Origin of the sequence: Myceligenerans crystallogenes, from assembly GCF_039529775.1 — a bacterium.
Taxonomy (GTDB): Bacteria; Actinomycetota; Actinomycetes; order Actinomycetales; family Cellulomonadaceae; genus Myceligenerans; species Myceligenerans crystallogenes.
In genome coordinates, this window is the sequence record NZ_BAAANL010000002.1 from 252440 (window position 1) to 308672 (window position 56233).

51 protein-coding genes and 1 pseudogene (2 of these 52 cut by a window edge) are annotated in these 56233 nt (G+C 73.4%); 13 read left to right on the forward strand and 39 right to left on the reverse strand.

What is annotated here, in order from left to right:
- Positions 1-844, reverse strand: the 5' portion of a protein-coding gene (locus ABD208_RS05875; RefSeq protein WP_344100502.1) for an MBL fold metallo-hydrolase. Its footprint begins 137 nt before the window's first position; only the first 844 of its 981 coding nucleotides appear in the window; its start codon is at positions 842-844; the stop codon falls past the left edge of the window.
- A gap of 283 nt (positions 845-1127) precedes the next feature.
- Between ABD208_RS05875 and ABD208_RS05880 the strand changes: the two genes are divergently transcribed.
- Complete coding sequence (locus ABD208_RS05880) at positions 1128-2162, forward strand: DNA-binding protein (RefSeq protein ID WP_344100504.1); 1035 nt, start codon at positions 1128-1130, stop codon at positions 2160-2162.
- Between the two features lie 22 nt (positions 2163-2184).
- On the opposite strand, the gene ABD208_RS05885 is transcribed toward ABD208_RS05880, so the two are convergent.
- The 3 genes from ABD208_RS05885 to ABD208_RS05895 form a co-directional block, all read right to left on the reverse strand.
- Complete coding sequence (locus ABD208_RS05885) at positions 2185-2739, reverse strand: hypothetical protein (RefSeq protein WP_344100506.1); 555 nt, start codon at positions 2737-2739, stop codon at positions 2185-2187.
- A gap of 173 nt (positions 2740-2912) precedes the next feature.
- Entirely contained in the window at positions 2913-3593 is a 681-nt protein-coding gene (locus ABD208_RS05890; protein ID WP_344100508.1) for an FMN reductase, read from the reverse strand.
- A complete protein-coding gene (locus ABD208_RS05895; protein ID WP_344100510.1) occupies positions 3590-4753 on the reverse strand; it encodes an LLM class flavin-dependent oxidoreductase in 1164 nt (387 codons plus the stop codon). The genes ABD208_RS05890 and ABD208_RS05895 overlap by 4 nt, the downstream gene beginning before the upstream one ends.
- 324 nt (positions 4754-5077) lie before the next feature.
- Here ABD208_RS05895 and ABD208_RS05900 point away from each other — a divergent pair, with 324 nt between their 5' ends.
- Entirely contained in the window at positions 5078-5422 is a 345-nt protein-coding gene (locus ABD208_RS05900; protein WP_344100512.1) for an RNA polymerase-binding protein RbpA, read from the forward strand.
- A 117-nt stretch (positions 5423-5539) separates the two neighbouring features.
- On the opposite strand, the gene lnt is transcribed toward ABD208_RS05900, so the two are convergent.
- The 9 genes from lnt to ABD208_RS05945 form a co-directional block, all read right to left on the reverse strand.
- Positions 5540-7210 (reverse strand): apolipoprotein N-acyltransferase, encoded by a 1671-nt coding sequence (lnt, locus tag ABD208_RS05905; protein ID WP_344100515.1) that lies wholly within the window; start codon positions 7208-7210, stop codon positions 5540-5542.
- A gap of 30 nt (positions 7211-7240) precedes the next feature.
- A complete protein-coding gene (locus ABD208_RS05910; RefSeq protein ID WP_344100517.1) occupies positions 7241-8917 on the reverse strand; it encodes an amidohydrolase in 1677 nt (558 codons plus the stop codon).
- A gap of 28 nt (positions 8918-8945) precedes the next feature.
- On the reverse strand, positions 8946-11843 hold the full coding sequence (locus ABD208_RS05915; RefSeq protein WP_344100519.1) for a DEAD/DEAH box helicase: 2898 nt from the start codon (positions 11841-11843) through the stop codon (positions 8946-8948).
- A gap of 59 nt (positions 11844-11902) precedes the next feature.
- On the reverse strand, positions 11903-12673 hold the full coding sequence (gene tatC, locus ABD208_RS05920; RefSeq protein WP_344100521.1) for a twin-arginine translocase subunit TatC: 771 nt from the start codon (positions 12671-12673) through the stop codon (positions 11903-11905).
- Between the two features lie 3 nt (positions 12674-12676).
- Entirely contained in the window at positions 12677-12958 is a 282-nt protein-coding gene (gene tatA, locus ABD208_RS05925) for a Sec-independent protein translocase subunit TatA (RefSeq protein ID WP_344100523.1), read from the reverse strand.
- Positions 12959-13030: 72 nt separating this feature from the next.
- The gene (locus tag ABD208_RS05930) at positions 13031-13429 is read right to left on the reverse strand and encodes a hypothetical protein (RefSeq protein WP_344100526.1); all 399 of its coding nucleotides are present in this window, start codon (positions 13427-13429) and stop codon (positions 13031-13033) included.
- Between the two features lie 17 nt (positions 13430-13446).
- On the reverse strand, positions 13447-14382 hold the full coding sequence (locus tag ABD208_RS05935; RefSeq protein ID WP_344100528.1) for a DUF4349 domain-containing protein: 936 nt from the start codon (positions 14380-14382) through the stop codon (positions 13447-13449).
- Between the two features lie 82 nt (positions 14383-14464).
- A complete protein-coding gene (locus ABD208_RS05940; protein ID WP_344100530.1) occupies positions 14465-15460 on the reverse strand; it encodes a helix-turn-helix transcriptional regulator in 996 nt (331 codons plus the stop codon).
- A complete protein-coding gene (locus ABD208_RS05945; protein ID WP_344100532.1) occupies positions 15453-16499 on the reverse strand; it encodes a helix-turn-helix transcriptional regulator in 1047 nt (348 codons plus the stop codon). Before ABD208_RS05945 ends, ABD208_RS05940 begins: the two co-directional genes overlap by 8 nt.
- Before the next feature lie 108 nt (positions 16500-16607).
- Here ABD208_RS05945 and ABD208_RS05950 point away from each other — a divergent pair, with 108 nt between their 5' ends.
- Positions 16608-17849: a DUF3866 family protein gene (locus ABD208_RS05950; protein WP_344100534.1), complete on the forward strand. Its 1242-nt coding sequence runs from the start codon at positions 16608-16610 to the stop codon at positions 17847-17849.
- 79 nt (positions 17850-17928) lie between these two features.
- Here the strand turns inward: ABD208_RS05950 and thpD are convergent, their stop codons facing one another.
- The 17 genes from thpD to ABD208_RS06035 form a co-directional block, all read right to left on the reverse strand.
- Complete coding sequence (thpD, locus tag ABD208_RS05955) at positions 17929-18840, reverse strand: ectoine hydroxylase (RefSeq protein ID WP_344100536.1); 912 nt, start codon at positions 18838-18840, stop codon at positions 17929-17931.
- Complete coding sequence (locus ABD208_RS05960) at positions 18837-19238, reverse strand: ectoine synthase (RefSeq protein ID WP_344100538.1); 402 nt, start codon at positions 19236-19238, stop codon at positions 18837-18839. The genes thpD and ABD208_RS05960 overlap by 4 nt, the downstream gene beginning before the upstream one ends.
- Positions 19235-20491, reverse strand: coding sequence for a diaminobutyrate--2-oxoglutarate transaminase (ectB, locus tag ABD208_RS05965; RefSeq protein WP_344100540.1), 1257 nt, complete (start codon positions 20489-20491; stop codon positions 19235-19237). The genes ABD208_RS05960 and ectB (ABD208_RS05965) overlap by 4 nt, the downstream gene beginning before the upstream one ends.
- 93 nt (positions 20492-20584) lie before the next feature.
- On the reverse strand, positions 20585-21094 hold the full coding sequence (gene ectA / locus ABD208_RS05970) for a diaminobutyrate acetyltransferase (RefSeq protein WP_344101209.1): 510 nt from the start codon (positions 21092-21094) through the stop codon (positions 20585-20587).
- A 180-nt stretch (positions 21095-21274) separates the two neighbouring features.
- Positions 21275-22543 carry a diaminobutyrate--2-oxoglutarate transaminase gene (gene ectB, locus ABD208_RS05975; RefSeq protein ID WP_344100542.1) on the reverse strand — a complete coding sequence of 423 codons (1269 nt, stop codon included), beginning with the start codon at positions 22541-22543 and terminating at the stop codon, positions 21275-21277.
- Positions 22544-22591: 48 nt separating this feature from the next.
- On the reverse strand, positions 22592-23170 hold the full coding sequence (cysE, locus tag ABD208_RS05980) for a serine O-acetyltransferase (protein ID WP_344100545.1): 579 nt from the start codon (positions 23168-23170) through the stop codon (positions 22592-22594).
- Complete coding sequence (locus ABD208_RS05985; protein WP_344100547.1) at positions 23167-23640, reverse strand: GNAT family N-acetyltransferase; 474 nt, start codon at positions 23638-23640, stop codon at positions 23167-23169. The genes cysE and ABD208_RS05985 overlap by 4 nt, the downstream gene beginning before the upstream one ends.
- Entirely contained in the window at positions 23637-24524 is an 888-nt protein-coding gene (locus ABD208_RS05990; RefSeq protein ID WP_344100549.1) for a hypothetical protein, read from the reverse strand. The genes ABD208_RS05985 and ABD208_RS05990 overlap by 4 nt, the downstream gene beginning before the upstream one ends.
- Before the next feature lie 9 nt (positions 24525-24533).
- Positions 24534-26111 carry a class I tRNA ligase family protein gene (locus ABD208_RS05995; protein ID WP_344100551.1) on the reverse strand — a complete coding sequence of 526 codons (1578 nt, stop codon included), beginning with the start codon at positions 26109-26111 and terminating at the stop codon, positions 24534-24536.
- 14 nt (positions 26112-26125) lie between these two features.
- The gene (locus ABD208_RS06000) at positions 26126-27292 is read right to left on the reverse strand and encodes an NAD(P)/FAD-dependent oxidoreductase (RefSeq protein ID WP_344100553.1); all 1167 of its coding nucleotides are present in this window, start codon (positions 27290-27292) and stop codon (positions 26126-26128) included.
- Positions 27282-27641, reverse strand: a complete 360-nt coding sequence (locus ABD208_RS06005) for a cupin domain-containing protein (RefSeq protein ID WP_344100555.1) — start codon at positions 27639-27641, stop codon at positions 27282-27284. The genes ABD208_RS06000 and ABD208_RS06005 overlap by 11 nt, the downstream gene beginning before the upstream one ends.
- Positions 27642-27676: 35 nt before the next feature.
- Positions 27677-28987: a SidA/IucD/PvdA family monooxygenase gene (locus ABD208_RS06010; RefSeq protein ID WP_344100556.1), complete on the reverse strand. Its 1311-nt coding sequence runs from the start codon at positions 28985-28987 to the stop codon at positions 27677-27679.
- Entirely contained in the window at positions 28977-30305 is a 1329-nt protein-coding gene (locus ABD208_RS06015; protein WP_344100557.1) for a SidA/IucD/PvdA family monooxygenase, read from the reverse strand. Before ABD208_RS06015 ends, ABD208_RS06010 begins: the two co-directional genes overlap by 11 nt.
- Positions 30302-31591 carry an ATP-grasp domain-containing protein gene (locus tag ABD208_RS06020; RefSeq protein ID WP_344100559.1) on the reverse strand — a complete coding sequence of 430 codons (1290 nt, stop codon included), beginning with the start codon at positions 31589-31591 and terminating at the stop codon, positions 30302-30304. Before ABD208_RS06020 ends, ABD208_RS06015 begins: the two co-directional genes overlap by 4 nt.
- Positions 31588-34314, reverse strand: a complete 2727-nt coding sequence (locus ABD208_RS06025; protein WP_344100561.1) for an ABC transporter substrate-binding protein — start codon at positions 34312-34314, stop codon at positions 31588-31590. The genes ABD208_RS06020 and ABD208_RS06025 overlap by 4 nt, the downstream gene beginning before the upstream one ends.
- A complete protein-coding gene (locus ABD208_RS06030) occupies positions 34311-35573 on the reverse strand; it encodes an MDR family MFS transporter (protein WP_344100563.1) in 1263 nt (420 codons plus the stop codon). Before ABD208_RS06030 ends, ABD208_RS06025 begins: the two co-directional genes overlap by 4 nt.
- Positions 35557-36132, reverse strand: coding sequence for a DinB family protein (locus ABD208_RS06035; protein ID WP_344100566.1), 576 nt, complete (start codon positions 36130-36132; stop codon positions 35557-35559). The genes ABD208_RS06030 and ABD208_RS06035 overlap by 17 nt, the downstream gene beginning before the upstream one ends.
- Positions 36133-36635: 503 nt before the next feature.
- Here ABD208_RS06035 and ABD208_RS06040 point away from each other — a divergent pair.
- On the forward strand, positions 36636-37025 hold the full coding sequence (locus tag ABD208_RS06040) for a nuclear transport factor 2 family protein (protein WP_344100568.1): 390 nt from the start codon (positions 36636-36638) through the stop codon (positions 37023-37025).
- Positions 37026-37053: 28 nt separating this feature from the next.
- Here ABD208_RS06040 and ABD208_RS06045 read toward each other — a convergent pair whose 3' ends face one another.
- Positions 37054-37500: a rhodanese-like domain-containing protein gene (locus tag ABD208_RS06045; RefSeq protein ID WP_344100570.1), complete on the reverse strand. Its 447-nt coding sequence runs from the start codon at positions 37498-37500 to the stop codon at positions 37054-37056.
- A 71-nt stretch (positions 37501-37571) separates the two neighbouring features.
- Here ABD208_RS06045 and ABD208_RS06050 point away from each other — a divergent pair, with 71 nt between their 5' ends.
- Complete coding sequence (locus ABD208_RS06050; protein ID WP_344100572.1) at positions 37572-38603, forward strand: helix-turn-helix domain-containing protein; 1032 nt, start codon at positions 37572-37574, stop codon at positions 38601-38603.
- On the forward strand, positions 38600-39247 hold the full coding sequence (locus ABD208_RS06055; protein ID WP_344100574.1) for a GNAT family N-acetyltransferase: 648 nt from the start codon (positions 38600-38602) through the stop codon (positions 39245-39247). The genes ABD208_RS06050 and ABD208_RS06055 overlap by 4 nt, the downstream gene beginning before the upstream one ends.
- A gap of 14 nt (positions 39248-39261) precedes the next feature.
- On the opposite strand, the gene ABD208_RS06060 is transcribed toward ABD208_RS06055, so the two are convergent.
- Positions 39262-39894, reverse strand: coding sequence for a tyrosine-type recombinase/integrase (locus ABD208_RS06060; RefSeq protein WP_344100576.1), 633 nt, complete (start codon positions 39892-39894; stop codon positions 39262-39264).
- Positions 39895-39965: 71 nt separating this feature from the next.
- Here ABD208_RS06060 and ABD208_RS06065 point away from each other — a divergent pair, with 71 nt between their 5' ends.
- The gene (locus ABD208_RS06065) at positions 39966-40619 is read left to right on the forward strand and encodes an IMPACT family protein (protein WP_344100578.1); all 654 of its coding nucleotides are present in this window, start codon (positions 39966-39968) and stop codon (positions 40617-40619) included.
- A gap of 173 nt (positions 40620-40792) precedes the next feature.
- Complete coding sequence (locus tag ABD208_RS06070; RefSeq protein WP_344100580.1) at positions 40793-41905, forward strand: trypsin-like serine peptidase; 1113 nt, start codon at positions 40793-40795, stop codon at positions 41903-41905.
- 117 nt (positions 41906-42022) lie between these two features.
- On the opposite strand, the gene ABD208_RS06075 is transcribed toward ABD208_RS06070, so the two are convergent.
- From ABD208_RS06075 to ABD208_RS06085, 3 genes are read right to left on the reverse strand one after another with little or no spacing between them, the layout of a single operon-like run.
- Positions 42023-43477, reverse strand: a complete 1455-nt coding sequence (locus ABD208_RS06075) for a UTP--glucose-1-phosphate uridylyltransferase (RefSeq protein ID WP_344100582.1) — start codon at positions 43475-43477, stop codon at positions 42023-42025.
- Positions 43478-43520: 43 nt separating this feature from the next.
- Entirely contained in the window at positions 43521-44144 is a 624-nt protein-coding gene (locus tag ABD208_RS06080) for an L-threonylcarbamoyladenylate synthase (RefSeq protein ID WP_344100584.1), read from the reverse strand.
- Between the two features lie 31 nt (positions 44145-44175).
- On the reverse strand, positions 44176-45186 hold the full coding sequence (locus ABD208_RS06085; RefSeq protein WP_344100586.1) for a threonine ammonia-lyase: 1011 nt from the start codon (positions 45184-45186) through the stop codon (positions 44176-44178).
- 96 nt (positions 45187-45282) lie between these two features.
- On the opposite strand from ABD208_RS06085, the gene ABD208_RS06090 reads away from it, so the two are divergent.
- Both ABD208_RS06090 and ABD208_RS06095 read left to right on the forward strand, forming a co-directional pair.
- On the forward strand, positions 45283-46236 hold the full coding sequence (locus ABD208_RS06090) for a LysR family transcriptional regulator (RefSeq protein ID WP_344100588.1): 954 nt from the start codon (positions 45283-45285) through the stop codon (positions 46234-46236).
- Between the two features lie 84 nt (positions 46237-46320).
- A complete protein-coding gene (locus ABD208_RS06095) occupies positions 46321-47187 on the forward strand; it encodes a T6SS immunity protein Tdi1 domain-containing protein (protein WP_344100589.1) in 867 nt (288 codons plus the stop codon).
- Positions 47188-47241: 54 nt separating this feature from the next.
- On the opposite strand, the gene ABD208_RS06100 is transcribed toward ABD208_RS06095, so the two are convergent.
- From ABD208_RS06100 to ABD208_RS06110, 3 genes are all read right to left on the reverse strand, one after another.
- On the reverse strand, positions 47242-49122 hold the full coding sequence (locus ABD208_RS06100; RefSeq protein ID WP_344100591.1) for an ABC transporter ATP-binding protein: 1881 nt from the start codon (positions 49120-49122) through the stop codon (positions 47242-47244).
- Entirely contained in the window at positions 49119-50999 is a 1881-nt protein-coding gene (locus tag ABD208_RS06105; protein ID WP_344100593.1) for an ABC transporter ATP-binding protein, read from the reverse strand. The genes ABD208_RS06100 and ABD208_RS06105 overlap by 4 nt, the downstream gene beginning before the upstream one ends.
- Positions 51000-51168: 169 nt before the next feature.
- The gene (locus ABD208_RS06110; RefSeq protein WP_344100595.1) at positions 51169-52152 is read right to left on the reverse strand and encodes an aldo/keto reductase; all 984 of its coding nucleotides are present in this window, start codon (positions 52150-52152) and stop codon (positions 51169-51171) included.
- A 52-nt stretch (positions 52153-52204) separates the two neighbouring features.
- Here ABD208_RS06110 and ABD208_RS06115 point away from each other — a divergent pair, with 52 nt between their 5' ends.
- Both ABD208_RS06115 and ABD208_RS06120 read left to right on the forward strand, forming a co-directional pair.
- Entirely contained in the window at positions 52205-52585 is a 381-nt protein-coding gene (locus tag ABD208_RS06115) for a MerR family transcriptional regulator (protein ID WP_344100597.1), read from the forward strand.
- A gap of 210 nt (positions 52586-52795) precedes the next feature.
- Positions 52796-54103: pseudogene (locus ABD208_RS06120) on the forward strand (DUF222 domain-containing protein); the annotation flags it as partial.
- A 585-nt stretch (positions 54104-54688) separates the two neighbouring features.
- On the opposite strand, the gene ABD208_RS06125 reads toward ABD208_RS06120, so the two are convergent.
- Entirely contained in the window at positions 54689-55621 is a 933-nt protein-coding gene (locus tag ABD208_RS06125; protein ID WP_344100599.1) for an alcohol dehydrogenase catalytic domain-containing protein, read from the reverse strand.
- A 332-nt stretch (positions 55622-55953) separates the two neighbouring features.
- Here ABD208_RS06125 and ABD208_RS06130 point away from each other — a divergent pair, with 332 nt between their 5' ends.
- Positions 55954-56233, forward strand: partial view of a winged helix-turn-helix transcriptional regulator gene (locus ABD208_RS06130; RefSeq protein ID WP_344100601.1) — the beginning only. 374 nt of this gene lie beyond the right edge of the window; only the first 280 of its 654 coding nucleotides appear in the window; the start codon lies at positions 55954-55956; its stop codon lies beyond the right edge, outside the window.

A 56233-nucleotide genomic window follows, 5' to 3' on the forward strand; every position in this document is an offset into this window, starting at 1 on the left:
GCCGCACCCCGCACTCCGCCGCCACCCGCGCCGCCTGCAACGCCGTCAGATGCCCGTGCGCCGCCGCGAGACCCGCATCTCGGTCCAGGTACGTCGACTCGATGACCAGCAGATCCACGCCATCGGCCAGCTCCCCCACCGCGTCACACCTCCGCGTGTCCATCACGAACGCGAACGACTGCCCTCGCTGCGGCACGGTCACCTCCTCGAGCCGCACCACCGAACCGTCCGCCCGCGTCAGCGACCCCGCCGCCCGCAGCCGCCCCACCTCAGGCCCGGCCACCCCCGCCCGAGCCAGCAGCCCCGGATCGAACCGCACCCCGTCCGGCTCGTCCAGCCGGTACCCGAACGCCTCGACCGTATGGTCGAGCCGCCGAGCCGTCAGCACGATGCCCGACGACACGATGCCCGACGCCGCCGCACCCGCCACCCCGGACCCCGCGTCCACCCGCGGCACCACACCGTCCTCCGCCAGCGGCTGCAGCACGAGGCGCTCGCGATGATGGAACACCGTGGCGTCGCACAGGTTCCGCACCCACTGCTCCCCCGACGCCGGGAAGGACACGGGCACGCTGCGCGCCGCACGCCCGGCGGGCGTATCAAGACTGATCCGCTGCACGACGCCGGCCAGCCCGAGACTGTGGTCCCCGTGCAGGTGCGTAAGCGCGATCCGCGTGATGTCCGACGCCGCCACGCCGGCATGGATCATCTGCCGCTGGGTCCCGTCGCCGGGGTCGAAGAGGATCGCCTCGCTGTCCCAGTACAGGAGGTACCCGTTGTGGTTCCGGGTCCTGGTGGGCACCTGGCTCGAGGTCCCGAGAACAACCAGCTCACGCCTTGACACGGCGCCATCCTCGCATCCGCCGCTCACGCGGGGCAGCCTGATTTCCTGGCTCACCATGTGCTCGATGCGGCGCTAGTTGCACTCCGCTTCCCGCAGCAATCCCTGAAATTCCAGGGCTCATCACATGAGCAACACCCGCTCTACGAAAGCGGGTGTCAGTCTTGTGGGCCTAGTAGTAGTGGTAGTATTTCACTACTCCTGCTACTCCGGCAGGATCATCACGACCACGAGCCGGGAAGATTCGCTCGGCGCTTCTCCCGGACGCATCACGAGAGGAACCCCCGTGCGCGACAAGGAACGCGTCACCGAAGCCATCGAGGCGCTCGTCGCCGAGGGGATCTCCCCCACGGTCACCTCGGTGCGCGAACGCGCCGGCTGCTCGAACGCCAACGCGACGCGTTACCTGCGTGAATGGCGCGAGGAGCAGGCCGCCCGCCAGGCCGGGGAAGCCGACGCGGACACCCCGCCCGAGCCCGTGACCCGGATCGCCCGGCGCGGCATGACGGTGATCTGGACCGAGGCCCTGCGCGTCGCCGGGGAACGCCACGAGGCCGAGCTCGGCCGGGCCCGCGACGAGGTCGCCCGCACCGCCGGCGAGGCCGACGAGCTGGCCCGCACCCTCGACGCCCTGTCGGCCGACCTCACCGCGGCCCGCGCGGAACAGGACGCTCTCCGCCGGCAGGCCGCGGAACTGCAGGAGGCACTGGCCGCGGCCGAGCGGGACCGCACCGCGGCCCAGGCCGACCGGGCCCGCGCGGACGGCGAGATCGCCGCGGCCCGCCGCGCGGCCGAGGAGCTGCGCGACGAGCTCGCCCGGTCGCGGACGGCCGCGTCCGCCGTCGAACAGGCACGGCGCGACGCGGAACGGGCGCGCGCGACCGCGGACCGGGACCGTGCGGCGGCCACGGCCGCCCACCAGCAGGCCGAGGCCACCGTCCAGGCCCTCCGGGAAGCCCTCGCCCAGGCGCGCGACGACGTCCGTGACGCCCGCGCCGAGACCACCGAGGCGCGCAAGGACGCCCGCGCCACCCGCGAGGAACTCGCCTCAGCGCGCGACCAGGCGCGCCAGGAGCTCGCGGAAGCCCGCGAGCAGGCGCCCCAGGTCGCCGCCGCGGCCCGGGCCGGGACCGCCGCCGAGCGCGAGGCGCGCACCGCGGCGGAGGCCGCCCGGACCGTCGCCGAAAGCGAGCTCGCCGCCCAGGCCGCCGTCGTCGCCCGCCTGGAGGGCGAGCTCGCCGCCCTGCGGCCGGCTCTCCGGGCGCTCACCCCCGCGACGCCGGCCCCCGAGCCGGGCCCCGCGCCTCATCCGGGCGCGTGACGTCCCGGCGCGTGACAGGGGATCAGCCCTCCCCGCTGCCCAGCTCCCCGGCGTGCTCCCGCACCTTGACCACGAGTTCTTCCATGGTGGTCGAGTGCGGGATCCGCTCGTCGACGACGCCGTCGGTCACGTGCAGCTCGGCCGCCGACCCGGACTCGTTCCACCACACGCCCGGCCCGACGACGTCGTACGTGCTGTCCCCGGTGCGGGCCAGGACCAGCACGTAGGTGCGCCCGGCCTGCAGGATCTCGGGCAGGCCCGCGGCGGGCGGCTGGGCGGCGGTGCCGATCTGGCTGACCAGGATGTTGCCCGATTCGGCGGTACCGAGGATCGTCTCCTTGACGCTGACCGGGGTGCGGGTCCAGGGGATCGTGTCGACCACGGTCTCCTCGGTCGCGGGGTCGGGGACGGCGCGGACGACGAGGTCGGCGTCGGCGATCATCTCCTGCAGGGTCGCGTAGGACTTGGGTGACGGGGTGCTGCCGGCGTTCGCGGTACTGGTGCAGGCTGCCAGAGCCGCGGCCAGGGCGGCAACGGCAAGCAGCGCGACGGGTCGCCGTCGACGTGTGGTGCGCATGCTGTTGTTCCGTTTCTCTGGGTCACTTCCGCAGGATTCCGGGGGGCGGAAGTACCGTGAACCGTGCTCCGTGGTAGCGCATCCACGCAAGCGCGGGGGCGGGTGAAATTACCCTGGGAACACCAAATCACCCTGCGCGCTCGTCCACGTTCAGGGTGATTTAGCAGGTCTTTTCAGGACTGTTCGCCCAGCAGGTCGAGGAAGTCCGGCGTCGCGCCGAACGGGTCGGCCGGGCCGGTGTGCCGGCGGGCGGCGACCCGGGCGGCCAGCTCCCGCCCGGCCCGGTCGATCCGCCCGGGCAGCGAGCCGGCGTCCCGCCCGGCGGCGCTCCCGTCGTCCGGTCCGGCGCCGCCGCGCGCCCAGTCGTCGGTGGCGGCGAAGACGGCGGTGGGAACGACGTCGGCGCGCAGGTACGTGAACAGCGGCCGCATCGAGTAGTCGAGCGCGAGGGAGTGCCGCGGCGTGCCGCCGGTCGCGCCGAGCAGCACCGGCATCCCGGTCAGGGCGTCCTTGTCGAGCACGTCGAGGAACGACTTGAACAGCCCCGAGTACGTCGTGGTGAACAGCGGGCTGACGGCGATGATCCCGTCGGCCCGGGTGAGCCGCCCGATCGCGCGTTCCAGCTCGCCGGTCGCGAAACCGGTGAGCATGGCGTCCATGATCGCGTGCGCGTGCTCGCGCAGCTCGATCACGTCGATGATCACGCCGTCCGGCTCACCCGGCGGCCCGTCCGGCCGCCCGCCGCGTTCCAGCTCCCGGGCGGTGGCCGCGGCGAGCCGGTCGGCCAGCAGGCGGGTCGACGAGGGCCGGCTGAGCCCGGCCGAGACGACGGCGAGGGTGCGGGGGGTGGTCATCGTACGGTCACCTCGTCCTCCTGTGCTGCTTCCGCCTGCGCCGTCTCCTCCCGCGAGGCGTCGCGCGCCGCGTCCGCGGCGGCGGCGCGTGCGAGCGCGACCCGCTCGGCGTGGGTGGGCGGGTTCTCGGGCACGTCCGCGGGCCGCCGGGCGGCGGCGATCCTGCGCAGTTCGGGCACGATCTCGCCGGCGAGGAGGTCGATCTGCTCGAGCACCGTCTTCAGGGGCAGCCCGGCGTGGTCGGTGAGGAACAGCTGCCGCTGGTAGTAGCCGACGTCGTCGATGAAGGCGCCGTACCGGTCGATGACCTCCTGCGGGGAGCCGACGGTCAGCGGCGTGTCCCGCGTGAAGTCCTCCATCGACGGGCCGTGCCCGTACACGGGCGCGACGTCGAAGTAGGGGCGGAACTCGCGCCGGGCGTCCTGGGCGTTCTTCCGGACGAACACCTGACCGCCGAGGCCCACGATCGCCTGGTCGGCCCTGCCGTGCCCGTGGTGCTCGTACCGCTGCCGGTAGAAGCGGACCATCTGCCGGGTGTGGCTCATGGGCCAGAAGATGTTGTTGTGCAGGAACCCGTCGCCGTAGTAGGCGGCCTGCTCGGCGATCTCCGGGGAGCGGATGGAGCCGTGCCACACGAACGGCGGCACGCCGTCCAGGGGGCGGGGCGTGGAGGTGAAGCCCTGCAGCGGGGTGCGGAACTTGCCCTCCCAGTCCACGACGTCCTCGGTCCACAGGCGCCGCACGAGCGCGTAGTTCTCGATCGCCAGCGGGATGCCCTGGCGGATGTCCTGCCCGAACCACGGGTACACGGGGCCCGTGTTGCCGCGCCCCAGCATGAGGTCCATGCGGCCGTCCGAGACGACCTGGAGCATCGCGTACTCCTCGGCGATGCGGACCGGGTCGTTCGTGGTGATCAGGGTGGTGGCGGTGGACAGGGTGATGTTCCGGGTGACCCCGGCCAGGTAGCCCAGCATCGTGGTGGGCGAGGAGGCCACGAACGGCGGGTTGTGGTGCTCCCCCGTGGCGAAGACGTCGAGGCCCGCCTCGTCGGCGTGCCGCGCGATGGTGAGCATGGCGCGCACCCGCTCGGTGTCGTCCGGGGTGCGGCCCGCGACGGGGTCGCGGGTGACGTCGCTGACGCTGAAGATCCCGAATTGCACGGTGCGACTTCCTCTCGCTCGGATCATGGATGCATTTGCATGTACACCGCGGAACGCCCGCGGCCGCCCGCGCATTCCCGCGGGGTTCGGGTGAGGTTGCGCACAACTACCCCCAGTTTGCCGGGATCCGGCTTGCGGGTGCCCGGCCTACGGCTAGCCTTGACGAACCACCGCTTCGTTTCCGCCGGGCAAAACCTGGAACACGCCAGCATGTCCGTGCGTTGAAACTTCGGACCATCTCACGGTGGGCCCGAAGCACCCAGATTCCGTCACACCAGCTGACATCAGCTGACACCCAGTTTCCCTGAGACCTTGGAGGACGACATGGCTGACCGCTCCCTGCGCGGCATGAGCATCGGCTCGAAGAGCATGGAGTCCGACGAGGGCGTGGATTTCGCCCCGCGGTTCCAGGCGTACTACGACTGCCCCAACGGGCACACGATCATCCTTCCGTTCGCGACCGATGCCGAGGTGCCGGCCCTGTGGGAGTGCCGGTGCGGTGCCGAGGCGCTGCTGCGGGACGCGGAGCGTCCCGAGGTGAAGCCGGGTAAGCCGCAGCGTACCCACTGGGACATGCTGCTGGAGCGCCGCACGGTCAAGGAGCTGGAGGAGCTGCTGGACGAGCGTCTGGAGCTCCTGCGCGCGGGCAAGCTGCGCCGCTCCGCCTGACGGCGCCCCGCTTGACGAGCAAGCCCTGACGAGGTCCCGCCGGTCTCCCGGCGGGACCTTTGCCATGTCCGGACGGTCATGTCCGGACGGTCACGTCCAGCAGGTCATGTCGCAGCGTCATGTCCGACGACGGCGCCCGCGCACCCGCGACACGACGCCGGCCGCGATCCCGGCCGCGACCAGCAGCCCGGCGCCGCCCGCGGCGATCCACCCGGGCCAGGGTCCGGCCAGGACGGCGGGCGTGAGGGTGGTGCGCAGCGGGAGCCGGGCGGCGAAGGTGTCGTGGGTGAACAGTTCGGTGGCGGCCACGAGCGTCCCGTCGGGCGCGACGACGCCGGACACCCCGACGGTGGACACCTGTACGGCGGCCCTGCCGGTGGTCATGGCCTGCATGCGGGTCATGGCCAGCTGCTGCGTGGACTCGCTGGTCCACCCGAAGGGCGCGTTGTTGGTCGGGACCACCAGGACCTGCGCGCCGCGCCCCACGGCGTCGCGCACGATGTCGTCGTAGGCGACCTCGAAGCAGATGACGGTCGCGACGGGGACGGTCGCGCCGGGGCCCCCGGACGCCTCGGCGGGCACCTCCATGACGGCGGGCTCGCCCCCGGGCAGCATGTCGGTGGTGACCCGGTCGACCTGGTCGGACAGCAGCCGGACGACGGGCCGCCAGGGGATGTACTCGCCGAACGGCGCGGGCCGCTGCTTCGCGTACCGCTGGGTGACACCCTGCCCGGCCTCCCACAGCAGCGCCGTGTTGTACCGCCCGCCGGTCTCGGGGTACTCCTGCGACCCGACCAGGATCGGCGCGCCGGCCGCCTCGGCGGCCGCGTCGAGCGCGGCGGCCTCGCCGGGGTCGGTGCGCGGGTCGATGCCCGAGGAGTCCTCCGGCCACAGCACGATGTCGAGCTGCCCCGCGAGGTCCCCGGCGAGCTCGTGCGTGCCGGTGATGTGGTTCCCGAACAGCTCGGGCCGGAACCCGAACACGCCCTCGCCCGGGTCGTCGACGTTGCCCTGCACCGCCCCGGCCACCAGGACGCCGTCCTCGGCGGTGCCCTGCCCGGCGTCGTGCACCGGCACGCCGTCGCCGGACGTGACGGTTCCGGCGTCCGGGTCGGCGGGCAGGGGAAGGGCCGCAGGTCCGACGACGACGGCCGCCGCGATCGCGACCGCGGCCGCCGCACGGCCCGCGGACCTACGGGTCAGCGGCCTCACGGACAGCGCCCGGACGGCTCCGGCCAGGCCCAGCCCGGCCAGGCACACCCCGAACGTCACCAGCACCGACGACCCCAGCCATGCGGCCCGCCCCAGCGGCACGTCGACCATGCTCCAGGCGAGCCTCGCCCAGGGGAACCCGCCGAACGGCACCTGCGCCCGCAGCTCCTCCACGCCGGTGAACAGCCACGCGAACGCGACCGCCGCCCACCAGCCGGCCCCGGACGGTACCCGGCCTCCCCGCAGCAGCACGGTGATCCCGCGCCGCACCCACGTCCACGCCGCCCCGAACAGGGCCAGGAACGACGCCTCCAGCACGCTCAGCGCGATCCACGGCGCCTCCTCGGTGGCGAGGTTCGCCCACCACAGGTGCGGCAGGAAGAACACGCACCCGAACACCAGCCCGGCCAGCGCGTTCCAGCCCGCGTGATCGGGGCGCAGCGCCCACCACAGCAGCGCGACGGCCACCAACGCACCCGGCCACCATCCCAGGGGCGGGAAGGCGGCCCCCAGCGCCAGCCCCCCGAGAGCGGCGAGCAACAGGGACGACAACCTCGGGGCGACCTTCACGTGCACCCGAGAACTGTAAGTCATCGCCCTGTCGCGTCACCCCAGCTGGTCGTGGATCACCACGCCGTCGCGCATCGTGTGGAGGCACTCCGGCTCCGGCGCGCCCTCGGACAGGTCCGGCAGCAGCGGCTGCCCGGCGCGCGCCTCCCGGCTCCACGACGACAGCCGGCTCAGCCGCTCCGACCCCGTCTGCACCGTCAGGTCCCCGGCCCGCCACACCGCCAGATGCGCGGGCGCGCCCACCCGCAGCTCCCCCGCGCCCGTGTGGTCCAGCCCGGCGACCCGCCAGCCGCCGCGCGTGTGGGCGCGGAACGCCGCCCGCGCCGACATGCGCTGGTCCGGGTCCTCGTGCGCGGTCGCGGCCCGCACCCCCGCCCACGGCGCCACGGGCGTGACCGGCGTGTCCGACCCGAACGCGAGCGGCACCCCCGCCCCCACCAGGTCCGCGAACGGCTGCAGCGCGGCCGCCCGCACCGGCCCCAGCCTGCTCGCGTACATGCCGGTCGTGCCGCCCCAGGCGGCGTCGAACGCGGGCTGCACCGACAGGGACACGCCGTGCAGCAGCAGCGACGACAACGCGGCGGCGTCCACGAACAGCGCGTGCTCGAGCCGGTGCCGCCCGGCCCGCAGGCTCCCCGCCCCGCCGATCCGCGCCGCGAGGGCGAGCCCTGCCAGCACCTCGTCCATCGCCCGGTCCCCGATGACGTGGAACCCGCCCTGCAGGCCCACCCCGGCCACCGCGATCAGATGGTTCGCGATCTCCTCGGCCGACAGGTACAGGTTCCCGTACCAGGCCGTCCCGTCGGGCCCCGCGACCAGGTCGGTGTAGGGCGCGCGCAGCGCGGCCGTGCGTGACCCGATCGACCCGTCCACCGTCAGGTCGCCCGCGATGCCCGTCAGGAACGGCAGCAGCGCGGCCAGCTCCGCGGCGTCGTCGGCCGTCTCGCACAGCTCCGCCCGGTACGCGACCACGTGCGGCAGCCCGTCCGCGGGATCCGCGGCCTGCGCCATGATCCCGGCCAGGCCCTCGTGCGTGTCCAGGTGCGGGCCCGACATCTCGTGCACCGACACCACGCCGCGCGCCGCCCACGACTCGAGCGCCGCGCGCTGCGTGCGCGCCCGCCGCTCGGGCGACATCCGCCGGGACGCGTCCCGGACCGCGTGGTGGGCGTCGGCGGTCAGGATGCCGTCCGGGGCGTCCCCGCCGGGGAGCCGGTCGACGCCGGCGCTCGCGGCGAGCTTGGTGGACACGACCGCGGAGTGCCCGTCGACGCGGCCGGCGTAGACGGGGCGGCCGCCGGCGACGTCGTCGAGCTCGGTGCGGGTCAGGGGGCGTCGTTCGGGCCAGGTCTGTTCGTCCCAGCCGAACGCGAGGAGGGTTTCGGTGCCGAGCGGGTCGGCGGCGTCGAGCCGGCGGGCGCCCGCGGCCAGCGCGGCGAGGGCTTCGGCGGCGGAGCGGACGCCGGCTCCGGCGGACAGGTCGACGGCGGCGAGGGCCAGGCCGGTCTCCAGGACGTGGACGTGGGAGTCCACGAAGCCGGGGGTGACGAGGGCGCCGTCGAGGTCGATGACACGGTCGGCGCGGGCGGCGAGCCCGTCGGCGGTGTCGTCGGCGCCGAGCCAGGCGACCACGCCGTCGTCCACGAGGATCGCTTCGGCGAACGGGTCCGCGGCGGAGTGCACGCTGCCGCCTCGGTACAGGATCGAGGTCACGGCCTGAACTTTATTGTATTTTCCCCGTTCACAGGCTGGAGTAGGCGACGACGCCGCGCAGCACGGCCCCGTGGGCGCGGTGGGCGGTGCGGCGGAGTTTCTCGGACGGCGCGGCTCCGGCGAGCTGGTCCAGGACGTCCAGGACCTGCTTGCACCAGCGCACGAAGTCCCCGGCGGCCAGGTCGGAGCCCTTCAGGACGGCGTCGAGGCCCTTGCCGGACGCCCAGCGGTGCACGGGGGCGACGATGCCGAGGTCGAGCCGGGCGGTGGCCTCGATGCCGTGCGCCTCCTCGAGGTCGTCGACCTCGGACCAGACGCGCTGGGTGGCGTCCAGGGCGCGGGCGAGGGCCCCGTGGGCGCCGCCGGGGATGAACGGGTCGCCGGCGTCGTCGCGCCGGCCCTGGTAGACGACGGCGGACACGACGGCGGCGAGGGCCGCGGGGTCGAGGTCGTCCCAGGCGCCGCGGCGGAGGCATTCGGCGAGCAGCAGGTCGTTCTCGGCGTAGAGGCGGCGCAGCCAGCGGCCGTGGCTGGTGACGCGCAGCCCGGCGGCGTGGTCGGGCGTCTCGGCTGCTTCTGCGACGTACCCGAGTTCGGCGAGCACGTCGAGGGTGCGGTCGAAGGTGCGGGCGATGCCGCCGGTGCGGCCCTCGACGCGGCGCACGAGCTGGTCGTGCTCGGCGGACAGCGTGTGCCAGCGTTCGGCCCAGCGGGCGTGGTCCTCGCGGTCGGGGCAGTCGTGGCAGGGGTGGGCGCGCAGGGCGGCGCGCAGGCGGGAGAGCTCGGCGTCGGAGGCGGCGTCGCCGCCGCTGGTCCGGGCGGCGCGGGCGGCTTTTCCGGGGCGGCCGGCGTGCTCGTCGATCTCGGCGACGGCGTTGCGCATGCGCTGGGCGAGGTCGTGGCGCACGTCGGCCTTGCGGGTGTTGGTGCCCTTGCCGAGCTTGATGCGGGTGACGGTGGTGACGCCGCCGGGCACGTCGGCGAGGGTGAGGCGCTTGACCTGTTTCTCCTGGGTCAGGACGGTGGGGCGGGGTCCGTCGAACCCGCCGGGTTCGCCGGCGTCGAGCACCAGGACGTAGCCGCGGCGGCGTCCGGTGGGCAGCTGGATGATGTCGCCGCGGGTCAGGCTCTCGAGTTCGGCGACGACCTCGGCGCGCCGGGCGCTGGTGGCGGCGCGGGACAGGTCCTTCTCGCGGGCGGTGATGTCGGCGCGCAGCCGCATGTAGCCGGCGAAGTCGCCGCGGTCGCAGGTCATGGCCTGGGCGTAGCCGTCGAGGGCCTCGGCGTGGGCGCGGGCCTGTTTCGCGAGGCCGACGACGCCGCGGTCGGCCTGGAACTGGGCGAAGCTGGTCTCCAGGACCTCCCGGGCGCGGTCGCGGCCGACCTGGGCGACGAGGTTGACGGCCATGTTGTAGGTGGGCCGGAAGCTGGACCGCAGGGGGTAGAGGCGGCGGGAGGCGAGGCCGGCCAGGGCGTGGGGGTCGAGGCCGTGGTGGTCGACGACGATCGCGTGCCCTTCGACGTCGATGCCGCGCCGGCCGGCCCGTCCGGTGAGCTGGGTGAACTCGCCGGGGGTGATGGGCTGGTGGCCGGTGCCGTCCCATTTGACGAGTTTCTCGAGCACGACGCTGCGGGCGGGCATGTTGATGCCGAGCGCGAGGGTCTCGGTGGCGAACACGACCTTGACGAGCCCGGCGGCGAACAGTTCCTCGACGGTCTCCTTGAACACGGGCAGCAGCCCGGCGTGGTGGGCGGCGACGCCGCGCTGCAGGGCCTGGGACCAGGACCAGAACCCGAGCACGTCGAGGTCCTCGGGCGGGATGGCGGCGGTGCGGCGTTCCACGACGGCGCGGATCCTGGCCTCCTCGGCGGCGGTGGTCAGCCGCAGCCCGGCGCGCAGGCACTGGTCCACGGCGCCGGCGCAGCCGGCGCGGGAGAACACGAACCAGATCGCGGGCAGCATCTTGTCGGCGTTGAGCGCCTCGACCACGGCGTACCGGGGCGGGGTGCGCCGCTGGACGCCGGCGCCGGAGCCGCCCGCGGGCGCGACGGCGTCGTCGCCGATCTTGCGGCCCCCGCGGCCGCGGTAGCCGCGGTCGCCCCGCCCGCGGTACCCGCGCTTCCTGCCGCGCCCGGGGCCGTGGTCCCCGGGCCGGCTGCCGCGGAACGCGGCGGCGAGGTCGGGGTTGATGGGCGGGTTCTTCCCGGGGTCGTACGGGTCGACGTGCCCGGCGTACAGGTCGAGCATGCGGGGCCGCCCGCGGGGCTCCGGGGAGGACAGCTCGACGTGCTGCCACAGCGGCACGGGCCGCCGTTCGGAGACGACCACGGCGGTGTCGCCGCGCACCATCTCCAGCCAGTCGCCGAACTCCTCCGCGTTGGACACGGTCGCGGACAGGGACACCAGCTGCACGTCGTCGGGCAGGTGGATGATCACCTCTTCCCACACGGGCCCGCGGAACCGGTCGGCGAGGTAGTGCACCTCGTCCATGACGACGTAGGCGAGCCCGTCCAGGGCCGCCGAGCCGGCGTACAGCATGTTGCGCAGCACCTCGGTGGTCATCACGACCACGGGCGCGTCCCCGTTGACGGTGGAGTCGCCGGTCAGCAGGCCGACGTTCGCGGCGCCGTGCCGCGCGGCGAGGTCGGAGTACTTCTGGTTGGACAGCGCCTTGATCGGCGTCGTGTAGAACGCCTTGCGGCCCCCGGCCAGCGCCAGGTGCACCGCGAACTCGCCCACCACGGTCTTGCCCGCGCCGGTGGGCGCGGCCACCAGCACGCCGCGCCCGGCCTCGAGGGCCCGGCAGGCCTCGATCTGGAACTCGTCGAGGCTGAACCCGAGCTCCTCACGGAAGACGTCGAGCTCCGGGATGGTGGTGGCAGGCGGGCGACGCCGCGAGGCGGCATACCGCTCGGCGGGACTCATGACGCACAGACTACGTGGACAGTCCGACAGGCCGGAGGACATATCCGGCCCGCCGGCCCTCAGACCTCGTCGAGCCCCAGCTTCCTCGCCTGCCGCCGGTCGTGCAGGTACGCGAACCCGAGCGCCACGAAGTACAGCAGGCAGATCGGCAGCGCCACCAGGATCATCGTCCACGGGTCCGGCGTCGGCGTCATGATCGCCGCGAACGTGAACGCGATCAGCACCGCCCACCGCCAGCCCTTCGCCATCGCCGCGGCGGGCAGGATCCCGGCCAGGTTCAGCCCGGTCAGCACCACCGGGGACAGGAACGCCAGCCCGAACGCGATCAGCAGCCGCATCACCAGCGACAGGTACTCCTGCGCGTTGGTGAACCCGGTCGCCTCCGCCGGCAGGAACCCGGACAGGATCTGGATCGCGTGCGGGAACACCAGCCACGCCATGTACGCCCCGCCCAGGAACAGCGGCAGCGCGGCGGCCACGAACAGGTACGCGTACCTGCGTTCCTTGCTGGTCAGCCCGGGCGTCACGAACGCCCACAGCTGGAACAGCCACCACGGCGCCGTCAGGAACACCGCCAGGAACAGCGACGACTTGATCTTCAGGTCCAGGGCCGCCATCGGCCCCGCGAAGTTCAGCGTCATCTCGTTCCCGCGCAGCTTCTCCGCCTCGATCAGCGGCTGCTGCAGCGCCTGCAGCAGCGGGTCGTACAGCAGCCAGCCCGCCACCGCGCCGACCACCAGGCCCACCGCCATCAGGATGATCCGCTTGCGCAGCTCCTTGAGGTGGTCGATCAGCGGCATGCGGCCGTCGGCCGCCCGCGTCGCGGCCACCCGTCAGGCCTTGGGGGTGTCGTTGCCCTTCGGGGCCCCGCCGGGCGTGTAGGGCTCGGCGATCGTGCTGCCGCCGCGCTCACCCGCCCCGGTACCGCCCGCGGCATCCCCCGTGGCGCCCTCGGTCTTGTTCTTGTCGTCGTCCCGCAGCTCGGAGATCTCCTTCTTGAAGATCTTCATCGACTGCCCGACGCTCTTGGCCAGCCCCGGCAGCCGGGTGGACCCGAACAGCAGCAGGATGATGGCGATCAGGACGATCCAGTGCCACGGCTGAAGCGCGCCCATGGTGACTCCTCGGAAGTAAAAGTGCTGACTCCCCCGATCCTACGCACCCCCGGGCACGCACCGGAAACGCGATCAGACCCGGTCATCACCGAAACCACGCCCGTTCACCGGATCGTTGAACCGCCGCCACCTCTCCCACGTGACCCGGTGGCGCTCGCGGCGCGCGGCCGCGCGGTCCCGGCCCGCCTCGCGCAGCGCGCCGAGGCGCGCGTAGTGGGTGGTCAGGTCGTCGGCGAACATGCTCGGCAGGTGCGCGTCGTCGTCGTCCTCGCCGCCGCTGTCCGACGACGACGCGGGGTTGAGTGCCTGGTCCAGGCGGATCAGGCCCGGGGCGTGGGCCTCCTCGGCGCGCTCCAGCTCGGCCATGAGCTCCTTGACCAGGCGCCACAGCCACGACCCGAGCAGCAGCGCACCCACGAGGGCGGCCGCCACGAGGACCGACCAGAGCGTGACCCAGAACCATCCCGGCATGTGCGCACCCTATGCGGTCACGAGGGATCCGGCAGCGTCGCCCGGCGGCGGTTCGCGCGCGCCCGCCTGACCAGCGGCCGCGCGATCAGGAACAGCACGGCCGCGACGGCCGCCCAGGGCAGCAGCGCGCCGAGCACCAGCACGAGCACGTTGAACGTGCCGACCAGCCCGTCCCAGCCGGCGGCCAGCCCGCCGAGGAACCCCTCCGGCCGCGCCTCGGCCACCGGCGCCTGCCCGGCCCGGATCGACAGGTTCAGCGTGGACATCGCGACCTGGTCGGACAGCAGCTCGCGCTCGCCGGTCAGGGAGTCGAGCGTGGCCTGCCGGTCGGACAGCTCGCGTTCGATCTCGATGAGGTCCGCGGTCCGGTCCGCGTCCGCCAGCAGCTCGGTCAGCCGCCGCGTGGACGTCTCCAGCGCCGCGATCCGCGCGTCCAGGTCACGGGCCTGCCCGGTGACGTCCACGGTCTGGATGCTCCGCTCGGTGACCTCCCCCAGCCGCGCGAACGCGTCCAGCGTCGCGGTGACCTCCCCGGCGGGGATCCGCAGGGTCAGCCACGCCGACCCGGGCTCCTCCCCCGACGCGGCCGTCTCGTCCCGCGACTCGACCCGCCCGCCCGCCTTCTCGGTGAGCTCCGCGACCTCCTCGGCCGCCGCGAACGGGTCGTCCACCACGAGGGTGGCCTCCCCGGTGGTGACCAGCTCCCGGTCGATGTCCTGCTCCTGACCGCTCACGTCGACGCCGACCTCGCCGCCGTCCTCATCGGCGGCCCGGCCGCCGGCCGCGTCCGCGGCACCCTCCTCGAAGGCGGCCTCGGGCGCGGCCACGCCCTCGGGCGCGGCACCGCTCCCGTCCGCGGCATCGGCGCCGCAGCCCGCGAGCGTCACCGCCAGCAGCCCTGCACACAATGCCGCCACAGCCCGGTCGACCCTGCGATTACGTGGTGTCCTCATACCGGGATTCTGTGGGCACCCCCGCCGCTCATGCGCGGTACCGGCGAACCGTGACAGGTTCGTGACCGGCAACGTCACCCCGTCAGCCGCGCCCGGCCGCACCGCCCGCCGTCAGGCCCGCGTCCTCGTACGCGGTGAGGGCCTCGCGGGCGCTCGCGGCGATCTGCGCGGCGAGTTCGGGGGGATCCACGGACCGGACCTGCGCGGAGATCTCCAGCAGGGTGCGGCGCAGCCAGTCGGGGTTCGTGACCCGGAGCGTCACCTCGAAGTCTCCGCCGGCGAGGTTGGTGACGGACTCGACGGGCACGTCCTCGGCGAACCAGCGGGCGCCGGACGCGAGCACGAGCGTCGCCAGCGGCGCGTCCGCGGCGGACACGCCGGACAGGTCGACGTCCCCGAGGCCGGGATGGTCGCCGACGGGTTCCTCCAGGAGGGTCGCGGCCAGGATCCGGTCGACGCGGAACGTGCGGGGCCCGCCCGCGCGGTGGCACCAGGAGGCGAGGTAGGAGTGATCGCCGGTGGTGTGCAGCCGGAGGGGGTCGATCTCGCGTTCCCCGGCGACGTCGGCCCCGGACACGTACCGGATGCGCACGCGTCGTCGTGCGCGCAGGGCCGCGGTGAGGGTGGCGACGACCTGCGGGTCGCCGCCGCGCGCGAGCCGCACGTCGAGCGCGTCGGCGGCCTCGCCGGTGGCGTCGGTGAGCTTGCGCAGCGCGGACTCGACGAGCTCGGACCGGGCCGGGTCGGTGGCCACGGCGTCGAGCTCCCGCATGGCCCGCAGCGCGGCGACCAGCGCGACCGCCTCGCTGGTGCCGAGCCGCAGCGGCCGGGTCATGCCGCGGGACTCGGTGAGGCGCACGACGCCGGACTCGATGGAGTCCGCGTCGAAGTCGATGAGGTCGTCGGGCCAGTAGCCGGGCGTGCCGGACACCCACAGCGCGTCGACGTCGGCGTGGATCTGCGCGGGGCTCACGCCGAACCGGGCGGCGAGCTCGGTCACGGGCACCGGCCCGGCCCCGTCGAGGTAGGCGACCAGCCCGAGCAGCCGGACGAGGCGGTCGTCGGCACGTTCAGCCACGGGACTCCTCCGAACCACTCTGCCTGCCCACCCGCGCCCCGCCCGGCGTGCCCACCCGCGCGGACTCGCGCAGCCGCCGCACGACGTCGTCGCGCAGTTCGGGGGGATCCAGCACCAGCACGGCCGCGCCGTACCCGGCCAGGTGCGCGCCCATACCGTAGACGCTGCGGAACGGCACCTCGACGAGATCGCGGGGATCGCCGTCGTCCGGGAACCGCGGCGGCGCGCCCCCGGAACCCCCGGCCGCCGGATCGTCCGGCACCTCGACCTGCTTGCCGCGCGCCCGCAGCTCCGCGGCGCGCTCGGGACGGATCGCGAGCAGCGCCGTCCGCGTCGGCGCCTCGTGACCCGTGCGCCCCAGCATCCGGTCGGTGTCCAGCCCGGGCGGCACGTCGAACGCGCCCGCCGGGCCGGTGAGCCGCACCCGTCCCTCGATCCGCGACAGCCGGAACACGCGCGGCGCATCCCGTTCGACGTCATGACTCAGCAGGTACCAGCCGCCGCCCCGGGCCGCGATCCGCCACGGCAGCACCTTGCGGGCGCGTACCTGCCCGTCCGACGCCGCCCGGTACCGGAACGACACCGCACGCCGCTGCGAGATCGCCTCCAGCAGGGGCCCGTACGCGTCCCCCGCGGCCCGCACCCGCGGCGTCAGGCCCGCCAGCGGGTCCCCCGCGCCGGCCGGCGCACCCGCGGCGCGCAGCTTGACCAGCGCCCGCGCCATCTGGGTCCGCAACGTCTGGTCCGCCCAGAACTGCGCCGCCAGGGACAGCACCCCCAGCTCCGCCGGCGTCAGGTCGATCTGCCCCAGCGCGTACGCGTCCTGGTCGATCCGGTACCCCACCTCGTCGGTGTGGCCACCCAGCCCCACCGTCGACAACGGCACCCCCAGCGCCCGCAGCGTGTCCTTGTCCCGCTCGAACAGCCGCGCGAACGCCTCGTCGCTCGGCGCGTCCGCGTACCCCACCACCACCCGCCGCACCTGATCACGCGTCATCGCCACATCGGTGTTCACCAGGGCGATCACCAGATTCAGCATGCGCTCGGCAGAATGACGCGAGGACGTCGGGAAAGTCTCGGAAGGAGTCACGGTACTCACGGGTGCGGCAGTCGGAACGGGCATCGGCACAACGGTAGCCTCGGAAACGTGATCACGTGGCGCATCGGCACCGTCCTGTCCACAGGCAAGCAGTGGCGCGGCGCCACCGAACTGACCGTCTCCCTCGACCGCCCCCTGCCGGGAGACCCGCAGGACGCTACCACCACGGCCGGGACCACCGAGGTCCGCGCCCTCGCCTACACCCAGCTCACCGGCGACCCGCAACCCGGCGACGCACTCCTCCTGAACGTCTCCGCCCTCGCCCGCGGCCTCGGCACCGGCGGCTACGCCCTCGTCGTCGGCCCCGCCACCCGACCCGGCGAGACCCTCGCCGACCTCCCCCCGGACCCCGCCGCCACCCCCGGCCACCTCGTCAAAGCCCGCTACACCCCCCTGCAGGCCATGGTGCTCGGCGCCGACGAACAAGAATCCCCCCACCACCAGATCCTCGCCGGCGCCGACACCCTCGACGGCCTCCCCGTCGTCGTCGCCGACCTGCACTCCGCCCTGCCCGCCGTCATCGCCGGCGCCCGCCACGCCGCCACCCGCACCGGCCGCCCCGCCCCCCGCATCGCCTACGTCATGACCGACGGCGGCGCCCTGCCCGCCGCCTTCTCCCGCACCGTGGCCGCCCTGCGCGAATCCGGCTGGCTGCACACCTGCATCACCACCGGCCAGACCTACGGCGGCGACCTGGAAACCGTCACCGTCCACACCGGCCTCCTCACAGCCCGCCACGTCACCGACGCCGACCTCGCCGTCGTCGTCCAAGGACCAGGCAACCTCGGCACCGGCACCCGCTGGGGCTACTCCGGCGTCGCCGCAGGCGAGGCCCTCAACGCCACCGCCACCCTCGGCGGCCGCCCCATCGCCTCCCTGCGCGTGTCCGGCGCCGACCCCCGCGCCCGCCACCGCGGCATCTCCCACCACTCCCTCACCGCCTACGGCCGCGTCGCCCTCGCCCCCGCCGACATCCCCGTCCCCGCCCCCACCCCCGCCGTCGAAACCCGCCCCGGCTGGGGCGCCGACCTCACCGCACGCCTGCACGCCCAGGCCACCACCCTCGGCCGCCCGGCGCACACGACACACACCCTGTCCGACGACGCCGACGGCGCTCGCGGCACCGGCCGCCACCGCCTCGTCGACGTCCCCGCCGACGAGGCCCTCCTCGCCACCCTGCGCACCTCCCCCGCGGCCCTGCGCACGATGGGCCGCGGCCTCGACGAGGACCCCGCCTCGTTCCTGAGCGCCGCCGTCGCCGGCGTGCACGCCCAGGGGCTCCTGGCCTGAGGCGCCCCGCCACCCCGCGAGACAGACCCCCGGTCGGTCTCGCAGGGTGGCGGCGCCCCGTGTGCCGGGGAAACGGCTGTCAGGGAATCGGCGTGAAGTCCCGCGCGCCCAGGAACTCCGGGCGCCGCCTCGCCGCCGAGAACGGCTCCACCAGCGTGTTCTCCACCGAGTTGTAGACGAAGAACAGGTTCGAGCGCGGGTACGGCGAGATGTTGCCGTTCGAGCCGTGCATGCAGTTGCAGTCGAACATGACCGCGGAGCCGGGCTCGCCGGTCAGCACGTCGATGCCGTGCCTGTCGGCGAGCTGGGTGAGCGCGGCCGGGTTCGGGGTGCCCGCGCCCTGCATCATGAGCGACGCCTTGTAGTTGTCCTGGGGCGTCGCGCCGCCGCACGACACGTACGTGGTGTGCGAGCCGGGCATGATCATCAGCGGGCCGTTGAACGAGTGGTTCCGGGTCAGCGAGATCGAGATGCTCACCGCGCGCATGCGCGGCATCCCGTCCTCGGCGTGCCAGGTCTCGAAGTCCGAGTGCCAGAAGAAGTCGCCGCCCCCGAACCCGGGCTTGGCGTTGACGCGGCTCTGGTGCAGGTACACGTCCGTGCCGAGGATCTGGCGGGCCCGATCCACGAGCCGCGGGTCGTGCGCGATCCGCGCGAACACCTCGCTGGAGCGGTGCACGTCGAAGATCGAGCGCACCTCCTGCGAGGAGGTCTCCACGATCGTGCTCTCCGCGGCGCGCACCCGCGGGTCGGCCGACATGCGGGCCAGCTCCGCGCGGAACTCGTCGACCTCGGCGGGCGTGACGAAGTCGCCGAAGGTGAGGTAGCCGGCGCCGCCGAACCGCTCGAGCTCGGCCGCGTCCAGCGGCCCGTCGCCGGGCGCGCCGTGCACCACGCGGTCCTCGCGCGGCATGAGCAGGAACTCACCTCCCGTCCGCGTGGGGTAGAGGTCGGCGTGGGCCGGCGGCTGGGCGGTCATCTGACCGGTCACTGGATTACCTCCTTGATCAGCGGGTAGACGCCGTTCTCGTCGTGCACCTCCCGGCCCGTCACGGGCGGGTTGAACACGCAGGCCATGCGCAGGTCGGTCGTCGCGCGCACGGTGTGCCGCTCGTTGCCGTCGAGCAGGTAGCACATGCCGTCGCGGATGGGGTGGACCTCACCGGTCTCCCGGTTGACGAGCTCGCCCTCGCCGCCGACGCAGTACACCGCCTCGACGTGGTTGGCGTACCAGAAGTCGCTCTCGGTGCCGGCGTAGAGGATGGTCTCGTGGAAGGAGAACCCGACACCCTCCTTCGCCAGCACGATGCGGCGGCTGCGCCAGCTGCCGTTCTCGGGGAGGACGTCGCGGTCGGTGCCGTCGAGGTCCTCGACGTAGGTGATCCTCATCGGCCGAACACCTCCGCGGCGGCCTCGCGGAGGATGCCCAGCCCGCGCTGCAGCTCCCCGGACGTGATCGTCAGCGGCGGCATGGTCTTGAGCACCTCGTTCTCCGGCCCGGACGTCTCCACCAGCAGGCCCTTGCCGAAGGCCGACGCCGCGATCCTGGTGGCCGCCCCCTTGTCCGGGAACTCGATCCCGGCCAGCAGCCCGCGGCCCTTGACGACCGCGTCCGGGTAGCCCGACGCGATCTTCTCCAGGCCCTCGTGCAGCTCGGCGGCGCGCTCCCGCACCTCGAGCTGGAAGGCGTCGTCGGCCCAGAACTTTTTCAGCGCCGCGGCGCCCGTCACGAACGCGGGGTTGTGGCCGCGGAACGTGCCGTTGTGCTCGCCCGGCTCCCACTGGTCCAGCTCGGGGCGGATCAGCGTGAGCGCCAGCGGCAGGCCGTAGCCGGACAGCGCCTTGGACAGGCACACGATGTCCGGGACGATGCCCGCCTCCTCGAAGGAGAAGTAGGTGCCGGTCCGCCCGACCCCCGCCTGCACGTCGTCCACGATGAGCAGGATCTCGTGCGCCTTGCACAGGTCGGCCAGCGCGCGCAGCCACTCGGGGCGCGCGACGTTCAGGCCGCCCTCGCCCTGGACCGTCTCGACGATGATCGCCGCGGGCAGGTCGACGCCGGAGCCGCTGTCCGCGAGGACGCGCTCCAGCCACAGGAAGTCCTCGGTGGCACCCTCGAAGTAGTTGTCGTACGGGATCTTCGAGGTGTTGGTCAGCGGCAGGCCCGCGCCCTGGCGCTTCATGGAGTTGCCGGTCACGGACAGCGAGCCGAGCGTCATGCCGTGGAAGGCGTTCGTGAACGACAGGATGTGCTGCCGGCCGGTGACCTTACGGGCCAGCTTGAGGGCGCTCTCGACGGAGTTCGTGCCGGTGGGGCCGGGGAACATGACCTTGTGGTCGAGGTTCCGGGGCCGCAGGACGTGGTCACGGAAGCTCGTGAGGAACTCGCGCTTGGCGACCGTGTGCAGGTCGAGCGAGTGCACGACGGCGCCCGACCGCAGGTAGTCGACCAGCGCCTCGGTCAGGTCGGGGTCGTTGTGCCCGTAGTTCATGACCCCGGCTCCCGCGAAGAAGTCGAGGTACTCCGTACCGTCCTCGGTCGTCACCGTGGAGCCGGCGGCGGTCGCCAGCGTGACCGGCCAGTTCCTGCAGTAGCTGCGGACCTGCGATTCGAGCTCGTCGAAGATCGTGGTCTGGGACATGGGTGTATTCGCTCCCGGGCATGGTGTCTCGCCGCGGCCCCTGCGGGACCGCGGTCGAAGGTGGTGGTGTGTGTGATGGATGGGGGGCAGGTGTCAGGTCGCCGGTGCGACCGGGCCGATCCGGAACAGGTGTTCCGTGGCGTGGTCCCCGCCGAGGGTCTCCTCGGTGAAGAGCGGGGTGCGGTCCACCCGGGCGCCGCGCGCCCGTGCGAACGAGGTGAACAGCGCGATGGAGGCCGCGTTGTCCGCGGTGATCGTCGTCTCCAGGTGCGTGCACCGCGGCGCTGCCCCGACGGCGTGCTCCAGCATCCGGGCCGCGAGCCGCCTGCCCCGGTAGGCGGCGTCGACCGCCACCTGCCACACCATCAGCGTGGTGGGTTCGTCCGGGCGGACGTAGGCGGTCAGGAACCCGGCAGGATTCCCGTCCACCGCGGCGATCACCGACGTGGCGGCGAAGTCGCGCGCCCAGAGCATGTAGGCGTAGTGCGAGTTCAGGTCGAGGTCCCGCGAATCTCTCGCGATCCGCCACATGGCGGGTCCGTCGGCGACGGCGGGCTCCCTCAGCTCCGCGTGGTGCGGGCCCGGCGTGTCAGGTCTGTTCAGCGTGGTCGTGTCGGATGGTTTCGTATGGTCTGCGTCCGAAGGCTGCATCGCCCATCGACGGTAACGGACTTCATGAAATCTGTCATGTTGCGGTCACGTTTCGACAACAAGACAGCTCCGCGAGATAGACCCGCGAGGTAGACCCGCTCGATGGGTCTACCTCGCGGGGCCGGACCAGGATCAGGCCACGGTCTGGTCGCCGAGCACCTCGGCGGCGGCGTCGGCGATGATGCCGAGGCCGCGCTGCAGCTCCTGCGACGTGATGGTCAGCGGCGGCATGGCCTTGAGCACCTCGCTGTCGGGGCCGGACGTCTCCACGAGGAGCCCGCGCCGGAAGCTCTCCGCGGCGATCCGGGTGGCGGCTGCCTTGTCGGGGAACTCGATGCCCGCGAGGAGGCCGCGGCCCTTGACGACCGCGTCGGGGTAGCCCGACGCGATCTTCTCCAGGCCCTCGCGCAGTTCGGCGGCGCGTGCCTGGACCTCGTTCTGGAAGGTGTCGTCGGCCCAGAACCTCTTCAGGGCCGCCGCGCCGGTCACGAACGCGGGGTTGTGGCCGCGGAAGGTGCCGTTGTGCTCGCCGGGCTCCCACTGGTCGAGGTCCGGCCGGATCAGGGTCAGGGCCATGGGCAGGCCGTAGCCGGACAGCGCCTTGGACAGGCACACGATGTCCGGGACGATGCCCGACTCCTCGAAGCTGAAGTAGGTGCCGGTGCGCCCGACCCCCGCCTGCACGTCGTCGACGATCAGCAGGATGTCGTACCGCCTGCACAGGTCTTGCAGGGCACGGAGCCACTCGGGGCGCGCGGCGTTCAGGCCGCCCTCGCCCTGGACCGTCTCGACGATGATCGCCGCGGGCAGGTCGACGCCGGAGCCGCTGTCCGCGAGGACGCGCTCCAGCCACTGGAAGTCGTCGGCGACGCCCGAGAGGTACTGGTCGTACGGCATGGTCGAGGTGTTCGTCAGGGGGACGCCGGCGCCCTGGCGTTTCATCGCGTTGCCCGTGACCGACAGCGAGCCGAGCGTCATGCCGTGGAAGGCGTTCGTGAACGACAGGATGTGCTGCCGGCCGGTGACCTTACGGGCCAGCTTGAGCGCGGACTCCACGGAATTGGTCCCCGTCGGGCCAGGAAACATCACCCGGTAGTCCAGGTCGCGAGGCGTCAGGACGTACTCACGGAAGCTCTCGAGGAACTCCCGCTTGGCCGCGGTATGCATGTCGAGCGAATGCACGATGGCGCCGGATCGCAGGTAGTCGATCAGCGGCTCGGTGAGGTCGGGGTGGTTGTGCCCGTAGTTCATGACCCCGGCCCCCGCGAAGAAGTCGAGGTATTCCGTGCCGTTCTCGTCGGTGACCACGGATCCCGCCGCGGTCGCGAGCACGACCGGCCAGTTCCTGCAGTAGCTGCGGACCTGCGATTCGAGCTCGTCGAAGATGGTGGTCTGGGGCATGGGGGAATTCCCTTCTAGGGCGTCGGCGTTCAGGGCGTTAAAAGGCGTTCAAATCATGTAGTCGATCAAGTGCTGGTCGACCGGGTCCCGGTCATCCGCCGGAGCGCGGCCGGTCAGCCGCGCGGGGACGCCGACCGCCACGGCGCCGTCCGGCACGTCGGTGACCACCACGGCGTTCGCGCCGATCTTCGCGTCCGCGCCGACGCGGACCGGGCCGAGCACCTTGGCCCCCGCACCCACCATCACCCGGTCCCCCAGCGTCGGGTGCCGCTTGCCGGCCGACATCGCCCGCCCGCCGAGCGTGACCCCGTGATAGATGGTGACGTCCTCGCCGACCTCAGCGGTCGCGCCGATCACGACGCCCGTGCCGTGGTCGATGAAGAGCCGTCGCCCGATCCGGGCCGCCGGATGGATGTCCACCCCGGTCGCCCGGCGCGCCAGCTGCGACAGGATCCGGGCGGCGAGCCGGGCCGGCGGCCGCCCCCACCAGATGTGCGCGACGCGGTAGGCCCACACGGCGTGCATGCCCGGGTAGGTGCACAGGATCTCGGCCTTCGACCGGGCCGCCGGATCCCGCTCGAGCACCATTCGCAGATCCTCCAGCACACCCCGGGTGAGCGCTCTCATGACGCCCCCGGGGCCGGGAGCCGCCACGTGTAACGCAGCTTTCCCGCCCGCGACGCCCCGAGGCGGTCGTAGAAGCGGGCCGCGCGAACGTTCCACTCCGGCGTCTGCCACTGCAGTTCCACGGCACCCGCCTCGACCGCACGCTCCGCGAGCCGGTCCACCAGCAGGCGCCCGACCCCCGCCCCGCGCTCGCCGTCCCGGACGAACAGGCAGTCCATGTGCCCGAACATCCGGCCGGTCCAGGTGGCGACGTCGAACGTGAGGGTCGCGTAGCCCAGGTACCGGCTCTCGTCCACCGCGACGAACATGACGAGGCGTCCGGAGTCCAGGCACTCCTGCAACCGGCCCGGGTACCCGGGATCCTGGGCGCGCGTGCCGGACTCGTACCGGGCGTGCTCCTCGATCAATGCGATGACGCCGGGCGACTCCGGCAGCCGCCGGACCTCGCGCACCTCCAGGCCAGTGCTCACTTTCCCCTCACTCCGTCCAGCAGGAACCCCGTATAGAGGATGACGATCGCCGCGCCGGGCAGCGACAGCAGCCACCACCGGCCCTCGGCGGGAACGGCCGCCGCCGCGGCGCCCATGGCGACCAGGACCGCCACCCGCCCCCATGTGGCGCGGGCGCCGGTGGAGCCCGCGCCCGCGAACCCCGCGACGGCCCGCGCGTTCGTCGCCGCGTAGGTCACGAGCAGGACCGCCGCCGCGACCCCCACCAGCGTCTCCGGGAACCCGACCCCCGCTTCGCCGAATCCCGTGATCGCCCGGCTCCCCCCGACGAGCACCAGCACGAGCCAGACCGCGATCACGACACCGGCCGCGAGCACCAGCCCGGCCACGGGGACCCTCTGGCGGGCCAGGCGCTCCCACCCGACGCACATCAGGAGCCCTGCCGCCAGAGCCGTGACGGGCGTGACGCCGTCGGTCAGGACCTGACCCGTCGCCGGGAACCACGCGAGCCCCGCGGCGACGACCGCCGTGGCGGCCAGCCGGACGTCGGGCAACCGTCCGGGCAGACCCCCCACGCAGACGAGGATCCCGGCCGCGGCCAGGGCCGCACCCAGGGCACCGGTGGGCACCGCCGCCGCACGCGACAGCTCGACCGCCGCCGACAGCATGAAGGCCCCCCCTCCCGTGAACCCGGCCGCGTAGATCCAGCGATGCGGCGCCGGAAGCTCACCGACCCCCGAGACCGCCCTGCCACCGAACGGCGCGAACCGGAAGATCAGGGCGGCCGACCCGATCGCCGCCGCCGTCGCGGCCGTGACCCACCCGCTCGTGGCCGCGGCGGCCCCCGGGGCGACGATCATCCCCACCCCGAGCACCGACCGCACCAGGTCGCCCGCCGCCCTCATCACGCCACCTCAGCCGACAGCCGTGAGCGCCAGGGACCTGACCGGCGACGTCTTCCCGTCCCGCTCGATCAGCCAGCCCGGATGCCCGGCGCCCAGCACGAGCGCGCCCACCGACGCCTGACCGTCCCCCACCGCCCGCAGGACGTCCTCCGCCCAGCCCGGCATGATCGGCGTCACCGCCGTCGCGAGATCCCGCAGCGCCCGGATCCGTGCCGCCGCGCTCGCTGCCTGGGCGAGCTTCGCCGCCTCGCCCGAGCGGTCCGCGACGAAATCGGCGAGGATCGCCGCCGCCGACGACGGCGAGAACGCGGCCGGCTCCAGGGCCGCCGCCATCCCGGCGCGGACCTTCCCGGTGAGCTCGACGAGCTGCTCGCTCGCCACGGCGTCGCCCTCGGCGTTCCGGTCCGGGTCCGCCAGGAGCCGGGCGAACGGCTCCAGCCCGTCGGTCAGCACCTCACGGACCACGTCGGCGAACTCGGTCCGCGAGAAGTTCGTCTGCCGCTCCTCCGGCCCGGTCAGGCAGAGGTAGAAGCGCAGGCTGTCCACCGAGACGCGGCCGAGGACGTCACCGCCCCAGATCGCGTGCCCCCGGCTCGTCGAGAACTTCCCGCCCTCGAGCTGGTAGAACTCGTTGGTGACCACGCGCGGGAGCACCTGCCCGGACGCCATCGCGAACGCGACCCACAGGACCGCGTGGGAGAAGCCGCAGTCGAACCCCAGGAACTCGATCACCTCCGTGTCCGGGTGGTTCCAGGCGTCCGCCCCGGCGCCCGCACCGAGGACGCGCGCGGCCCCTTCCGTCGCCGCCACGTACCCCCAGAGCCCGCTGAACCAGGTGTCGAGGTAGTGCCCCTCCCAGCCCGGCAGGGGAACGGGAACGCCGTAGTCGCCCAGCCGGGACACGGGCGTGGGCGGCAGCGGCGCCGACAGCATCCCGTCGAGGAACGCCCGCAGGCGCGGCCGGAGCTGCTGCCCCTCGTAGTGCTCGCGCAGCGCGGAGCGCCACCGCTCCAGGTCGAACACGAGCCGTTCGTGCTGCCGCACCTCCGGTGCGGTCCAGCACGTGGTGCAGCGCGGTTCCGCGAGCATGCCCGAGGTCTGCGGCAGGCCGCACTCCTCGCAGTAGAACCCGTCGGACGGCGCGCCGCAGTGGTGGCACTCGCCGCGGATCTCGGCCTCGTACAGGTACTTCTCGTCCTGGGCGCACCAGTACACGGGCAACGTCTCGACGGTGAAGCAGCCCTGGTCGTGCAGGGTGCGGAAGCCGTCCTGCACGATCTGGTCGTGCCGGGCGTCACGGTGCGGTCTCCCGACGAAGTCGGGTCGCATGCCCGCCTGCTCGAGGGTCGACTCGATGCGGTTCCCGAGCTTGTGCGCCACCTCGCGCGCCGCGCCGCCGAGTTCCCGCGCGCGGCGGGTGACGTAGCACGAGTGCTCGTCGATGTAGCTGACGTGGACGACGTCTGCGCCCGTGGACCGCAGGTAACGGGCCTGGACGTCCGCGCCGAGGAAGGGCCCCGAGAGGTGCCCCAGGTGCAGGTCCCCATTCGGGTTCGGCGGCGCGGCGGTCACGATGTAGCGCGGCACGTGAATTCTCCTTGTCACAGGTGCGTGTAGCTGTCTTGGCCCCGGCACTCGCGGCCGTGGTGATAGCGGTCCGGCAGGTAGTGCCGGAGCAAGTCGGGAACGACGCCGCTGGTGAGCGATTCCGCCAGGAGGCTCGCGACGGCCGGCGCGGACTTGAACCCGCCGCCGCTGAACCCGCAGGCGAGCTGGAGGCCCGGCGCGCCCTCGACCGGGCCGAGGAGGGGCCGCCCGTCGGGCGTGTACCCGTCGGACGCCGCCTGGCTCCCCGTCACCACGCACCCGCCGAAGGCCGCCACGCGCCGTGCGGCGCGGGCGATCGCCTCGCCGACCTCGTCGCCGTCAAGAGGGGCGGCCGGGATGACCCGCTCGTCCTCGGGGCGCGCGCGGACGCCGAGGGCGACCTCGCCGCCGGGCTGCGGGACGAAGTAGGTGCCGGTGACGTCGTCGATCACGACCGGCAGGCCGTCGTGCGCCCGGCCGGCCGGCTCGACCGTGACGAGGCCGATCCGGCGCGGGGTGAGCGGGATCTCGATCCCGGCGGTCTCGCCGAGCCCTCGCGTCGCGGCGCCGGTGGCGAGGACCACCTGGTCCGCCTCGACGGCGCCCAGGTTGGTGTGCAGCCGCCAGCGGTCGCCGGTGCGCTCGAGCGCGTCGACCCGCCGCCCCGGCATCCAGCGTGCGCCGGCCCGCACCGCCCGCTCGCGGAAGGTCGCGGCGGCCGTGGCGGGGGCGCCGTAGCCGCCGTCGTGCTCCAGCACGCCCACCTCGTCGTCGGACACCGACAAGGCGCCGTACCGGGCACGCAGTTCCGCGGCGCCGAGCACCTGGGAGGCCGCGCGCAGGGTTCCGGACGCCGCCAGGTTCCGCTCGAGCCGCGGGACGAACTCGCCGGGCAGGAGCAGCAGGAATCCCAGCGGCCGGTACCCGGCCGCGTCGCCCATCTCCCGGTAGACGCTCAGCGACCGGTCGGCCAGCTCCGCGTCCGGGAGGAACGTGTGATGCCGGCGCAGGATCCCGGCGGAGTACGCCGTGGCCCCGATGACCGGCCGGTGGGTGTCGACGAGCAGGACCCTCAGGTCCGGACGCCGCCGCGCCGTCTCGTAGGCGATCGCGGCGCCGACCACGCCGGCCCCGACGACGGCGATGTCCGCCGTCGCCGGGGCCGGCGTGTCAGGCCGCATCCTCGGCCGTCTCGAACGGGCCCTCCCACCACACGGAGAGGAAGACCAGCTCCTCCTCGCCGTCGTTGACGAGGCTGTGCGGGACGTCCCAGTCCATGGCGATGGTGCTGCCGTACTGCACCCGCCGCGTCTCGTCACCGAGGGTGAGCAGGCCGGTCCCCCGGACCACGAAGAAGATCTCGTGCTCCTCGTGGTGGTGCGAGGTCAGGGTGTCGCCGGGCAGGACCTTGACCCAGGCGCCGCCCCAGTCCCGGGGCGTCCGGCCGTCGAAGGGGAAGAACCTCTTGGAGTAGGCGTTGTAGTCCGGCTCGTGGGTCCAGCCGGCTTCGTCGACATCGTAGGCACGCATGTTTCCTCCTCGGATCGAGCGGGTGAAAGGTGTGATCAGCTGCCGGCGGCGGCACGCAGCGAGCCGACGATCTCGCCTGCCCGGTGCGCCATGAGGCTGAACGACGTCGCGCTGGCGATGCCGTGCCGGCGTTCGGACATGCCGTTGAGGTAGACGCGCACGTCCGCCGCGTCGCGCAGCGGCGTCGTGAAGTCCCGGTCGACGGCGAGCGCGCCGTCGGACTCGACCGTCAGGTGACCGGCGAGCGGCTCGAGTGCCGCGGGGACCGCCGGCTCCCGGAACCCGGTGCCGAGGATCACGAGGTCCACCGAGATCTTGTCCACCGTGCCGGTGTACCGGTCCCGCAGTTCCAGGTGCACCTCGTCGCCCTCGGTCCAGGCCCTCGTGACCTCGGTCCGCTTGAGCATCGTCAGCCGGGACGTACCGCGGACGTGCTCGTCGTACCAGGCGTTGTACAGCCCGGTCGTGACGTCCGGGTCCACCGCGGCGTAGTTCGTCCGGTGCTGCTCCGCGAAGATCGCCTGGCGCTCGTCGTGCCCGAGCGCGTGGAAGTAGTCCGTCTCGGCGGGCCAGTACGCCTGGTTCGCGAAGTGCCCGAGGTCGTACAGCCGCATGCCGCTGTTCCGCACGACGGAGACCAGTTCCGCCGACGTCGAGTGGTAGAGGTGCAGCAGCACCTCGCCGGCGTTCTGCCCGCCGCCCACGACGACGATCCGCCGCGCCTGGTCCCCGAGCTCGGGCCACCGGCGCGAGAACTGCGTGGAGTGGAACACGCGCGGTCCCAGGTCCTGGAACACCTCCGGCACGAACGGCTCGTGGCCGGTCGCCAGGACGACGCGGCGGGTGCGCACCGTCCGCGTGGCGCCGGTCGCGGTGTCCCGCCCGTCCACGTCGACGGCGACCAGGGTGCCCGTGTCGTCGGTCACCGGCCGGATCGCGCCGACCTCGTGCCCGTAGTGCACGCGGGACTCGGTGCGCTCGGCCACCCAGACGCAGTACTTGGACCACTCCTCGCGCGTCACGTAGCCGCCGCGCAGGGTGAACGGGTAGAACCGGTCCTCCTCCTGGAGGAACTTCACGAACGTGAAGCGGCTGTCCGGGTCGCGCGGAGTGGCGAAGTCGCGCAGGAAGTGGTGCTGGATGTCCGTCCCCGGCAGGAGCATGCCCGGCTGCCAGACGGGATCGAGGGCCCTCTCGAAGAACACCGCGTCGCGCGCGGGCGCGAACGAGACGTCCAGCCCTTGGCGCTCCTCGTCGCTCAGGCAGACGGACAGCGCGATGCCAGCGGGGCCGAAACCGACCCCTACCAGGGGGGCCACGACGGGATCGGTCGGGTCATGCGGCATGTTCGCTCCTCGGCGCAGCCTCGGGGACGGCGGAATTCAGGGCACCGGCCAGCGATCCGGCGATCTTCTCGGCCCGCAGGCTCAGCAGGCTGAACGATCCGGCGTCGCCGATCCCGTGCGTCGCCTCGCACAGGCCGTTCAGGAACATCAGCCCCGTAGCGGGATCCCGGGGAGCCAGGGAGTAGTCCTCCCGGGTGAGCAGCGCGCCCGACGAATCCGGTAGGAACGCGTCCGCCACCCGGTCCAGCAGCGGGTGGTGCCGCTCGTCGTGGGCGCGGATCCCGCTGTCGCGGAATCCGGTCGCCAGGACGACGGCGTCGGCCCGCAGGAGCTCCTTGTCGCCGTTCGTGCGGTTGACCAGTTCCAGGTCGAGGGCGTCGCCGGCCGCGACCGCGCGTTCGACGTCGACGTCGCCGACGACGCGCACGCGGTCGCGACCCATCAGCTCGTCCTCGTAGATGCGCAGGTAGAGGCGCTCGAGAACGTCGCTGTCCGATGCGGAGTAGTTCGTGGGACGCGTGAACCGGTCGAGCCGCCGGCGTTCCTCGTCACCCGCCCGGTAGTAGTACTCGGTGAACGCGGGGAAGTAGATCTCCTCGCTGAACGGGCTGTGATCCTTGGCCCGGAGCGACCAGCCCCGGGTGACGATCGTGGTGTGTGCCCGCGGGAACCGGTCCGAGAGGTCCAGGGCGATCTCGACGGCGCTCTGGCTTCCGCCGACCACGGCGATCCGTGCGCCGGCGCCCCCGTCCGGGCGGCCGGCGAAGATCCCGGCGATCCGGCTCCCGTACTCCGTCAGGTGGAAGACCTTGTCCCCGAGCAGCGGCGCGAAGGTCTCCGGCACCATCGGCGTCCGGCCGGGCCCGAGCGCGACGTGCCGCGCGACGTGGACGGTTCCGTCCTCGCACACCACGTCGTAGCAGCCCGCGACGTCGGCGGAGGCGACGATCTCCCGCACCCGCGTGCCGTACCGCACGTCGACGGGGAGGTTCTGCCGGACCCAGTCGATGTACTGCATGTACTCCGCGCGCAGCGGGAACGGGGCCGGCAGGTTGAGGAACTTCAGCAGCCGGCCGTTCTCGTGCAGGTAGTTGATGAAGGAATACCGGCTGCGCGGGTTCCGGAGGCTGACCAGGTCGCGCACCGCGTGGTGCTGCGTGTCCGCCCCGTCGAGGAGCATCTCGCGCTGCCAGCCCGGGTTGTCGTGCGCCTCCAGGAAGAGCATGCTCGGCGGCTCCGGAAGCTCGTCGAGCGCGATGGCCAGCGCGAGGTTGGCGGGGCCGTACCCCACCCCGACGACGTCGTGAACGGTTGTCATTGCGCACTCCTCGACAGATGGCCGGTGGTGACGACGTCGAGCTTGCGATCCAGGTCGTCCGCGACCCGCTCGACGCGGTCGATGTCGTCGAGACCCCGGAACGGGACCGCGACGGCCAGGGAGCCGGCGACCTCGTACCACGCCTCGGGCGGCTGCCGCAGGAGCTTGCCCGGGGCCGCGGACGGCGTGTACTCCAGGAAGTGCCGGGAGTGCGCCGCCTCGCCCGCGTTGTTCCGCACGACCCGGCCGCCGCGGTACGCGAACTTGATGCAGGTCGCGGCGCGCCCGGGATGCCGTGCCAGGTCCTGTTCCGTGAGCACGGAACCACCGGCCGACGCCGCGCGCACGTGGACCCTGACCAGGTCGAAGCCGTGGGCCGTGCGCAGGTTCAGGTAGTTCTGCCCGCCGCTCATCCGGGGGCTGAACTCGATCACCCGGAACCGGCCCGCCGCATCCTGCCGCAGCTCGATGTTGAACGTCGCCTGCACCAGCCCCAGCGCGTCCACGACACCCTGGACGATCCCGGTGATCTCGCCCTCCTCCTCGGGGAAGCGGTAGGGCAGCGTGTAGTAGTCCTCCTCGAAGTACGGCCCGTCCATCGCCATCTTGTTGGTGATGCCCGCCAGATGGAAACGGCCGTCGACGACCACGCCGTCCACGGTGACCTCGCGGCCCGGCAGGTATTCCTCGACGACCACCAGGTCCGGGTCGTCGGTGACGAAATCGGCCAGCCAGGCCTCGCCCCCCGCGACCCGCCGGATGTCGGCCACCGCTTCGCGCAGTGCCTCGTGGCCCGTGACCCGCTTCACGCCCACGCTCGCCGCGAGCCGGGCCGGCTTCACCACGACGCTGTCGGCCCAGCCGGCGATCTCCGACAGGGCGTCGTCACCCGCCTCACCCGCACCCAGCGTGCGGAACTCGACGCTCGGCAGGCCGGCGTCCGCGAGCAGGCGGCGCTGCGCGGACTTGTCCCTGGCCGTCCGGGCCGCCGCGACGTTCGCCCACGGCTGCCCCAGGTACTCGTTCACCCTGGCCGTGACGACGATGTCCGCCTCCCAGAACGTCAGGGCGAACCCGATCCCCGTGTCCTTGGCGTACCGCACGACGGTGTCCACGACCTCGTCCTCGGACATGCCGGCCACCGGCACCACGTTCGCGAACCGGTGGTCGTCGCGGGCATCGGCGACCCCGGTCACCAGGTGGATCTCGAGGCCTTCCCCCAAGAGCGTCCGCAGGTGCTCCCTGTAGCTCTTGTAGGTCGCGCGCATGATCAAGAGGATCTTCATTCCTGCCCTTCCGATGTTTCGATCCGCACGTGCTTCAGGACCTCCTCGGCGGCGGCCAGCGCCGCGTCGCCGTCACCGCCCACGGTCACCACCTGGCCCAGCCGGTCCCAGTTCCCGTTGCCGGTACCGCCCGGGCGGGCCTGCGGGACCGCGAACGCGTGGTCCACGTATCCCGCCACCCGCGTCCCGGAGTCGTCCAGCCCCACCGAGCGCACGTCCTGCCGAGCGGCCAGGAAGCGGGTCGCCGCGGAGCGCACGACCGCGGGCGGCTCGAACGGCCGGCGCAGCAGACCCGCCGCACGCAGCACGGTCGCCTGCTCGATGTCGAACCCTGTCGCCAGGCGGATCAGGTCGAAGATCCGGTCCCCGCCCATCCGGTCGTGCGACTCGATCAGGGCCGGGCCGCCCGCCCCCAGGCGGAACTCCGAGTGGGTCGGGCCGTCCGAGACGCCCAGGGCGTCCAGCACCGCGGTGGTGGCCTCCGTGAGGGCCTTCCGGGCGATCTCGTCGATCCGGGCGGGGAAGATGTGCCCGCTCTCCACGAACCCGTCGTCCGTGATCTTCTCGGTGACGCCGAGCACGACGTGCTCCCCCGCCACGGAGAACGCCTCGACGCTGTACTCGGGTCCGTCCACGAACTCCTCCGCGAGGAACGTGGCGAACCCGAACAGCTCGGCGTACGGGCGGTCGCTGCCGGCCAGAGCGGCGAGGCGCGCCCAGGCCGGCTCGATGTCCGCGGGCCCGCCGATCAGCTCGACGCCGACGCTCGCGGTGCCGTCCGCGGGCTTGACGATGAACGGGAACCCCCATTCCTCGCCCGCACGGCGCAGGTCCCCGGGCGTGGCGACGCGGGCGTGCCGCAGGCCGTACGCCGTGGAGGCCAGCGCCTCGCGCATCGCGAGCTTGTCGCGCAGCGTGGAGGCGACCTCCGGGCCGTGCCCGGGCACCCCGAGTGCCGCGCGCAGGTGCGCGGCGGGGACGCTGCCCGGCTCGGTGAGCGAGAGCGCCCCGGCGGCCCCGGCCAGACGCGGGTCGCGGGCGGCGAGTTCCCCGAGCACCTCGTCGTCGGTGTAGTCCGCGACGATGTGCTCGACGCGGCCCGGCCCGATGTCGGCGACCGGCACCGTCGGGTGCTGCACGTCGATCACGTCGATCCCGGCGTCCGCCGCGGCCGCCAGGGTCTCGTACCGTCCGCCGACGACGACGACCCGCCCGGCGGGCTCGTCCGCCGGGCGCAGCTCGTCGAGCGCGAGGCAGCCGAACCGGTCCACCCGGACCCCGCGCACGCGCTGCGGGTCGTACCACCGCCGGTCGGTGGCATGCCAGAGCGGGATCAGCGCGTTGTCCCTGGTGATGGCGATCTCCTCGGCCGCCCGGCGCAGTTCCTCGCGCCGCCCGGGGTCCTTCTCCGACCGTGCCCGGACGACGAGGGCGTCGAACTCCGCGTCCGCGTACCGCCCCTCGTTGTCGCCGTGGGCACGCCCCTGCGCGTCCGGGCTCGTGCACGACGAGTGCAGCAGGGGGAACAGGAAGTTGTCCGCGGACGGGTAGTCCGCCATCCAGCCGGCCCGGCACATGCCGCGCGCGGCGTACGAGGTGCGGAAGTCGACCACCTCGGCGGCCGTCACCTGCGAGGGTTCGACGGCGACACCGAGCGCGGCCGTGATCTGCTGCGCGGCGAGCTCGACCCAGCGTTCGTGGCCGCCCTCGACGTTGTGGACGATCGCGATCGGCTCCAGGCCCTCGCGCGGCCGCGGCGGCTCGCCGGTCACGGGCGCACGTTCCGCCGGGGCGTCCTGGCCCCACAGGCCGAACGGCACCAGCCGGTCCGTGATGTCTTCCTGGTCGACGCCGGCGGCCTCGGCCAGGGCCGGCCGGTCGAGGGCGTTCGCCACGGCACGTCGCACCGCGGCGTCGGCCATCGGACCGTGATGCAGGAACGGCAGGAGGTAGATGGTGGCGTTCAGCCTCGTGGTGAGCAGCGACAGGTGGCCCGTGTCGTCGGCGGGTTTCACCTGGGCGACGTCGAAACGGCCCGACAGCAGACCCGAGCCCGCTTCGTCGCGCGCCTCGTGCGGCGCCAGCACCTCCACGGCGACACCGCCGCCGCCGTAGGGCCGGTGGCCCGAGTAGTGCGGGTTGGCGACGAGCTCGATCGTCTCGGTCTCCTGGCCGGTCCACGGCCCGGCGAGCATCAGCGGGCCGTTGCCCACCGGCAGGCGGTTGAACCGTTCGCCGAGCGCGGGACCGCTGTCGAGCGGGACCGGCGAGAACACCGGCTGCAGCACCTTGAGGTCGAACTCGAAGTCGGGTTCGGCGAGCTGGACCACGAGCGTCTGCGCGTCCGGCGCGCTCACCCCGGTCAGCTCCGCCGCGGTCCCGAACCGCCGGGCCTGGTAGCCCTCGATCGACGCCATGTGGTAGGTCGTCTCGGAGTCCGCCTCCGGGCAGCACGCACGCGTCCACGCGTGGACGAAGTGGTGTGCCGTGACGCGTTCGCCCGTGCTGAACCGGGAACGGACACCGAGCCGGAAGGTCCAGCGCGTGCCGCTCTCGTCGGCCTGCCAGGTCTCGGCGACGCACCCGCGCAGCCGGCCCCGGCCGTCCAGGCGCAGCAGGCCGTCGTAGAGCGCCTTGGTGACGGTGATGCCCATCAGTTCCTGCGCGCGGTACGGGTCGATCGCCGTCGGCAGCGTGATCGGCACGCGAATCTGCCTGGTCATGCGCTCTTCCCGCCTTCCACCGCGGCCGGTTCGCCGGCCTGGACGGCCGGGGCCTGCGCGGCCGGTTCGCCGGCGTCGACCGCCGGGGGCTTGCGGGCGAGCATGACCAGGGCCGCGGAGGCGAGGCCGATGACGAGGCAGAGCCACCAGTGGGTGGCGGCGCTCACGGCGTAGAGCGCGCCGCCGATCACCGGGCCGGCGGTCGCGCCGATCGTGTGGGCGAGCCCTTCCGCCCCCTGGTACCGGCCGCGCGCCGACTCGGGCGCGACGTCGCCGGGATACGCGTTGGCGATCGGGGTGTACACCATCTCGGCGACGGTCCAGACGGTGATCGTCGCGGCCAGCGCGACGATGCTGCCCGACAGCCCGGTCAGGGCCATTCCCGCGCCGAGGATCACGAGGCCGGCGCACATCATGACGCGGGCGTCGAACCGTCCGGTCAGCCGGGTGATCGGGATCTCGAACACGACGACCAGCAGGGCGTTCAGGCCGATCAGGAGCCCGAACTGCTCGTTCGAGAACCCGGCCGCCGTCACGTGCAGCGGAAGCGTCGCGGTGTGCTGGATGTAGACGTAGGTGGCGCCCACCATCGCCAGCAGGAAGGCGAGGAAGCGCAGGTCGCGCAGGACGGTTCCGTACCCGGCCGCCGGTGCCGCGGGCACGCCGTCCGGGCCCCCGGGGCTCCGGACCTCCCTGACCTCCTTCAGCAGGAACATCGCCAGCAGCCCGAAGAGGATCGAGGTGATCCCGTCGCCGATGAACATCCAGGTGTACGAGTACGAGCTGAGGAATCCGCCCACGGCGGGGCCGACCGCCATCCCGACGTTGATCGCGAGCCGGAGGAAGGCGAACGCGGTCAGGCGCTGCTCCGGCGGCACCGAGTCGACCAGGAGCGCGCCCGCGGCCGGCCGGAAGAGCTGCGACACGAACCCGAGAAGGGTCAGCCAGGCGATGATCGCCAGGTAGTCCGTGAACAACGGCACCACCATCGTCACGACGCCGCTGGCGAGCATCGACCAGACCAGCAGGGGCTTGCGCCCGATCCGGTCGGCGAGGGAGCCGCCGACGATGTTGCCGATCATGTTGCCGAGACCGATCACACCGAGCGCGACGCCGCTCTGCGCGGCGCTGTACCCGTTCTGGACCAGGTACAGCACGATGAAGACGTTGACGAAGTTCCCGAACTTGTTGATGAACATCCCGGCGCAGATCACCCAGGCGGACCTGGGGAGCCGGGCGACGTCAGTGCGAAGCGACATCGGCGGTCCCGGGGCCCTTCGCGGCGTCGTACGCCTCGATCGCACGCGCCGCCTGGTTCAGGTGCACCAGGTCGTGCGCCGCCAGCTTGCGCACCATCTCGTCGAACGTCTCGCCGCCCTGCTCGCCGTGGAAACCCTCGCGCGTCCACAGCTCGCGGGGAGTCTGCTCCAGCAGCACCACGTTCATCGCGCGCAGGCCCTCCCAGGCACCGAGCATCTGCCAGAACGGGAGCCGGGGCAGCGGCGTGAAGAGCTTCTCGTCGTAACCGGGGTAGGTCGGGTTGTCCCAGGTCAGCACCAGACGCCACCGGAAGCCGTAGACGATGTCGACGTCGAACAGGTGCGCCACGACGTCCTTCGCCGACCATTCGCCCGGTTCCGGCTCGGCGTGCAGCGCCTCCTCCGAGACACCGGCGACCAGGTCCCGCATCGTGGCCGTCGTCCGGGAGATCACCTCGAGCGGCTCCTGCGCGTGCGACTCGATGATGTCCAGCAGCGCCTGCTTGTACCCGGCCGGGTCGTGCGTCGCGTCGGGGTGGGTCAGCGGTTCGATGGGCATGGTGCTCCCTAGGAAAGAAACGGTTCGGAAGAGGGTGGCCCGCGGCCGGGCGAAAAGCAGCGACTCCCACGAAAGAAACCGTCGCTCGCTCGGTTTTTCACCCCATGGAAAGCTCGGTGCCGAGAGCCTGCTGACGTGGCGGGGAAATAGGCGCGAAAATGGGCGCGGAAAAGCGCATTACAAGGCCGTTGGCCTGGCATCGCGGATCACGCTCCGCCGGGCACGAGCGTGAGAATAGAACATCGCTCGTGATGAGCAGCACCCACGTCTCACTGAGTGGACATCCTCACCACTCTTCCGGCGGACCTGTAAAACAGGCGCCCAATCCGCATCAAGCCCCACCCGCGCCCATTAAGAATTGCACGCGGAGCTGCGGGTGAAAAATGCGCGGAATCCTTCCGGCGGGTGCGGCGATCAGCTAGCGTGCCGGTCATGATCACGCCGAAGCAATGGTCTCCGATTCCCGCGTCCGAGAGAATTCCCGCCTCGGAGAGGGCGGCCCGGTGACCCCGGAACGGCTCGCCGGCTTCGCCGTCGCGTGGCAGGCGAAGGATCTCGACGCGCTGATGGAGCTCATGGCCGAGGACTGCGTGTTCCGCGCCTCGATCGGCCCGGAACCGGGTACCACGTTCCGCGGCAAGGCCGAGGTCCGCCGAGGTTTCGCGTTGATGCTCGCGCACGACGCCGGGATGGAGTTCCACGACGATCCCGGCGCCGTCACGTTCATCGCCGGCGACCGCGGCGCGTCGCAGTGGTCCTACCGCGGCGTCGACGACCAGGGGAAGCCGTTCGTCCTGCAAGGATGCGATCTCTGGGAGTTCGACGGGGACCTCATCCGGACCAAGGACGCCTACCGGCGGGTGCACGGCGTCCTTGGTGACGACCGGGGATGACGGTCCGGGACGACGGCCGGGACGGGCCTCAGCTCGCCGGCGGCACCACGGTCAGCGGGTCCGGCACCGGCTGGACGTCGCCCGCCGCGCTCTCGTAGGCGAAGCCCTCGCGAGCCCAGTACTCGAAGCCGCCGATCATCTCCTTGACCTCGTACCCCTGCCGGGCGAGCTCGAGCGCGGCCTTCGTGGCGCCGTTGCAACCCGGTCCCCAGCAGTAGACGACCACGGGCTTGTCGCGCGGGATCGTCTGCTCCGCGCGGAGGCGGACCTTGCCGCCGGGCAGGTGGATCGCTCCGGGGAGGTGGCCGGCGTCCCACGCCTCGGGCGAGCGGACGTCGACGAGCGTGAAGGGAGCCGGGCCGGCCTTGAGCGCGACGTACACGTCGGAGACGTCGGTCTCGAAGGCGATGCGGCGCTCGAAGTGGGCGACCGCGGCCGCGGTGTCGTAGACAACGGATTCCTGGGAGATCGTCATGACTAGATCGTCGCCGGACGGGCAGCCCTCGCGGGAGGGGCAGGAACGTCTTGGTTCGATAAGATCCTGCCATGCCGGTTGAATCAGGCCCCGCCGCGCTCTCCGCACCCGCCCGTCCGCACCGGATCGCGGCACTGGTCACGGAAGGCATGGCGCCCTTCGAGCTGGGGGCGGTCGTCGAGGTCTTCGGCCTGCCCCGCCCGGAGGTCGACGGGCCCTGGTACGCCCTCGACGTGTGCAGCGACCGCCCGCACACCTCGCTCCGCATGACCGGCGGTTTCACGCTCGTCGCCGAGCACGGCCTGGACGTGCTGGAGGCGGCGGACACCGTGATCGTCCCCGCCGTCGTCGACCCGCGGACCGGTCCCGGGCCCGACGTCGTGGCCGCCCTGCGCGCCGCGCACGCGAACGGCGCGCGCGTCGTGTCGATCTGTTCCGGCGCGTTCGCGCTGGCCGCCGCGGGCCTGCTGGACGGGCGGGAGGCGACCACCCACTGGCGGTACACGGAGCTGCTCGCCGAGCGGTTCCCCGCCGTCAAGGTCCGGCCCGACGTGCTCTACGTCGACCAGGGCGACGTCCTGACCAGCGCGGGCAGTGCGGCGGGCCTCGATCTCTGCCTGCACCTCGTCCGGACCGACCACGGGCCCGCCACGGCGAACGTGGTGGCCCGCCGGCTCGTGATCCCGCCGCACCGCGAGGGCGGCCAGGCGCAGTTCATCGAGACCCCGGTGGCCCCCGCCGGCCCGCGGGACTCCGTCGGGCAGGCCATTGCCTGGGCGCTCGGCCATCTCGCCGAGCCGATCACGGTCGAGGACCTGGCCCGTCACGCCCACATGGCCCCGCGCACGTTCGCGCGCCATTTCACCCGCCGCACCGGTACCTCCCCGATCCGCTGGCTCATCGTTCAGCGCATCCAGGCGAGCCTGCCGCTCCTCGAGGCCGGCGAGTCCGTGACCCGCGCCGCCTCGCTCGTCGGCTTCGACAGCCCCGTCACGTTCCGTCACCATTTCACCCGCACCATCAACACGAGCCCCGCCGCCTACCGCCGCGCCTTCCACGGAGCGCCCGGCGCGCAGCCGGCGGCTGCTACGGTCCTGCGATGAGCGTCCCACCACGCCCTCAGGGCCCGGTCATCCGCCCCTACCGCGCCGAGGACCGCGACGCGGTCGCCGAGATCTGCGTCCGCACCGCCGCCGGCGGCGGCGACGCGCGCGGCATCTACTCCGACGACCTGCTCATGCCCGACGTCTACTGCCTGCCGTACGTCACGTACGCGCCGGATCTCGCGTGGGTCGTGGACGACGACGACACCGTCATCGGCTACGTCGTCGCCGTCGCGGACACGCGCGCCTTCGTCGAGTGGTACGCGCGCGACTGGGCGCCCGGCTTCCGCACCCGGCACCCGGAGCCCGGTGCCATGGGCCGGGACTTCCACTACGGGGAGGACCAGCTCGTCCGCGACGGCGCCGACCCGCAGCGCATGCTCCGCGGGATCACCCCGGACGAACTCGCGGCCTACCCGGCCCACCTCCACATCGACCTGCTGCCGCGGGGCCAGCGCCGCGGGCTGGGCCGCCGCCTGCTCGACACGCTCCGCGCGGAACTGAGCTCCCGCGGCGTCCCCGGCGTCCATCTCGGCATGGACCCCGGCAACACGAACGCCCGGGCCTTCTACGACGCCTACGGCTTCCAGGAGCTCCCGTCCCACCGCCCGGACGTCCCGCTCCTGGGCATCCCCACGAGGTAACCGCAGGACGCCGCTCAGGACCCGCCTGCGGCTGCCGCCTCCGTCCAGGCCCTCCGGACCTGCTCGAACCGGGTCGGCAGCGGCGGGCGGGTCGCCCCGTACCGCGCGTTCGTGCGGTGCACGAACCGCCGCCAGGACAGCACCAGCCCCTGCCGCGTGATCGGCAGACCGCTGGAGACGGTCGTCCCGTTGTCGTGCGTGTGATGCACCGTCAGCAGCAGCGCCCGCGGGACGGACCCCTCCAGCTCCGCCGCCAGTTCCTCCCGGACCGCCATCCAGTGCCGCAGCAGGATCACCACGTCCGGGGTCAGCCGGTGCCTCCGCACCGCCTGGTGCTTCCCGTGGCGCACGGTCGCGGTCCCCTCCCCCGCCCTCGCCGCGTCGGGCCCCAGATCGAGATCCTCCACCCGCATCCGCAGCAGGTCCCCGTACCGCGCCCCCGTGGCCCGCACGAGCCCGGTGATCACCGCAAGCCGGGCCGTCTCGGGCTTCGCCCCGGCCCGCATCGCCTCGCCGGCGAGCTCCCGCCACACCCACTCGGCCTCCTCCAGCGTCACGGGCGGCCTCGGGTACCGGGGCTCGTCCCCGGAATCCCGGGCCCCGGGCGTCAGGGGTTCGTCGGTCACGTCAGTGCTCTCACCAGCCATGGCTGGATCCTACGCTTGGCACACTATTCATTCCAGAGGGTTCCGGTCCCGCCGTCGCATAGGCTCGGCGGGTGCCCCTCCCCAGCACCCTGGCCCGGCCGGTCGACCACGAGATCGTGATCAAGAGGTCCCGGTTCCTCGCGCACGTCGCCCCGGTCGCGGACACCGCCGCGGCCGACGCCGTCGTCGCCCGCCTGCGCAAGCGGTTCTGGGACGCCCGGCACCACTGCGTCGCGATGGTGCTCGGGGTCCGGGCCGATCAGGCCCGCTCGTCGGACGACGGCGAGCCGTCCGGCACCGCGGGCGTGCCCATGCTGGAGGTCCTGAGGCACCGCGACGTGACCGACGTCGTCGCCGTCGTGACCAGGTACTTCGGCGGGGTGAAGCTCGGCGCGGGCGGCCTCGTCCGGGCGTACTCGGGGGCCGTGGCCGAGACCCTGGACCTCGCCCGGAGCTCGGGCGCGATGCTGCGCCGCGAGTTGCTGCAGGAGGTCGAGGTGCCGGTCCCCCACGCCGACGCCGGCCGGTTCGACAACCTCCTGCGGGACTGGGCGGGGACGCACGGCTCGGTCGTCACGGACGCGGTGTACGACGACGTCGCCCGCCTCCGCCTGCTGGTCCCGGCCGCCCAGCTGGAGGCGCTGCGAGCGGACCTCGCCGCGGCGTCGTCGGGCCGCCTGGCGCCCGGCCTCGGCGAGCAGCGCGTCGTGGACGTGCCCGCCTGACCGGGCCGGCGACCCGGTACGAAAATCGGATTCCGCCCGAACCGGCGCGTCCCGGGACCGGTCCCGGCCGACCTGCGGGAAGCTCGCGTCTGGCCCGCTCCCAGGGCGGGCCGGATGCGTCCCTGACGCATGCGGGGGGGCACTGTCCGTAGTCGTTTGCCGAAAGGATTCCCATGAGACGAAGCCACGCTGTCCGGCTGGCCTCGATCACGGCCACCGCGATCGCCACGATCGCCGTGGCCACCACGACGGCGCTGGGCCCGGTGGCCCAGGCCGGCGAGGCCGCCGCCGGATCAGCCGCGTCATCGGGCACGGCCGCCGCCCGTGACACCGCGATCGACTCGACGGTCGCGCCCGTGCTCCGGAACGGCCGGGTGCACACGTACTCGGCCCGCCAGATGGAGCGGGTCGAGGCCCAGGGCGGCGACCCGGAGGTGCTGGCCTACTGGACGCCGGAGCGGATGGCCGAGGCGAAGCCGATCGACGAACCGGGTGACCGGGAGCTCGTCGGCCGGCAGGCCCGGGCGCTCGCGAACCAGCTGGCCCTCGCGGCCACCGCCGAGCCGGTCAGCACCTACAGCGCCCCGGTGGCGCCCCAGGGCGTGCGGCCCATGGCCCGCCGCACGCTGCCGATCAACACCGGCAAGCTGTTCATCGGCGGTTTCGAGAGCGGTTCGTGGTGCTCGGCCGCGGCGATCAACACGGGCTCCAAGCGCGTGCTGATCACGGCGGGCCACTGCGTGCACGAGGGCCCCGGCGGCACCTGGCACCGCAACCTGGTCTTCGTGCCGATGTACCGCGGGCACGCGGACTACCGCGCGCCGTACGGCAAGTTCCAGGTCGCCACGATGCACGCCTTCCAGGGCTGGACGCGCAGCGGGTACTTCAGCCGCGACGTCGCGTTCGCCTCGACGTACCGCAACGACCGGGACCAGCGCCTGGTCGGGGCGGTCGGCGGGAACGGGCTGACCACCGGCGGGTCGTACCGGTTCACGGCGACGATCTTCGGCTACCCGTACAACCTCGACGACGGCCTGCGCATGCAGCGCTGCCGCAAGGAGGTGCACCGGCACGGCGACCGCAGGACGTCGCTCGCGTCGGGCTGCGGGTACGGCCAGGGGTCGTCCGGCGGTCCGTGGCTCTGGCACTACTCGTCGGAGCGCGGCACGGGGTACGCCCGCGGCGTGACGTCGTACGGGCCGCGGAGCGGCTTCAGCTACATCGCGTCGCCGCACTTCGACAGCGCCGTGCGGGACCTGGCGGCCGCGGCGAACCGCGCGTTCTGACCGCGTCCTGACCGCGTGCTGATCACCCGCTGAGCGGGCGGTGGCGCATCACCTGGTCCCAGGTGATGCGCCACTGTCGTTCCCGGCGCCCGCCCGGCGGGCGGCCGCCCGCCCGGATCACTCGATCCCGTCGGCCCCCACCACGGCCCCGTCGGGCACGCGCGCGGGAGCGCCGTCGTCGGGCAGCGACGCCTTGCCGCGCGCGACGACGCCCGCGCCGAACGTCCAGTCCCCGGAGACGGTGAGCGACTCGGCCGTCGCGAGCGACGGCGCGCCGGCCTCGAAGCGGGCCGTGAAGTCGTCGATCAGCTTGTAGTACCGCTTGTCGAGGTCGACCAGCGGAGCCGTCTCGCCGGCCTCGGCGTCGAACGCGGCCGTGAGGCGGAAGTCGTCCGTGAGCTCGTAGACGTCCGAGCGCAGCAGCAGCAGGTCGTTCGTCGTCTTGACGGGCAGGAAGCGGCTGCGCGGCACCTCGATCGCCGTCGCGCCCTCGAACACGCCCACGGCGGCGCCCATGGCCGACTCGATCTGGATCACCGCGGGCGACGTCGCGTCGCTCGGGTCGACCGTCTTCTCGTTGCGAATGAGAGGAAGTTCCAGCACGCCGCCGGTGCGGTCGAGCTCCGCGGCCAGCGCCTCGAGGTCGAACCACAGGTTGTTGGTGTGGAAGTAGGGGTGCCGGGTGGCGTCCAGCGCGTACGCCAGGTCGTCGGGGTGGGTCTGAGCCGTCTCGCGCTGCACGATCCGGCCGTCCGACCTGCGCACCACCAGCTGCCCGCCCTTGACGTCGGCGGGGGTCTTGGCGCACAGCTCCGCGGCGTACGGCGCCCCGGAGGCGGCGAACCAGCCGGCGATGCGGGCGTCCGGCGCGGCGCCGAGGTTGTCCGAGTTGGACACGGACAGGTACCGGAACCCGGCCTCCAGCAGCGCGGTGACGATCCCGTTGGCGTGCAGCGCGGCGTACAGGTCGCCGTGCCCGGGCGGGCACCACTCCAGGGACGGGTCCGCGTCCCAGGCCACGGGCTCGAGCGTGTCGGCGAGCAGCTTCGGCTCGCGGTTCTGCAGGAAGTCCAGGGGCAGGCCGTCGACGGCGAGATCCGGGTAGGCGGCCAGCGCCTCCAGGGTGTCGTCGCTGGTGCGGAACGAGTCCATGAGGACGAGCGGCAGCCGGGCCCCGGTCGCCTCGCGGGCGGCGCGGATCTGCCCGGCGATGACGTCGAGGAAGCTGAGGGTCCGGCCCGAGGCGCCGTCGGCCCGCGGCAGGCTGCGCACGGGCAGCAGGCTCTTGGCGCGGTCCATGCCCATGGAGGTGCCGAGGCCGCCGTTGAGCTTGCAGATCGCGGTCCGGCCGAGGGCGGCGGCCGCCGCGGCGTCGTCGATGTCGAGGTCCGCGTGACGCGGGATGCCGGTGAGGGGCTCGATGTCGTCCTCGCGGATCAGGCCGGTCTCGCCGGAGGTGAGGATTCCGTAGAAGCGCGTGAACGTGTCGACGGCGGCGGGCGCGACGCCCGCCTCGGTCATCTTGTCCCGTGCCTGCTGCAGGCCGTGCGGCTGTGCGGTCGCGTCGCTCATGGGGCCCAGATTATGCGAACGGGACAGCCCGGCGGGTGTGATCTCAGGCGAACCTGCCGGGATCCCCCGCCCCCTCCCGGACGATCTGCGGGTACCCCTCGGACCAGTCCACGACGGTGGTGGGCTCCGGCCCCGAGGTCCGCCCGTCGTCGAGCACGATGTCGACGGCGCCGTCGAGCGCGGCGGCGGCCGCGATCCCGTCCGTCAGCGGCTCGGTCTCGCCGGGCAGGATGAGCGTGGAGGACAGCAGCGGCTCCCCCAGCTCCCGCAGCAGGGCCGCCACGACGCGATGGTCCGGGATCCGCACCCCGACGCTCTTCTTCTTCGGGTGCGCCAGCCGCCGCGGCACCTCGGCGGTCGCGGGCAGGATGAACGTGTACGGCCCGGGGGTGGCGGCCTTGATCGCGCGGAACGCGCTGTTGTCGAGCTTGACGAGCTGGCCGAGCTGCGCGAAGTCCGCGCACACGAGCGTGTAGTGGTGCCGGGCGTCGAGCCGCCGGATGTCGCGGATGCGTCCGACGGCCTCCGTGTTCCCGACGGCGGCGCCGAGGGCGTACCCGGAGTCGGTGGGATACGCGACCAGGCCGCCCTCGCGCACGACGGCGACGGTCTGCGCGATGGACCGGGGCTGCGGGTCGTCGGGGTGGACCTCGAGGTAGCGTGCCATGGACCGACGCTACCGGAGGTCAGCGAAATCTTCAGGCGCCGAGCGCCCGCCGCAGCTCCGCCTCCGACGCGTTCCCGCCGGAGCAGACGACGGCGACCCGCTGCCCCGCGAAGATCGCCGGATGCCGCACGACGGCGGCCAGCGCGGCGGCCCCCGCACCCTCGGCGACGGTGTGCGCCGCGGTGAGGAAGTGGCGCTGGGCGGCGGCGATCTCGTCGTCGGACACGAGCAGGAAGTCCGTCAGGTGCTCGCGCAGGACCGCCTGGGTGAACTCGAACCCGGTGCCGGTGGCCAGCCCTTCGGCGCGCGTGCCGACGGGCCGGCGGACGATCTCGCGGGCGCGCCAGGAGTCGTGCGCGGCGGGGGCGGCGTCGGACTGCACGCCGTACACCCGCACGTGCGGCGCGAGCGCGGCGGCGACGACGCAGGCGGCGACCGCCCCGGAGCCGCCGCCGACGGGGACGACGATCGCGTCGAGCCCGGGTTCCTGCCGCAGCAGCTCGAGGTAGGCGGTCCCGACGCCGGCGACGAGCGCGGGCTCGTTCGCGACCTCCACGAGCCGCGCCCCGGAGGCCGCGGCGAGCTCGGCGGCGTGCGCCCCCGCCTCGGCGAGGGACTCCCCCGCCAGCACCAGGCTCGCCCCGAGCCGCTCCACGGCCCGCACCTTGACCGGGTTGGGCTCCGGCGGACCCGCGGGCATGACGATCGTGGCCGGCGTCCCGGTGTGCCGGGCGGCGTAGGCCTGTGCCTGCGCGTGGTTCCCGGTGGAGTAGGCGACGACGCCGCGGGCGCGTTCGCCCTCGGGTATCGACAGGTGCAGGTTGAGCGCGCCGCGCACCTTGAACGCGCTGGTGTGCTGCAGGTTCTCGTGCTTGACGACGACGTTCGCGCCGGTGAGCGCGTCGAGCTCGCCGTACGACGACGCCGGGGTGCGGACCACGAGCGGTTCGATGCGGCGGTGGGCGGCCAGGACGTCGTCGAACCCGATGCCGTTGCCGGCCGCCGTACCTGCCACCTGGTCCTTCGTCTGTTCCACAGTCATGGGAACCACATTGCCCTCCCATGAACCCATAGGTCCAATACGAGTATTCGCGAGGAAACATAGCCTCAGCCGATGAGATGGGCGTAGGCTGGTCGCATGCCCGCAGATCTTGACCTGACGCGGCTCCGCGTGCTCGCGGCCGTCGCCCGCACCGGCTCCGTCACCGCCGCCGCCCGCGAGCTGGGCTACGCGCAGCCGTCGGTCAGCCACCACCTCGCCCGCCTCGAGACCGAGGCCGGCATCCCCCTGTTGCAGCGCGCCGGGCGCGGCGTCCGCCTCACCGAGGCCGGGCGGCTGCTCGCCGACCGCGCCGAGGAGATCCTCGCCCGCGTGGACGGCGCCGCCCGCGAGCTGGAGGCGCTCGCCGAGCTCCGCGCCGGCCGCGCCCGCCTCGCCGCGTTCCCGTCGGCGCTGGCCACGATCATCCCGGCCGCGGTCGCCACGCTCCGCGCGGACCATCCCGGGCTCGCCGTCGGCCTGCTGGAGGCCGAGCCGCCCGAGGCGGTGGACGCGCTGCGCGCCGGGAAGGTCGACGTCGCGCTCGTCTTCGAGCACACCGACGTCGCGCACACCCGCACCATCGAGGACCTGTCCCGCTTCGAGGTGACCGACGTCTTCGACGAGCCCGTGCACCTGGTGCAGGCCGCCCGCGACGCCCCGCCCGGAACGCGCGGCGGCGTGTGCGACGCCCCGGCGCTGGCCACCCTCGCCGACGCCGACTGGATCGCGGGCTGCGAACGATGTCGCGCCGACCTCCTGGCTCGCTGCGCCCAGGCGGGTTTCGCGCCCCGGATCGCCTTCGAGACCGACGACTACGTCGCGATCCAGGCCCTGGTCGCCTCCGGCGCGGGCGTGTCGACCGTGCCCGCCCTGACGCTGCGCGCGCACCGCGACCCCGGCGTCGTCACCGCGCCCCTGCCGGGCGCGATCCGCCGCATCATGGCCCTGACCATCGGCGCCCCGACCCCGCCCGCCCGCGAGCTCATCGACCGGCTCACCGCCGTCGGGCGGCGGTTCGCCGACGAGGACGCGCTCGCCGCGCTTGTGTGACCGTCTCGTAAACAGGTTTTGGCCGGAAGCGATATGTCTGCCGCAGTCCTTTTTTTCGGGGTGTGATCATGGCAACATCAAGGGGTGCAGCTGATCCGCGAGTTCACCCCGGCCGCGTTCGACTTCGCCATGGCCTCGTGGAGTTGGCTCGGGATCACGGATCACGTGCCCCGGTTCGCCACCTGCTTCGGTGACATGTTCCTCGAGTCACCCGCCGGGTGGTGGTTCCTCGACACGGTCGAGGGCTCGCTGGAACTGCGCTGGCGCACCATGAACGAGATGTTCGCGGATCTCAAGACGGCCGACGGCCGCGCCGAGTACCTCCTGGAGGACACCCTCGGCCAGGCGGCGGAACGCGGCATGTCGCTCGCCGGCGACGAGGTCTTCGCCTTCATCCCCGCCCCCGCGATCACCGGCACGATGGACCCGGACAACCTGACCCCGCTGCGCTTCGCGATCGCGGCGAGCCTCGCGGGGCGGATCCACCAGGAGCTGCGGCTCGCGGCCCGCGCGCTCCCGGCGGCGCCCACGCCGGTGCCGCCGCCCGTGGCGGCGCCGCCGAGCGCAGGCGGCTACCCGGCCCCCGCCCACGTGCCGGCCCACCAGGTGAGCACCTACCGGCCGCCCGCCCCCGTACCCGCGGGGCAGGTACCGGGCCACCACGCGCCCCCGCTGCCCGCGGAGCCCGAGCCCGTCTCGCCGCGCCGCTACGCCTCCGGCCCGACCCCGGCGGTTCCCGCGGCGGCCGTTCCCGCGGCGGCCGCGGCGCGGCCCGCCCGGCGCTACGACAACCCGGCCCCGTACGACACCCCGCCGCCGCTGCCCGCCTGGGCGCCGCCGTCGCACGTCCCGCCGGAGACCACCCTCACGGGCTCCTACCCGGCGACCCGGAACCCGGCACCGCCGGAACCGGGCCCGGCCCCCGCGCGCCGGGCCCGGCACTTCGCCTGACGGGCCACGCCCCCTCCCGGCCGGCGTTCCCGCTCGCCGGACCGGCACGGCCCGTCAGACCAGCGACTCGCGCCACGCCGCGTGCAGCCCGGCGAACCGCCCGCCGCCCGCGATCAGCTCGGCCGGCGTCCCGTCCTCGATCACCTCGCCGTGCTCCAGCACGAGCACCCGGTCGGCGATCTCCACGGTGGACAGGCGGTGCGCGATGATGATCGCGGTCCGGTCCGCGAGCAGCGTGGCCAGCCCTCGCTGCACGAGCCGCTCGGACGGCAGGTCGAGGGACGACGACGCCTCGTCGAGCACGAGCACCGTCGGATCGGCCAGGAACGCCCGCGCGAACGACAGCAGCTGCCGCTGCCCCGCCGAGACCCGCCCGCCGCGCTTGTTCACGTCCGTGTCGTAGCCGTCCGGCAGCGCCGTGACGAACTCGTGGGCCCCCACGGCCCGGGCGGCGGCCTCGATCTCGCCGGGCGTCGCGTCCGGCCGCCCGAGCGCGATGTTCTCCGCGACCGAGCCGCTGAACAGGTACGCCTCCTGCGTCACCATGACCACGTGCCGCCGCAGGTCCGGGGAGGCGACGTCGCGCAGGTCGTGGCCGTCGAGCAGCACGCGCCCGCCGGACGGGTCGTAGAAGCGGGTGACGAGCTTGGCGATCGTCGACTTGCCGGCGCCCGTCGTGCCCACCAGCGCCACCGTCTGCCCGGCGGGGATGGTCAGGTCGAGGCCCGGCAGCACCACGGGGCCGTCCCCGTACCCGAACCGCACGTGCTCCAGCCGCAGCTCGCCGCGGGCGCGGGTGAACGCGGCGGGGCGCTCGGGCTCGACGACGGTGGGTTCCTCCGCGAGCAGCCCGGACACCTTCTCCAGCGCCGCGGCCGCCGACTGGAACCCGTTGTAGAACATGCCGATCTGCTGGATCGGCTGGAAGAACCGCTTCACGTACAGCAGCACCGCCACGAGCACGCCCACCGCGAGCGAGCCGGTCAGCGCCCGCCAGCCGCCCACGGCCAGCGCCGCGGTCACCGTCAGGTTGCCGATGAGCAGAAGCCCGGGATGGAACCGCCCGTTGATCCCGAAGATCCGCAGGTTGGCGTCGCGGTAGGACTCGCCGATGCCGTCGTAGTCGCGTTCGGTGGTGGCCTGGCGGTTGAACGCGGCCACGGCCCGGATCCCGGTCATCGTCTCGACGAACTTCACGATCAGCCGGGCGGACCAGGTGCGCTGCTCCCGGTAGGCGAGCTGGGAGTGCCGCTGGAACCAGCGCACCAGCAGCCACGCCGGCACGAGCCCGACGGCCAGCACGGCCCCCGAGACCGGGTCCTGGAGCGTCAGCGCGACCGCCGTGAACAGCATGACCAGCAGCGACGAGATCACGCCGACCAGCCCGCCGTCGAGCAGCTCGCGCAGCGCCTCCAGGTCGCTCGTCTGCCGGGAGATGATCCTGCCCGACGTGTACGACTCGTGGAACTCCAGGCTGAGCCGCTGCGTCTGCCGGAACACGCGGCGCCGCAGCTCCAGGAGCACGTCCTGCGCGACGCGCGCCGCGACCCGCCGGTAGGCGCCGATCGTCAGCCCCGCGACGACGGCGGCGAGCAGGTACGCACCGCCGATCACCGCCAGCGGCACGACGTCGTCGGGCAGCGCGGGAAGCGCCCGGTCGATCGCGAGCGACACGAGCCACGGCCCGGCGACCTGCGCCGCGGTCGAGGCCGTGACGAGCACGGCGGCCCAGGCCAGGGTGCGTGCGTGCGGGCGCAGCAGCTCGCGCAGCAGCGCGAGCGAGCGCGCCCGGACGGCGCGGGAGGTGGATCGGTCGAGGCGGGTCTCGTCGTCCCGTCCGGCGTCGAGGGGCCGGCGGCGGGCTGTCTCCGGGGTGCTGCCCGGCTCCGGGCCGGGCTCCGGGGTCGTCTCCGTGGTGGTCGTCGGCGCGGTCATGCGCTCACCTCCTGGTCCCCGGCGGCCTGACGGCTTCCCGGGTGCTCGTGGGTCTCGTAGTCCTCCTCCAGGCTGGAGATGACGTGCCGGTAGTGCGCGCTCGTGGCGAGCAGCTCGGCGTGCGGGCCGACGGCGGTGATGCGCCCGTCCTCCAGCACGGCGACGCGGTCGGCCAGCGCCACGGTGGAGGGCCGGTGGGCGATCACCAGCGTCGTCGTGGTGGCGAGCACCTCGGCGAGCCGGGCGGTGACCGCTTCCTCGGTGGTGACGTCGAGCGCGGACAGCGGGTCGTCGAGCACGAGCACCGCGGGCCGCGCCGCGATCGCGCGCGCCAGGGCGAGCCGCTGCCGCTGCCCGCCGGACAGAGACAGCCCCTCCTCGCCGATCCGGGTGCCGGTGCCGTCCGGCAGGTCGTGCACGAACCCGGCCTGGGCGACCTCCAGAGCCTCGTGCAGGCGGCGGTCGCGCTCGGCGGCGGGGACGTCGTCGGGCACGCCGAGCAGCACGTTCTCGGCGACCGACGCCGAGAACAGCGTGGGGTCCTCGAACGCGACGGCGACGTGCCGCCGCACGTCGGCGCGGGTCAGGTCCCGCACGTCGACGCCGTCGAGCAGCACCTGCCCGCCGGTGACGTCGTAGATCCGCGGCACGAGCATGGCGAGCGACGACTTGCCGGAGCCGGTCAGGCCCACCAGGGCCGTCGTCGTCCCGGGCGGGAGGTCGAGGTCGACGCCGTGCAGGATCGCGCCGCGGGGGCGGGCGTCGTCGTCGTCGGGCAGCACCGCGTCGGGATACGTGAAGGTCACGTTCCGGAGCCTGACCTCGCCGGTGATCTCCGCGGGGAGCGTGACGGGGCGTTCCGGGTCGGCCAGCGCCGGGACCGTCTCCATGACCTCGAAGTACCGGTCGACGGCGGTCCGCGCGTTGAGCGTCATGGACAGGGACATGCCGAGGTCCGCGACGGGGCCGCTGACGACGGCCGCGGTGGCGAAGAACAGGACGAGGTCGCCGACCGTCATCTGGCCGGTGCCCGCGAGCCACACCCCGAGGATCAGGCAGGCACCCAGCGTGACCTCGGGGATCAGGGTGAGGGACGTCATCAGGCCGGCGTCGACGGAGGCCTTGCGGAGCTCGGTGCGGCGCAGGCGGTCGGCCTGGCCGGTGAAGGAGCTCAGGGCGTCGTGGCCGCGGCCGAACGCCTTGAGGACGCGGATGCCGTGCACGGACTCCTCGACGGTGTTGGCGAGGTCGCCGGACTGGTCCTGGCTGAGCCGCGAGATGACGCGGTAGCGGCGGGAGAAGCGGAACACGATGACGACGACGGGGATCGCGCCCGCGAGGTAGACCAGGCCCAGCCAGCCGGCGGTGACCACGAGGACGGCGACGCCGACCGCGATCGTGCACACGTTCAGCACCACCTGCAGCAGGCCGAAGATGAGCCAGCGGCGCAGCAGGCCGAGGTCCCCCATGATCCGGGACAGGAGCTGCCCGCCGGGCCAGCGGTCGTGGAACGCGGCGGGCAGGTCCTGCAGGTGGCGGAACATGGCCATGCGCATCGTGTGCTCGACGCGCGTGCCGGGGAACATCACGAGGGTGCGCCGCAGCGCGACCAGGCCGGCCTCGGCGAGGCCGAACGCGAGGACGAGGGCGACGGACCAGGCGAGGCCGGCCCAGTCGCGGGCGGCGAGCCCCTCGGTGAGCGGGCCGTCGACGACGTACTGCAGGACGTGCGGGATGGCGAGGGCCGCGAGGCTGGCGCCGAGCGCCGAGAGCAGCCCTCCGGCCAGGCGCGGGATCGCCGGGCGGACGTAGGGGCCGAGACGTCGAAACGATGCGAACGTGGACAGGGAGGAGCCTGCTGGGTAAGTGGGGTGCATCGATCCCATTATCTCACCCGGGGCCGTTCGGGTGCCTGGGGCGAGCAGTTTCGCGCACGGCGTCCCAGGAACTGGGACCGGGTGCTGCGCGCGAGGTGGGCGCTGCGCGCTTGGCACACTTTTCACGCGACCGCCCAGTCGGTGGCCGGCCACCCCGGTGGCCGGCCGATCAGTCGCCCGGGACCTCCGGGACCTCGTCGTCCGACGCCGCGTCCAGGACCCGCACCGCGTCGTCGGGCAGCACCAGCTCCATGGCCGCGAGCGCCTCGTCGAGCTGCCCGACGGTGCTGCCGCCGAGGATGGGGCGGATGCCGTGGGCGGTGAGCCAGGCGAGGACGGTCTGGCTGCGGGTGGCGCCGAGTTCGCGGGCGACGTGGTCGAGGGCGGCGAGGCGGGCGGTGGTGCCGGGGTGGTCGAAGGCGTGGGGGAATCGTTTGGCGGGGTTGTCGTAGGCGCCGGACTGGAGCGGGGTGTAGGCCCAGGTGTCGAGGTCGTCGGTGCGGGCGAGGTCGAGGTGTTCGTCGTTGAGCCAGGTGTAGGGGTGGGCTTGCGGGAGGGGTGTGCCGCCGCGGGGCTGGACGTAGGTGTACCAGTGCTGGAGGGCGGTGACGGGTTCGAGGTCGTGGGCGAGGGCGTGGGCGCGGGCGCGTTCGATGCGCCAGGCGGGGTGGTTGGAGAGGCCGATGCGGCGGGTGGTGCCGTCGGTGACGAGTTCGGCGCAGGCTTCGGCGGTGTGGGTGACGGGGACGGTGCGGTCTTCCATGTGGGCCCAGGCGAGGTCGACGTGGTCGACGCCGAGTCGCCGGAGGCTGGAGGTGAGCTGGGTGCGGATGGCGGTGCGGGAGAGGCCGGTGCGGGTGGCGGGCCATTGGCCGGGGACGCGGGGTTCGGCGCCGAACTTGGTGGAGATCTTGATGCGGTCGCGCATGCCGGGGCGTGCGGCGAGCCAGTGCCCGAGGACGTCTTCGCTCTGGCCGCCGTGTCCGGTGTCGCTGTCCCAGAAGGCGTAGCAGTCGGCGGTGTCGATCCATTCGCCGCCGGCGTCGGTGAAGCGGTCGAGGAGGGCGAAGGAGGTGGGGGTGTCGACGGTGGTGCCGAAGCGCATGGCGCCGAGGACGAGGCGCGCGGCGGGCGGGGCGTCGTTCGTGGTCATGGCTGTACGACATCATCTGGAGCGGGCTCCAGGTCAAGGGCATGATCGGGGTATGACGACCTACTCCCCCGCCGAGGCGTCCGCGGCCTCGGGTTTCAGCATCGACACGCTGCGGTACTACGAGAAGGAGGGGATCCTGCGGCCGGTGGCGCGGACGGGTTCCGGGCGCCGGGCGTACTCGGACGCCGATCTGGGCTGGCTGGATCTGGTGCGGTGCCTGCGGGACACGGGGATGCCGATCGCGGCGCTGAAGCGGTACGCGGAGTTGTCGGCGGACGCGGCGACCCTGGGTGAGCGGCTGGCCCTGCTGGAGGCGCACGACGCGTCGGTGCAGGCGTCGATCGACGCGCTGCTGGCTCAGCAGGGGCAGATCAGGGAGAAGATCGCGTGGTACCGGGAGCAGGGGGTGCGGTCGGGGGCCCTCCCGGCGTAGCGGCGCTGTTTCTGGCCGGACCGGGTTGTCTGTGGAGGAATCTGCTATCCACAGATTTCGCCATCCGATGGCATCTCGTACGGATGTTCGATAGCGTGCCGGGGAGGCGCCGGAAGGGCGCCGAGGTGTCCGACGACGACACGGCGGGCCATGACACATCAGCGCACGGCCGGGACGGCAGGGGGGTGACCAGCGATGACCGAGGGCAGCATGACCGAGGGCAGCACTGCGGACCTGCCTGTGGACCTGCCTGCCGACCCGCGCGTGATCGGCGAGCTCCTGGGCCGGCTGGAGCGGCTCACCACCGAGCTGGTCGCGGCCGCGGGGCCCCGGGCGCTGGGGCAGGCCGCCTGGAGCACCGACCCGGCCGGCACGAGCCTGCTGGCCGGCGCGTCGGCCCGGCTGCGGGCGGCCGTGCACCGGCTCGACGTGCTGCGGCAGGGCTTGCTCCCGCTGATCGACCAGGCGGGCCTGTGGGCCACGACCGGCGCACGCACGTTCGCGAGCTGGCTCGCCGCGACCGAGAACGTCCGGCCCGCCACAGCGCGGCGCGACGTCCGCGTGGGCAGGGTGCTGCGCGAGGACCTGCCCTCGGCGCGCGATGCCGCGCTGGCGGGCCGGGTGGGCCCGGACCAGCTGCGCGACCTCGTGGACCTGGCCCCCACCAGCGCGGTGCGCAGGGCGGCCCTCGGCGCCGCGGCGTACGACGAGCCGTTCGGCCCGCCACCGGGCGGAGGCCGAACCCCTGAGGGCGCGCCGCCGGGCGCGGGCACCGGGCTGGACGCGGGCACGGGGGCCGACGCGGGCACGGGGGCCGCGGCCCCCGCCGCCTCCGGCCGTGTGCCGACCTGGGAGGAACAGCTGGTCGAATGGGCGGGCGAGCGGAAGGCCAAGGACCTGCGCGGTCTCGTGAGGTACTGGGCCGCCCGGGCCGACCCGGACGCGGACGAGCGCGGCCACCGCAAGGCGCAGGACAAGGAACACCTCGACGTGTCCGCGACGCTGGACGGGTTCCACGTCCGGGGCTTCCTCACCCCGGAGCACGGCATCCTCGTGAACACCGCCCTGGCCTCGGTCACCGGCGCACCCGCCGCCGAGGACCACCGCACGCCCGGGCAGCGCCGCGCCCAGGGCCTCGCGGACCTGGCCCGCACCGCCCTCGACAACGGGCACACCGGCACCGGCGCGGCCGTCCGCCCCCACCTGAACGTCACCGTCTCGTGGACGGAATTCTCCCGTCTGGCCCGGACCAGCGGCCCCGTGGCCCAGGGCCGACCCGGAGCCGGCGAGCGCCACGGCGACGGCTACGGCAACGCCCCGGGGACGGCCCTTCCCCCTCACCCGACGGCTCTGAACCCGGCGACCTTTACCGGCACCGGCCGGCCCGTGCCCGCGAGCCTGCTGGCCCGCATCGCCTGCGACTGCGAGGTCACCCGGATCGTCTTCGGGCCGGACGGCGCCGTCCTCGACGTCGGCCGCGCCCGGCGGACGGTGACCGGGCAGATGCGCCGCGCGGTCATCGCCCGCGACCGGCACTGCACCTGGCCCGGCTGCCACCAGCCGCCGTCACGCTGCGAGGTGCACCACGCCGTCCGGCACTGGGCCGACGGCGGGGAGACCTCGGTCGCGAACTCCGCCCTGCTGTGCTGGCACCACCACGCCCTGGTGGACCAGCAGCACATCACCATGCGCTGGACCGGCCACCCCACCGGCACGCTCCCGAGCAGCCCCCTCCCGACAGCCGCACCCCACTCCGGCTGGACGTTCACCGACCGCCACGGCAGCACCATCGCCGCACCCGCCACCCTCCCGCTTCCGGGGAACGCCGCACGCACGCAGGCCACAACCGCCACGGGACCCGCGGCAGGCACGGACAACCCGGCAGGCACGACGGCCCCAGCACCTGCCGGGAGCAGGACGGCATCGGTCGCACCAGCGACGACCACCGATCGCCGGGATCCCGCGAACCCCCGGGATCCTGCGAACCCCAGCGGTTCCGGAAACCCCGGCGAATCCGGAAACCCCGGCGAATCCACGGCTCCCTCTGGGCAACGGACCAAGCGGAGCAACCGCCTCACCGGGGTAACGGTCAGCCGACGTCGGTCACGGGATCAGCAGCCACCGCCCGCGCTGGCCGCCCGCGGCGACCTTGGCGTAGGCCGCGGCGGCTTCGTCCAGCGGGGCGGTTCCCGCGACGCGTGGCTCCAGGACGCCGGCGGCGGCCAGTCGCAGCAGGCCGGCCAGGGTCGCGCCGTCCGGGCGGACGCCGACGTCCTGGGTCGTGATCCCGCGCTCGGAGGGCACCGGGCGCGGGGGCAGGACGCCGACGTACGCGCCGCCGTCCCGCACCGCCGCAAGAGCGGCCTCGCGCAGGGCCGCGGCGTCCAGGACGGCGTCGAACGCCGCTCGCCCCGGGATCCCGGTGACGGCTTCCGCCGCGCCGGCACTCGAGCCGGCGGCTGAGCCGGCGGCTGAACCGGCGCGAGTGATGAACGCCGCGTCGGCGCTCCGGCCGAGCCCCGTGACGCGCCAGCCCTCCTGCACCGCGAGCGCCACGGCGAAGCCGCCCACCGCCCCGGCCGCGCCCGTCACGAGGAGGGTGCGTCCGTCGGCGGGTCCGAGCAGGTCCAGGGCCTGGCGTGCGGTCAGCGCGTTGAGCGGGAGGGTGGCGGCGCCCTCGAGGCCGAGGCCGTCCGGGATGCGGGCCGACGACGACGCGGGGACCACCAGGCTCTCGGCATGCGCGCGCACCCGGGCTGCGAGGTCGTGGTGCAGGACGGCCACCTCGTCGCCGACGGCGAAGTCCGTGACGTCGGCGCCCGTCTCGGTGACCGTGCCCGCCGCGTCCCAGCCGAGTCCGACGGTCGGCGGCAGGCCGAACACCGTGCGTCCCGCACCGCTCGTCACGAAGAGGTCGGCGGGGTTGATCGCCGCGGCCGCCACGCGGATCCGCAGGTCGCCTGGGCCCAGTGGCGGCGGGGCGACGTCGGTGACGAACGGTGTGTCGTTGCCCTGCTCGGCGGTGAGTACACGCATGAAAAACATTCCTTCTCTCGGGACGACCGCCGGTTCGACGAGGCGGCCGTCACCCACTATCGGTGCGCTACTCTCCGTCGGGAAGCAGGCACTTTGAAGTGGGAGACGCACCCCGGGGTGCGCCACGGCGGGTGCGCACCGGCCGTCCGCACCGGCCGTCCACCCGCGGCATATACCCGCGGCGCGGACCCGCGGCGTAGACCCACAACATGCACCTGCGGCATGCTCCCGAAGCGCCGGAACGCGACAGGAGATGACGAGAGACGGAGTGCCGGGACCCTCGCCACCGCAACCGCGAGGCCAGCAGAACCAGGAAACCAGGAGACCCACCGATGACTTCGCAGATCATGACGACGCCGGCCACCGCACCGGCCACGACACCGGCTACGCCACCTGCTGCCCCGACGGCAGCCGCGAGCGCCGCGACCGTTCCGGCCGCACGCGGGGCACTGACCACGCCGCACGCACCGGACTCACCCGACGCAGTGGACACAGCGGACGCGCCGTCGCGGACGGCCGCTCCCGCACCCACGGCCGCTCCCGCACCGGACGGCCCTCGTTCGCCGTCGGCCGCCGCTTCGGCGCCGGCCGCCGCATCCCTGCCGGCGGCCC

What these genes read in the sequence shown, in the direction of transcription:
- ABD208_RS05885 (WP_344100506.1), bottom strand. Translation starts at nt 2,739, where the DNA reads ATGCGCACCACACGTCGACGGCGACCCGTCGCGCTGCTTGCCGTTGCC.
- ABD208_RS05890 (WP_344100508.1), bottom strand. Translation starts at nt 3,593, where the DNA reads ATGACCACCCCCCGCACCCTCGCCGTCGTCTCGGCCGGGCTCAGCCGG.
- ABD208_RS05900 (WP_344100512.1), top strand. Translation starts at nt 5,078, where the DNA reads ATGGCTGACCGCTCCCTGCGCGGCATGAGCATCGGCTCGAAGAGCATG.
- ABD208_RS05915 (WP_344100519.1), bottom strand. Translation starts at nt 11,843, where the DNA reads ATGAGTCCCGCCGAGCGGTATGCCGCCTCGCGGCGTCGCCCGCCTGCC.
- tatA (WP_344100523.1), bottom strand. Translation starts at nt 12,958, where the DNA reads ATGGGCGCGCTTCAGCCGTGGCACTGGATCGTCCTGATCGCCATCATC.
- ABD208_RS05930 (WP_344100526.1), bottom strand. Translation starts at nt 13,429, where the DNA reads ATGCCGGGATGGTTCTGGGTCACGCTCTGGTCGGTCCTCGTGGCGGCC.
- ABD208_RS05935 (WP_344100528.1), bottom strand. Translation starts at nt 14,382, where the DNA reads ATGAGGACACCACGTAATCGCAGGGTCGACCGGGCTGTGGCGGCATTG.
- ABD208_RS05945 (WP_344100532.1), bottom strand. Translation starts at nt 16,499, where the DNA reads ATGCTGAATCTGGTGATCGCCCTGGTGAACACCGATGTGGCGATGACG.
- ABD208_RS05960 (WP_344100538.1), bottom strand. Translation starts at nt 19,238, where the DNA reads ATGAGGATCACCTACGTCGAGGACCTCGACGGCACCGACCGCGACGTC.
- ectB (WP_344100540.1), bottom strand. Translation starts at nt 20,491, where the DNA reads ATGTCCCAGACCACGATCTTCGACGAGCTCGAATCGCAGGTCCGCAGC.
- ectB (WP_344100542.1), bottom strand. Translation starts at nt 22,543, where the DNA reads ATGCCCCAGACCACCATCTTCGACGAGCTCGAATCGCAGGTCCGCAGC.
- cysE (WP_344100545.1), bottom strand. Translation starts at nt 23,170, where the DNA reads ATGAGAGCGCTCACCCGGGGTGTGCTGGAGGATCTGCGAATGGTGCTC.
- ABD208_RS05990 (WP_344100549.1), bottom strand. Translation starts at nt 24,524, where the DNA reads ATGAGGGCGGCGGGCGACCTGGTGCGGTCGGTGCTCGGGGTGGGGATG.
- ABD208_RS06000 (WP_344100553.1), bottom strand. Translation starts at nt 27,292, where the DNA reads ATGCGGCCTGACACGCCGGCCCCGGCGACGGCGGACATCGCCGTCGTC.
- ABD208_RS06005 (WP_344100555.1), bottom strand. Translation starts at nt 27,641, where the DNA reads ATGCGTGCCTACGATGTCGACGAAGCCGGCTGGACCCACGAGCCGGAC.
- ABD208_RS06010 (WP_344100556.1), bottom strand. Translation starts at nt 28,987, where the DNA reads ATGCCGCATGACCCGACCGATCCCGTCGTGGCCCCCCTGGTAGGGGTC.
- ABD208_RS06015 (WP_344100557.1), bottom strand. Translation starts at nt 30,305, where the DNA reads ATGACAACCGTTCACGACGTCGTCGGGGTGGGGTACGGCCCCGCCAAC.
- ABD208_RS06020 (WP_344100559.1), bottom strand. Translation starts at nt 31,591, where the DNA reads ATGAAGATCCTCTTGATCATGCGCGCGACCTACAAGAGCTACAGGGAG.
- ABD208_RS06025 (WP_344100561.1), bottom strand. Translation starts at nt 34,314, where the DNA reads ATGACCAGGCAGATTCGCGTGCCGATCACGCTGCCGACGGCGATCGAC.
- ABD208_RS06030 (WP_344100563.1), bottom strand. Translation starts at nt 35,573, where the DNA reads ATGTCGCTTCGCACTGACGTCGCCCGGCTCCCCAGGTCCGCCTGGGTG.
- ABD208_RS06035 (WP_344100566.1), bottom strand. Translation starts at nt 36,132, where the DNA reads ATGCCCATCGAACCGCTGACCCACCCCGACGCGACGCACGACCCGGCC.
- ABD208_RS06045 (WP_344100570.1), bottom strand. Translation starts at nt 37,500, where the DNA reads ATGACGATCTCCCAGGAATCCGTTGTCTACGACACCGCGGCCGCGGTC.
- ABD208_RS06050 (WP_344100572.1), top strand. Translation starts at nt 37,572, where the DNA reads ATGCCGGTTGAATCAGGCCCCGCCGCGCTCTCCGCACCCGCCCGTCCG.
- ABD208_RS06055 (WP_344100574.1), top strand. Translation starts at nt 38,600, where the DNA reads ATGAGCGTCCCACCACGCCCTCAGGGCCCGGTCATCCGCCCCTACCGC.
- ABD208_RS06060 (WP_344100576.1), bottom strand. Translation starts at nt 39,894, where the DNA reads ATGGCTGGTGAGAGCACTGACGTGACCGACGAACCCCTGACGCCCGGG.
- ABD208_RS06070 (WP_344100580.1), top strand. Translation starts at nt 40,793, where the DNA reads ATGAGACGAAGCCACGCTGTCCGGCTGGCCTCGATCACGGCCACCGCG.
- ABD208_RS06075 (WP_344100582.1), bottom strand. Translation starts at nt 43,477, where the DNA reads ATGAGCGACGCGACCGCACAGCCGCACGGCCTGCAGCAGGCACGGGAC.
- ABD208_RS06080 (WP_344100584.1), bottom strand. Translation starts at nt 44,144, where the DNA reads ATGGCACGCTACCTCGAGGTCCACCCCGACGACCCGCAGCCCCGGTCC.
- ABD208_RS06085 (WP_344100586.1), bottom strand. Translation starts at nt 45,186, where the DNA reads ATGACTGTGGAACAGACGAAGGACCAGGTGGCAGGTACGGCGGCCGGC.
- ABD208_RS06090 (WP_344100588.1), top strand. Translation starts at nt 45,283, where the DNA reads ATGCCCGCAGATCTTGACCTGACGCGGCTCCGCGTGCTCGCGGCCGTC.
- ABD208_RS06100 (WP_344100591.1), bottom strand. Translation starts at nt 49,122, where the DNA reads ATGACCGCGCCGACGACCACCACGGAGACGACCCCGGAGCCCGGCCCG.
- ABD208_RS06105 (WP_344100593.1), bottom strand. Translation starts at nt 50,999, where the DNA reads ATGCACCCCACTTACCCAGCAGGCTCCTCCCTGTCCACGTTCGCATCG.
- ABD208_RS06110 (WP_344100595.1), bottom strand. Translation starts at nt 52,152, where the DNA reads ATGACCACGAACGACGCCCCGCCCGCCGCGCGCCTCGTCCTCGGCGCC.
- ABD208_RS06115 (WP_344100597.1), top strand. Translation starts at nt 52,205, where the DNA reads ATGACGACCTACTCCCCCGCCGAGGCGTCCGCGGCCTCGGGTTTCAGC.
- ABD208_RS06125 (WP_344100599.1), bottom strand. Translation starts at nt 55,621, where the DNA reads ATGCGTGTACTCACCGCCGAGCAGGGCAACGACACACCGTTCGTCACC.